Source organism: Acidovorax sp. NO-1 (genome assembly GCF_000238595.1).
GTDB lineage: Bacteria > Pseudomonadota > Gammaproteobacteria > Burkholderiales > Burkholderiaceae_C > Acidovorax.
Genome location: NZ_AGTS01000077.1, coordinates 114006 through 170787 on the forward strand (window position 1 = coordinate 114006; position 56782 = coordinate 170787).

The following is a 56782-nucleotide window of genomic DNA, read 5'->3' on the forward strand; positions in this document are numbered from 1 at the left end:
CCGTCAATCTGCCGCAGGGCATCGTCGGGTGCAGGATCGGGAGCAGATTCGGAATTGGGGTGGCGCGCGCCAGAGTATTCATTTGGAACGTCACCAATGGCATGCGCTCGAACAGCTTGGTCGAGGTCCTCACGTGCGTTGCCTGTGGCGCGCGGCCGGATCCACTGCAGCAGGGTGGCAAAAAGTGCATCCGGGTCGATGGGTTTGGCCAGGTGGCCGTTCATGCCCGCTGCAATGCACAGGTCGCGGTCGTGGCTCATGGCGTTGGCGGTCATCGCCAGCACGGGCAGGTCCGCCCAGGCAGGGTTCTGGCGCAGGTGCCGTGTAGCAGTCAGGCCATCCATCACGGGCATCTGCATGTCCATCAGCACCAGGTCATAGGAGGTTTGGGCCAGCATGTCGAGCGCCACCTGCCCGTTGTGGGCCACGTCCACCGCCAGGCCCGCGCCGCTCAGCAGTTCGGCGCCCACCTGCTGGTTCAGGTCGTTGTCGTCCACCAGCAGCACGCGGGCCCCCGCGATGGCCGACAGATGTGTAGCGTGGCGTGGCGCGTGCGCCGCGCGTCCGTCGGCCGACCGGGCCTGCCCCCCTAGTGCCTGCATGGCGGCGTCAAACATGGCAGAGGGGCTGACAGGCTTGGACAGCATCAGCGTGAGCCCGGCACGCTGCAGCTCGTCTTGCACATCGTCGCGCCCGGCCGCCGTGACGATGATGGTGTGGGGCGGGCGCTGCAGGCTGGCCAGCGCGCGGTGGGTGTCAAACCCGTCCATTCCCGGCATCATCCAGTCGAGAAACGCGAGCTCGCAGGGGCGCCCGGCCTGTTCGGCGGCCCGCGCCAGGGCAACCGCCTCCTTGCCAGACGATGCCGTGGTGACCGTAAAGCTCATGCGGGTCAGCATTTCACCCAGGATATGCCGTGCCTGCTCGCTGTCATCCACCACCAGCACATGCCGCCCCCGCAGGTCGGGGGTGGGCAGCAGCGGTGCATGGTGCGCGGTACCCAGGCCCAGACGGGCGGTGAACCAGAAGGTGCTGCCCACACCGGCCTGGCTTTGCACTCCCACCTCGCCCCCCATGAGCCCGGCGAGCTTCCTGGAGATTGCCAGGCCCAGGCCGGTGCCGCCGTATTTGCGGGTGGTGGACGTGTCGGCCTGTTCGAACGACCTAAATAGCCGCGATTGCTGCTCTGACGTGAGGCCTATTCCCGTATCCTGGACCTCGAACCGCAGGAGGACGCCGGTGTCGTCGCGCACGGTTTCGGTCACCCGCACGATGATCTCGCCGCGCTCGGTGAACTTGACCGCATTGTTGGCGTAGTTCACCAGGATCTGCCCCAGCCGCAGCGGATCGCCGCGCAAGTGGTCGGGAAGGGCAGGGTCTACGTCGAAGAGCAGCTCCAGGCCTTTGTGGGCGCACTTTTCGCTGACCAGATTGGCCACGTTGTCCAGCACGCCGCGCAGGTCAAAGTCCACCACTTCCACTTCCAGTTTGCCTGCTTCGATCTTGCTGAAGTCCAGGATGTCGTTGATCAGGCCGAGCAGGTGCTGGCCCGAGCGCTGGATTTTTTCTACATAGTCTCGCTGGCGTGGGGTGAGGTCAGTGGCGAGGGCCAGGTGGCTCATGCCGATCACCGCGTTCATGGGGGTGCGTATTTCGTGGCTCATATTGGCCAGGAAGTCCGATTTCATCTGCGAGGCATCTTCGGCGCGGGCGCGGGCAATCTCCAGTTCGTCTTCGTGCTCGCGCAGGGCGGTGTTCACCTTCTGCAGCTCCAGGGTGCGCTCGGCCACCCTGGCTTCCAGGGCCTCTTCGTTGCGTTTGAGGGCTTCCACCAGCTCGTTTTGCGCGGCCAGCGCCTGGGACGCGGCCTTCTCGCGCTGCAGAAACTGCCGTGCCATCGCAAACGCCAGAAGAAAGGTGAGCAGCGCCTGGAACACGGTGAGCCCGGTGGTCAACAGTGTCTGGCGCTTAACCTCGGCGTTGCGTGAATCGCCCAGCATGGCCGACACGCGTGAGGCGTCGAGAGAAAGCTCCTGCACAGTCTCGCGAAGGGCGTCCAGTTCGGTGCGCAAGAGCCGCATGTTCTCAAGGCTGGAGGCTGCATCCACGCTGGCGCCGAAGTAGCTGTCGCCCGCGGCCACGAACCGCTGCAGTGCCGACAGGGCCTTGTCGTAGATCGGCTCCTCCTGCATCAGCGTGCGGGACGTGCCGCTCTCCAATGCACTGAAGCGGCTCAAAAACAGGTCATACCGCAGCTCCAGCCTGTCCAGGGTAATGCTGGCCGGGTCCAGCTCGAACTGGTGCAGCGCATGGTCCAGCTTTTCGTATTCGACGTTGAGTTGCAGGAAGGACCAGAGCGCATTTACATCGCCGCGTCGCATCACCGCCTCTACGTTGCGGTACTGGCTGTATTGCACAGCCGCAATCGCGACATACGCGAACACCAGTCCCGTAACAATCAGCGGCAGGATGTGTTTGCTGCGCAGCATGCTGGGGATAGGTGGGGAGGAGCCAGGCGTTACCGGATGCGTAACGCGTTGAGCTGCCAGGCTGCCCGGTTGTAGTAAAGCTCGCTGCGCAGCTCTGCCTTGGTGTCAAAGGGGTAGACGATGAAAAGCGGGCCTTTTTCGCGGATGCGCATGGGCCGGTTGTTCATGAGCCGGGCGACGATGACATCGTGTCGCGTTGCGTCTTCCGCCGGTATCTCTGTCCTGTAGTCGTTCAGGGCCACGGCCGTGATCCTGGTGCCCTGTGCGCCCACGGCGGCCAGTACGTCGCGCAGCAAGGGCCCGGTGAACGTGACTGCGTTCGGGTACCAGGGTGTCTGGGTGGTGAAACTGTGCTGGGGCAATTTTTCCAGCATCTGCATGTCGAACTGCGCCTGGGCGCCGACATTGGTCTGGCTGATAGCCCCTTCAACAGTGAGTACGACGGGCCCGCCCGGCTTGTCCAGCGCGTGTGCGCCCAAGCCGATGAACGCCGCCAAAAACGCAGCGGATCGGCATGCCCCGCCGGCAACCGCGCGTATCCCCGAAAGACGAGCAGACATGGCGCCCCCTTTTTTTGCAACAGTCTCATGGACTGGTGCTCAAAATGTAAACCGATTTGCGGTGGGGCGCAGAGCTTTACGGTTGCTGATGTCAGTGAGGGGCGGGGCCGCTCAGATGGGGCGTTGGTCAGGGTCGGTCAGTTGCCGCCGCTGGCCGCGGCCATGGTGTCCCACGCCTTCAGCGTCTCCGCTGCGTACATGAGTGCAGGGCCCCCGCCCATGTAAACACAGACGGCCAGCATTTCCTCCAGCTCATTGCGGGTGGCGCCCAGTTTTTGCAGTGCCTTGACATGAAAGCCGATGCAGCCGGAGCACCGCTGTGTGACGCCGATGGCCAGTGCAATCAGCTCCTTGTGCTTGGCGCTCAGCGTACCCTCTGCCATGGACGCTTGTGCGAGCTGGGCAAAACCCCGCATGGCATCCGGCTGCGCCTTGCGGAAAGGTGCCAAGCTTTCATTGATGCCTTGGATCAGGCCTGCGTGATCAAACGTACTCATCGAAGGGGTCCTTCCTCGAACGTTGCAGGGGCATGCACGCATTGGCGCAATGCCTTCGGGTGATTCATTTCTTCATGGGGCAGGTGTTGACGCCCAACAAGGTATAGGCCGGGCAAAATCGAAACAGGCCGGTGGCCAGGGGCACCACGCCCAGCCATCCCCACCAGCCGACAGTGCCCGTGGCTGCCAGTGCTATCAGGACCAGCCCTGCCACGACGCGCAGCGCGCGATCCAACGTTCCAACATTGACTTTCATGATGACTCCTTGGGTTAATTTACCGGCCCCATGTGGGGCCCCTGTTTGACCTGGGCAGTAGGTGCGGCATGCACGCACTGCACAGGTCAATCGAAAGCCGGAGATTCCGGCACCACGACGGGCTTGCCGGCCGCGAGCCAAGCGTCAAAGCCGCCGGCGATGGACTGCACCTGGAGGTAGCCCATATCGTGCATGGCGCGCGCCGCCAGCGCAGCTCGCCCGCTGGTTTTGCAATACACCACCACCTTCAGGTCGCGCGGGGTGAGTGCGGGCGTGCTGCTGAGTTTGAACTCCAGCACACCGCGTGAGGCATGGATTGCGCCGGGGATGTGTCCCGCCTGGTATTCATCGGCTTCCCGGACATCGATCAACACGTCGGCTGCACGAATGGCTTGCTCGGCCTCGTCCACCGGGGTTTCCTGGATCTGGGCTTTGGCTGCAGCGACAAGGTCATGGGCAGTTTTCATGGCGTGGTCCTTGGATTGGATTTGAGCGTGTCACAGCGCGTTGACGGGAATCTTGAGATAAGTCACGCCATTGGCTTCCGGTGGCGGCATTTCTCCCGCCCTGATGTTGACCTGCACCGAGGGCAGGATGAGCACGGGCATCTGCAGCGTTGCATCGCGCTGGGTGCGCAGTGCCACGAAAGCCTCCTCGATCACTCCGTCGTGGATGTGGATGTTCCTGGCACGCTGGTCCGCAACAGTGGTTTGCCAAGCTACGGGGCGCCCTGCGGGAGGGTAGTCGTGGCACATGAACAGGCGGGTTTCATCCGGCAGGCTGAGCAATTTGCGCACTGACTGGTACAGCGTATGGGCATTGCCGCCGGGAAAGTCGCAGCGCGCGGTGCCCACGTCGGGCATGAAGAGGGTGTCACCCACGAACACCGCGTCGCCCACCTGGTAGGCCATGCAGGCGGGGGTATGGCCGGGCACTGCCAGCGCATGTGCTTCCAGCTGGCCGATGTGGAACACCTCGTTGTCGTGCAGCAGCTGGTCGAACTGGGTGCCATCCGGACGGAACTCGGGCTCCAGATGAAAGACCTTCTTGAACACGTCCTGCACCTGGGTGATCGACGCGCCAATGGCAATTTTTCCCCCCAGCTTGTCGCGAAGGTAGTGTGCGGCCGACAGATGGTCTGCGTGGGCATGGGTCTCCAGAATCCATTGCACTGTCAGCCCCTGGCTCTGCACAAACGACACGATCTTGTCGGCAGACCGCGTGCGGGTGCGGCCCGACTTCGGGTCGTAGTCCAGCACCGAATCCACCACGGCGCAGTGGCCGCCAGGCTGATCGAACACCACATAGCTCACCGTCCAGGTGGCGTCATCAAAGAAGGCTTCTATCTGGGGTTTCATCAAAGGGCTCCGTATCTAATTTCCATGCAGATAGTTTATTGACAAATATAATGTATGTCAATAGAATATCGACATCGAATTTGAAAAGGAGTGCGCCACCATGCACGCAGAGATACAAATGGACCTGGAAGCCTTGCGCAGGTCCGCCGACAGCGCTTGCCGCTTGATGAAAGTTTTGTCCAACCCCGACCGCCTGCTGCTGCTGTGTCAGCTGACCCAGGGTGAAAAGCGGGTGGGTGAACTGGAAGAACTGGTGGGCATTTCCCAGCCCACCTTGTCGCAGCAACTGGGCGTATTGCGCGATGAGGCACTCGTCAACACGCGACGCGAGGGCAAAAACATCTATTACGAGATCGCCAGTCCCCAGGCCCTGGCGGTGATGAACGTGCTGTTTGAGCAATTTTGTGGCCCCGCCCAGGAGAGCGCACCATGCTGATCGATTGGACCCATTTCACCCCCTGGGCTGCCCTTGCGGGCGGCGTTTTGCTGGGGCTTGCCTCGGCGCTTTTTGTGCTCCTCAATGGTCGCATTCTGGGCATCAGCGGCATTGTGGGAGGGCTGCTGCGCCCCCGCGATGGTGACATTGGCTGGCGCGTGGCTTTTGTACTGGGCATGCTGGTGGCTCCTGGCCTCTACTGGCTGGTGATCGGCCCCACGCAGCCGCGCATTGACGCGACCTGGGCCATGGTGGTGATCGCCGGCCTGCTGGTGGGTGTCGGCACCCGTTACGGATCGGGCTGCACGAGCGGCCACGGCGTGTGCGGGCTCTCGCGCATGTCTCCCCGGTCCCTGGTCGCCACCCTGGCCTTCATGGGTGCCGGGTTCGTCACCGTCTTCCTCATCCGGCACGTGCTGGCCTGACCTCCCATCCCATCGGAGCATTGATCGTTATGAAAAATCGTATTTCAGAGTTTGTGGTGGGCCTGATCTTCGGACTGGGCCTGATCGTCTCGGGCATGACCGACCCCGGCAAGGTGCTGGGCTTTCTGGACCTGGCGGGCTTGTGGGACCCATCGCTGGCCTTCGTGATGGGCGGCGCGATTGCGGTGGGCGTCTTTGCGTTTGCCGCGGCCAAGAAGCGCACCACCAGTTTCCTGGGGGGCGCCATGCATTTGCCCACGTCGCGCGACATTGATCGCCGCCTGGTGATCGGAAGCCTCATCTTCGGCGCAGGCTGGGGTATTGCGGGCTTCTGCCCCGGCCCGGCCATCGTTTCGGCGGGCGCAGGCCAGCCCAAAGCCATCGTGTTCGTGATCGCCATGCTGGCAGGCATGTGGCTGTTTGAACTGGCCGAACGCATGTCACGCCGCACCCCATCCACCCGGACCGGAGCCCGCTGACATGCCGCTGCAGATCATTGCCCTGACCCCCGACTTCGCAGTGTCTCCCCAGCTCGCCACTACGGACTTTGCCTCTTTGGCCCAGCAGGGCTTCAAGACCATCATCAACAACCGGCCGGACGGGGAGGGCGGTGGCGCACAACCCACCAGCCCTGAAATGGAGCGCGCTGCCACAGTCGCAGGGCTGCACTATGTGTACCTGCCCGTAGTGAGTGGCTCCATCACGCCGGAACAGGTGCAGGCCATGCACAAGGTCCTGATCACCGCCCCCAAGCCCACGTTGGCGTTTTGCCGTTCGGGCGCCCGGTCTGCCCAGTTGTTCGGGCTGGCGCAGAACCTGGACGCCGACGCGTCCTGATCACCCGGGAACCACGATGCACCTCATCCCCGGCTGGATCCGCAACTACCAGAAGTCCTGGCTCTCCGGAGACATGGTCGCCGGGGTGATTGTTACGGTGATGCTGATCCCGCAGAGCCTGGCCTACGCGCTTTTGGCGGGCTTGCCCCCCGAGGTGGGCTTGTACGCCAGCATCCTGCCCATCATTGCCTATGCCGCGCTGGGCTCCAGCATGACGCTGGCTGTGGGGCCCGTGGCGGTGGCCTCGCTCATGACGGCGAGCGCCCTGCAGCCGCTGGCTGCCGCTGGCTCGCCCGACTACATTGCGCTGGCCATGCTGCTGTCACTGCTCTCAGGGGGCATGTTGCTGCTGTTTGGCGTATTGCGGTTGGGTTTTCTGGCGCACTTTCTGAGCCATCCTGTGATCAGCGGGTTTATCTCTGGCTCGGCAGTGCTCATCGCTGTGGGGCAGGTCAAGCACCTGCTGGGCGTGAAGGCCGGTGGTACCGATGTCTTTGACACCGTGGTGCAACTGGCCCACGCAGCGCCCGGAATCAACCTGGTCACTCTGGGCATCGGCGCCGGCAGCGTGTTGTTTCTGGTGCTTGCGCGCAGGTCCTTGTCCCCATGGCTGGTCCGTCTGGGCGCCAGCCAACGCTTGGCAGACATCGCATCCAAACTGGCGCCGATGCTGGCGGTAATGGTCTCCACCGCCTTGGTGGCCGCCATGCGGTGGGACCAGACGGCGGGGGTCAGCATTGTGGGCACGGTGCCCCAGGGCCTGCCGCAGCTCGGGCTGCCGGCGGTGTCGATGGCGTCCGTGGGCTCGCTGTGGCTGCCTGCGCTGCTGATCTCGCTGGTGGGCTTTGTGGAAAGCGTGTCGGTAGCGCAGTCTCTGGCGCTCAAGCGGCAGCAGCGCATTCAGCCCAACCGTGAGCTGCTGGGTCTGGGGGCTGCCAATGTCGCCAGTGCGCTGTCGGGTGGTTTCCCCGTCACGGGCGGCTTTGCGCGGTCTGTCGTCAATTTTGCGGCGGGTGCAAATACGCCCCTGGCAGGCGTCATTTCGGCCGTGCTGATGGGTGTGGTGATCGCAGCGCTGACCGGGCTTTTTCACTATCTGCCCCATGCCGTGCTGGCAGCCACCATCATCGTGGCGGTGGTTTCCCTGATCGATATGGAGACGCTGCGCGAAGCCTGGCACTACGACAAGGCCGACGCCATGGCCCTGCTGGCCACAGCAGGGGGCGTGATCGCTTTTGGCGTGGAAGCCGGCATCCTGATGGGGGTGGCGTTGTCGCTGGGCACCTTGGTGTGGCGCAGCAGCCATCCGCACATCGCGGTGGTGGGGCGCGTGCCAGGTACGGAGCACTTTCGCAACGTGACCCGACACACGGTGAACACAGAGCCGGGCCTGATTGCCGTGCGGGTGGATGAAAGCCTGTATTTCGCCAACTCCGACGCTTTGCTGGACCGTGTGGAGGAATTGGTGGGCGCCCAACCCGATACCCGCCATGTGCTTCTGGTGTGCTCAGCCATCAACCAGATCGACACCACTGCATTGGGCGTACTGACCGATCTGGAGCGCAGTCTGGCCCAGCGCGGCGTGGCGCTCCTCCTGGCAGAAGTCAAAGGGCCAGTGCTGGATCGCCTGCAGACCACTCAGCTCGGGCAGCGTCTGGAGGGCAGGGTGTTTATGAGCACCCATGCGGCGTTTGAGTTTGCACACCACAGGGCGAATGCCCCGTCAATTCCATCACCATCGTTGGCCCCATAGCTCAGCCGCAGGTGATGGGCGACGGGCTGCATTCCTCCTTTGAAGGCGCTCGACGGCCTACGTGGGAGCTGCCTGTGTTCGCCATCGAACAGACCGGCCCCGAACCGCTGCTTACATTCCGTCTCACATCCCTGCAGGGTGTGACGTAACGGGTTCGCAAGAAGCCGCCACCCATCCTTTGCGCCGGGTCCTGCGATGGTCGAAGCAAAAGGCGTTCTATGCACTTGAATCGAGAGAGGCGGCGGCTTGGTGCCGCTGAGCGCAGCGGTGCAACCCACACCCGCCCTGCGATGTGGCGGTGGAGCGCGACGGCGTTTGCCACCATGGTGGGAGGCTCCAATGGATGGGCTGCCGCGTTAGCGCAGCCCCTCAACTCTTCGGAAGGACTGGCACAACGGTGGGTACCAGGGCCAGTGGCTTACGCTGCACTGTCCACCATGGCGGCGCTGCTGGCCATGATCATCTTGGTGATGATGGTGTATGCCGCACGGCACGGTGTACTGACACTCAACCGACTGCTGGGGCACCAGCGCCATCCGTACCTGGACATCGACCAGGCAGACTGGCCGCTTATCACGGTGTTCATTGCCGCCCATAACGAGGAACAGGTGATCGCCGGGTGCCTGCATGCCCTGCTGGACACCAATTACCCGCTCGACCGGCTGAAGGTGGTTCCGGTGAACGACCGCTCTACCGATGGCACACGCGCCATCATCGACGACTGGGTAGGCCGGTACCCGGGGCGCATCGTGCCGTTTCACCGCACCAAGGGAAAGCCAGGCAAGGCCGCAGCGCTCAAGGATGCCCTGCAGCACGCGCAGGGCGACATTGTGATCATCTTCGATGCCGACTATGTGCCTGGCCGTGGGCTGCTCAAGCAGTTGGTGGCGCCGTTTTTTGACCCCGAGGTGGGAGCGGTGATGGGCCGTGTGGTGCCAGTGAATACGGGGGTGAATCTGCTCACGCGCATGCTGGACCTCGAGCGCAGCGGCGGCTACCAGGTGGACCAGCAGGCCCGTATGAACCTGCGCCTGGTGCCCCAGTACGGCGGTACCGTGGGCGGCGTGCGCTGCTCAGCCGTGGCTGCGGTGGGTGGCTGGCACGACGATACGCTGGCCGAAGACACGGACATCACCTACCGCCTGTTGCTCAACGGCTGGAAGACCGTCTACACCAACCGGTCCGAGTGCTACGAGGAGGTGCCGCAGGACTGGCAGGTACGCATCAAGCAGATCAAGCGCTGGGCCAAGGGGCACAACCAGGTGATGGTGCGCTATGGCTTGCGCTTTGCGTTCAGTCCTTATTTGAGCTGGCGCGAACGTCTGGATGGGCTGCTGCTTTTGTTTGTTTTTGTGCTGCCGCCGTTGCTGCTGATGGGCTGGCTGCTGGCACTGGGCCTGTATTTCTTCAATGCTGGGGACATGCTGACGGGGCTGATCTCCTTGTTTGCGCTGATGGCCTACGGCACGCTGGGCAACTTTGCAGCGTTCTTCGAGATTGCCGTGGCGGTCCTGTTGGACGGCAAACGCAGGCGGTTGCGGCTGCTGCCCCTCAGCTTGCTGGGCTTCGTGATCAGCCTGTTTGCCATATCGTCATCGGTATGGGGGCAGTTGATGGACAAACTCCTGCGCCGCGACATGGTATGGGATAAGACGGTGCGTTACCGCCAACCGAGCGTCGAACAATGAACACCGCCTTGCTCTACCTGGCCTTTGTGTTGATCAGCATGGGATTGATGGTGATTGCCTTCGGGCCCACCTGGCGGGAGTGGCGGCACCCCACCGATACCGAGGCGTTGCAGGTGTTGCCACACTACACCACCGACATCGACCATTTCGCTGACCGGTTTCGCGCGCTGGTGCAGGCACACCAGGGACAAGTGCCGGGTCCTTCTGCCAACGAGTTTGATTTTGCGCCGGTGTCACTGGAGGGTGTGGACTGGGGCGGCATGCTGCGACCCCTGGTTTGCCTTGGCTCGGTCAAGCCGCAGACAGCGATTCAATGTGCTGCGCCGCTGTTCGTGCATGGTGACTTCGAAGCGCCAGCCCATAGCCGCTTTGTGGGCCTCTTGGCGCAGGGCCGTATCCGGCTCGGCGCGGGCAGTGATGTGGGGCAATGGGTACATGCCGATGCATCCCTGCATCTGGCCCAGGGCTGTTCGGGGCTGCGACGCCTGTCTTCGTCGACCGCCGTGGAGCTGGAGGCCGACTGCTGTTTTGAGCGGATCCAGGCGCCACACATCCGCTTTGGTGGTGATGCGGCCCTGCAGGCTGAGCGCGAGCATGCGCCTTTGATCGAGGCGAGCTTTGACCGGTTGGAAGGTGCTCTGCGCCAGAGCGAGCATGTGACGCTCGTGCGCGGCGACTGCAAATTGCCGCGCATGCACCGGTATCACGGCTCGCTGGTGGTCACGGGGCGTTTGCTCATTGGGGCTAGCACCGTGATCGAAGGCGACGTGAAAGCCCGTGGCGGCATCGTCATGGGCGTCAACGCGCGGGTGCAGGGCTCGCTGTGCAGTGAAAAGCAGATCCAGCTCCTGGACCATGCCCGGGTGGCGGGGCCCGTGGTGTCCGAGTCGGGCATCCTGCTCGGCGCCGGGGTGCATGTGGGCTCGCCACAGGCCCTCACCACGGTCAGCGCAGAAACCATCATGGCGGAGGCGGGCGCCCGGGCGCATGGCACCGTGTGGGCCCGCCAACTGGGCATAGTGTGGTCGGCCTGAACGCGGCGCACCCGCAGTGCACGGCTGGTTGGCGGCCCGCACCCTCCCATTGTTCGATCCGCTGAACCGCCACAGAGGGCCTCCCCTTGCCACACCCCACTGTCACTTCTCACAGCCGCCAAGACCGCGAGCTGGCTTTCAATGCTGCGCGCGGCCTGTTGGCGCAGGCCCAACAAGCACACAGCCACCAGTTGCCCCACCGCGCGCTCAGCCGCATCAGGCTCAACCCATGGCTGCTCTTGCAAATGGCAGGGCTGCCGGTGGTTTGGTTATTTCTGATCTACGGGTTGCGGGAACCTCTTTACGATTTTTGGCGCAGCTACTTGCTCACCTGGGCGCGCTGGCTGCAGGTGCCACTGCAGCCAGCGGCAGTGTCATCACGCCAAGACCTGTTGGGAATGAGCTGGTTGCCCGGCGCGGGCGACCTGGGGCTGTCCATCACCACCGGTGCGGCATTGGCTGCCGTGCTGACGGTGGTGGCCTGGGGGCTGGCAATGCGCCTGCGAGGGCGATGGCTTCCAGCGCAGTATCTGGTGCGGGTGCTGTGCGTGGTGCAGGCGCTGGCGCTGCTGTACTTCTGGTTTGCGCCGATGCCGTTCCCGCACCTGGTGCTGAACCATGTGATGGACTTGCTGAATGCTGGCTATCTGCTCATTCTGGCCATACCCGTGCTGATGGCTCTCGGGTACTACCCGCTTCAGATAAGCTGGCAGGCCAAGGTCGTTCACACCCTGCTCATCTTGTTGTTTTTTGGGGTCATGGTGCCGCAGCAAGCCATGGTGCACCTGCTGGTCCTTCAGCATTTGTCGGTGGTGTTCATGCCCGTGCTGTACCTGTGCTTCGGGGCGCTGTTCGACATGATGGTGTTTGTGGCTCTGTATGCATGGGCGGCCAGCACGGCGCCCTTGTCCGCCACACATTAGGGTAATCGTCCCTTTCCCGTGTACGCAGCTGTATCCTCTGCGACGCGGCCAGAGGCACTTGTCTGTACGCCTGCGTACGCAGCGAGAAAAACGAAAGCATTATCTGCAAAATAAGTACGTCACCCTTTACCCGGGGGTGTCGGCCTTCCTGGCAGTGCGCTTCATTTTTGCGCTGTTGCTCTCCAGATATTGAAAGCGGTGTCCGGGCTTCGTTCGGAGATCGTGCACATGCGGCGTCGTTCATTGCTAGAAAAGGTGCCCGTCTTGGGTGCTGGTTGGTTTTTGTGCTCGTCCAGCTGGGCGGCAGAAGCGTCCGCGCCCATTGACGCAGTGGCGGAGATCAAGGGCAACGCTGATTAAGGTCCACCATTGAGAGGGGTCAAACGTTATCCGCAGATGAAGCAGCAGACCTTGGCAATGGCCGCAGATCAAGACAACGGATTCGAGCATTCGCGCAAACCCACCCGACGCGAAGAGTTCTTGCGGACCATGGAGACAATAGTGCCATGGGCCGCTCTGTGCCAGGTGATAGAGCCGCACTACCCCAAAGCAGGCAACGGCCGCCCGCCCATTGGCCTTGAGCGCATGCTGCGCATCCACTTCCTGCAGCACTGGTTCAACCTGGCCGATCTGGCGTGCGAAGAGGCCCTGTACGACAGTGCCAGCCTGCGCCGCTTTGTGGGCATTGACCTGGGCCGCGAGCGCGTGCCCGATGCCACCACGCTGCTGAAGTTTCGCAAGCTGCTCAATGAGCACAAACTGGGTGAAGCCCTGTTTGCCCAGGTAGGCCAGCAACTGCAAGAGCGCGGCTTCAAGGTCAACACCGGCACCATCGTGGATGCCACCATCATCGCCGCGCCCAGTTCTACCAAGAACGCCGACAAGGCGCGCGACCCCGACATGCACCAGACCCGCAAAGGCCAGCAATGGTATTTCGGCATGAAGCTGCACATTGGCGTGGACAGCCAAAGCGGGCTGGCGCACAGCGCCGTGGTGACGGCGGCCAACGTGCATGACAAACACCCGCTGCCCGATCTGCTGCATGGCAACGAGCAGCGCGTGTACGGCGACTCGGCCTACGCCAGCCAGAAGGCTCTGATCCGGGGCAAGGCGCCCCAAGCCAAAGACTTCACCAACCAGCGCACACGCAGGTGCGGGGTGGTCGACCAGACGCAGCGGTCCAAGAACCGCAACAAGTCCCGCATCCGCGCTCGCGTAGAGCATCTATTCGGGGTGGTCAAGCGGCTGTGGGGCTTTGGCAAGGTGCGCTATCGCGGGCTGCAAAAGAACGCCACGCGCGCGTTCACGGCCTTGGCGCTGGCCAACATCTACCTTGCCCGAGGGCGCCTGCAGGGACAGGTGCGCCCGTAAGGGTCTGAAGGGGGCTCAAAGGCTCCCGAAACAGGCCCTGTGGGGCAAAGTCCGGCATCTTTGCGGGCCATTTGGCATTCAAATGGCTGTGCAATGGAGTTGACGCTACTTGATCAGCATTGCCCAAGGCGTTGCGGATCCTGTCGGGCCCCTATGCCGGTGGCTACGAGTTGGCGCCCAATGGACGCCTGAACTGGTACTTCGCCAACCTGGGATTGTTGCCCTTGGTGCCCATGCTCAGTGCGGCCGATTTGCAAACATACATCCTGCCGTACCTGAATCTGTACCTGGCCAGCACCGACCCCGCCACCAGCACCATTGCGGACATTGAGTTCCCCTATGGCCGAGCCAATACCTCGGTGGTCAAGAAGGTATTGGCTGACTCGGACGACGCCTATGCGTCCACCTTTCTGTCGCTGGCGTCGCGCTATGTGGCAGCCAGTGGCAACTGGTCTTGGTGGGAGGCGCGCAAAGCGGCCCTCAAAAACATCGCTTACCGCAACCTGGCACTGACCGCCAAGCCTTCGGGGCTGACTGCCGTGTTCCAGGCGCCGCGCAGCCAGACCAACGCCAGCGGCTACCTCATGGACAACTGCGAAGGCTACCGAGGTCTGCGTGACTTTGCGGCGGTGTTGCGGTCCCGCAGTGAACTGTCCGAGGCCAACTACTACGACCTCCTGGCAACAAATACCGCCGACGGCATCGCGCGCCACCTTTTCAAGGGCTCCGCACAGGCATTTTTGGCCAGCGACGCCACGCTGGTACCCAGTACCGAGTTTTACCCCGGCACCACCTGTCAGGTGTACCCGCAAGCCTTTGGGCTGCGCGAGCTGACGACGCAGTTTTCTGCCGGGTGGAACTACCTCAACATCCATACGCCAGGCTGGGAAACCGGGCGTCACGATCCTTTCCCCTGGGCCATCTTGGGGTATGTCGCTGCGCTGCGCGGACAAAGCAGCCTGGCGCGTACGCAACTGGTGGCCATAGACAAAACCTTTGCCGCCAACCGCAGCCTGGTCACCATCAATGAACTGGGTTTTTACCTGCGTACCAGATCCGTTTTGAACGGCGGCACTGCGCCATGAAGCCAAATTTCGCAAGCGCAATGTTCGCCAACAGACAGATAGAGACGGTATGCCCCTCCAGAATTCAAAGCGTCCCCGTCCCGATCTCAAGAAGCCACACATCGATCAATCCCTTGCCAATCGACTACTGTCCTCGTTACGACCTACAGAGCGGTCACGCCTGCTGTCGGTAGCCGACTGGGTGGAGCTGGAGAGCCAACAAACGCTCGGGCGCGCCGGCGAACGGTTGAGCCATGTGTACTTTCCCACCAACAGCATGATCTCGCTGCTCTCCAACCTGGAGGGCGCGCGCCACTTCGAGGCCGGACAGATCGGCTTTGAGGGCATGCTGGGTGCCAGTGCAGGCCTGGGGGTGACGGCCTCGGCCTTTGATGCGGTGGTTTCGGGAGCAGGCCAGGCCTGGCGGATCCAGCTAGATGCCTGGCGCAGCCATTGTCTGGCCAGCCGGACGCTGAGCCTGCTGACCACCCGCTATCTTTATGTCGAGCTGTCGCAAATGGGCACGATGGTGGCCTGCGGACACTTTCATTCGCTGGAGCAGCGTCTGGCGCGATTTCTGCTGATGAGCGAAACGCGGCTGCGCACCCCCGACATTCAGATGACCCACGAGACGCTGGCGCACCTGCTGGGGGTCCGCCGGGCCGGTGTGACGCTGGCGGCCGGCAAGCTGCAAGACAGCGGCGTAATCCAGTACACAAGGGGGCATATTCTGGTGCTGGACCGGAAGGCCTTGCTGGCGCAAAGCTGTGGGTGCTTTGACCAGGACCTGGAGACCTATGAACGGGTCATGTCAGGCGCTGTCGCTTAAGCGCGGCAGGCCCGCGGTACCTACGGCAATTCCCAAAACAGCGACAGCTTGGCGCCGTTGCGGGAATAGTAGGGGTTGCGGTAGCGCTCTACGCCTGCTGTAAAGCCCCACTGTGGGCCCAGCCACTGGCGCAGCGTGAGCTGTGACTGCCGACTGTCAAAGTTGATGAGAGCCACCCCGCTTCCAATGGCTTGGTAGCCCTCAGCCCCCCAGGCATGGCGGGCAATGATCTGCGTGTGGTGCGCGCGCCCCCAGGTGGCCGCCACAAACTGCTGATGGGTGCGCACGCCACCGGGGGAGCTGTTATTGAAGCGTATTTCTGCTTGCACCACCCACGGCTGATCGAAATAGTAAGTGGACCCGAGGCTGATGTTGCGGTCGATGTGCCCGTCTGGTGCTCGGTAGTAACCTGCGCCCAGCGTGGCCACCCATTGGCGCGTGGGGAGCAACTTGCGGTTGATGAACCCGTCCACACGGTAGCGTGGCAGATAGGCCGCACCATCGCCTGCGCCCACCGACATCATGGAGAACCAGTCTTCGTTCCAGGTCATGGTGTCTGACAGCCCGATGAACCGGCCCGACTCTCCAAACCGCCGCATGGTGGCGACTTCCATGCCGAGCAAGTGGTTGTTTACGCCCCATTGGCCGCGCACGCCAGCTTCATGCCAGTTGCCATACCCGTTGGTGAGGGTGGGGCGGCTGGCGTAGGCCTCAATGCTCCGGACTGGGACGGGCTGGTCTGCGGCGTCTTGCGCATGAGCTGCGGGCAAGCCATTGGCCAGCAACCCCAGCGACAGAACAAGGGCAGGGGCAGGGCGGAGGATGTAGTGGGCGTTCATGGTGACCGTTTTGGGTTTTCACGAGGACTGGTGCAGTTGGTTGTGTCCAGGGCAGCAGTGATGGCTTTGGCCTGCAGGATTTGCGCGGCGACTTCGTCGGTCACCGTCCAGTGGGCGCCGTGCCGATGGGGCAGGGCGGTCCGCAGCCAACAGCGGGCAGAAGGGATGTCACCTTGCTGCAGTGCCACCACAGCCACCAGACCCCAGGCAAAGTCGTCCTTCACCTGGGCCAGCCACTCATCGCGGTGCTCTGCCATCCAGCGGCGGTAATGCGCGGGCGCCCCACCTGGGATCAGCGGAAAGCGCACCAGCAGCGGAAAGATCTGCGCCACGGCGTCGGGATAGAAGGCATGTGCGGTGTCACGCTGGCCGGGCTGGGTGGAAACCAGGTAGCGCTTGCGCTGATCGTCCCAGAACACGGCCGCCAGAGTTTTGGTGAAGTTGGGGTGGCGGGCGTTTTGTACCGCCTTGTGCGTGAGGGGGTAGGCCCACAGCTCCAGGTTGTCCATGAACAACCCATATTGGTACACCGGCGAGACCAGGTAAATGCCCCGATTGGGGTCTACGAGCCTGGCCAGCGCCGCACTGGTGACCGTCCGGCTGCGCACCCAATTGGCCTGGCTGCGTTGCGCGGCTGGCATGCTGTCCATGAATGCCAGCCACAGGCCGAGTACAGAGTCGTCGGCATCTGCTGTTTTGCACGGGGCCCACACGGGGCCGTTGCGGCAAAAACGGTCAAAGGTCGCGTCGGGCTTTTGCCGCTGTACCAGCCATGCGCCCCAGGCCTTGGCAGGCGTGGAGATATCCAGCCCATGGCTGTGAGCCAGAAGCAGTGCCTGCAAGGCAAAGTAGGGGTCTACCGTGTCGCCCTGGCGCTGCACCGAGATGGCGCCCGAAGCATCGGCATACCCCTCCAGATCCAGCACAGCCGCCGATGCGCCAAGTGGAGCTGCAAGAACGGCGCACGCCAGAGCGTTGCCTATCCAGCGCTTCAGGCCAGAGTGGGTCTGCGACGAATGAAGGCACTGGGGAGTTAGAGAGTCGGGGGTCAATGGGTGATCCGTGGCATGGAAAGTCATGGTCAGCGTGCAGGCACAGAGCTGTCTGTTCGATACCGTACATAACGCGGCGGGTTCGATAGCGCACAGACCGTCTCTGCCCAAGCCCCCTACCGTCGGCGTTCGCCTTGGCCTGGGGTGCGGGTTATCTGGCGAATCTCATCCAACAGGACTACCCATGAATACACAAAAAATGTTCGGAACCGACGGCGTGCGCGCCCCAGTGGGTATGGAGCCCATGACCCCCCAGACCATCATGCGGCTGGCGCACGCCTGCGGCCAGCTGCTCAGCCGCCAGCACACGGGACTGAACCCGCGACCTGCGGTGGCAGTGGGCACCGACACGCGCGGGTCGGCCACCATGTTCGAGGCGGCCTTGCAGGCGGGGTTTTCTGCGGCCGGTGTGGACACGGTGATGTGCGGCGAGTTGCCCACACCCGGCGTGGCCTACTTGACGCGCTTGCGCGGCTACCAGGCGGGTGTGGTGGTGAGTGCATCGCACAACCCTTGTGAGGACAACGGTGTGAAGTTCTTTTCGGCCACGGGCGACAAGCTGCCCGATGGTATGGAGGCCGAGATCGAGCGCACCATGGACCAGCCCATGGTCTGTTTGCCTTCATCTCGGTTGGGCCGCGTTTCCCTGCTGCCGGAGGCCTCCGTTCTGTACATCCAGTTTTGCAGGCAGGCACTGCCGGCAGGTTTGCACCTGCAGGGTATGAAGATCGTCATCGACGCCGCCCATGGCGCCTGCCACCGCATCGCCCCCGAGGTGTTCCGACAGTTGGGCGCTGAGGTGATTGCGGTGGGCGCCTCGCCCGATGGGCAGAACATCAACGACAACGTGGGCGCCACGTCGCCCAAGCACCTGAGCGAGGCCGTGCTGGCCCACCAGGCAGATGTCGGCGTGGCGCTGGACGGGGATGGAGACCGGTTGGTGATGGTGGACAGCGAGGGCCGCATCTATGCGGGTGACGAGTTGCTGTACGTGCTGGCCGTGGATGCCCAGACCAACGATGGCTTGCAGGGTGGGGTGGTGGGCACGGTGATGAGCAACCAGGGACTGGAGCAAGCGCTGCTGCGCCGTGGGCTGGGTTTTGCACGGTCTGCCGTGGGTGACCGGCATGTGCTGGAGCTGCTCAAGCAGCGGGGTTGGCGCTTGGGCGGCGAGGGCTCGGGCCACCTGATCGGGCTGGACTGGCACAGCACCGGCGACGGCGTGATGTCTGCCTTGCGGGTGGTCGCAGCCATGAAACGCTCGCAGCGCAGCTTGTCGCAGCTGTGCAGCGATCTGCGCATGAACGCTCAGTGCCTGGTCAATGTGCCCGTGACCCGTGGTACGGGGATGGCCGACAACACCTGGATGCCCCACTTCCAGTTGCGGGCGGAAAAGTTGCTGGGCGACGATGGGCGGGTGCTGCTGCGTGCCTCGGGCACCGAGCCTGTTGTGCGCGTGCTGGTGGAGTGCCGTACTGCACTCAGGGCGCAGCGGATGGCCAGCCGGTTTGCCAAAGAGGTCAGCCAACTGCTGACAGCGCCCGCAGCGCAGGATGCAGTTACTGCCTGAACAGCCCCCGTCTGCGCACCATCCTGGCACGCCAACCTGGATGGTTGTGGGGCCGCAAGCGCTGTCAGTCCGCCATGCAGAGCCGGTCTGCAATGTGCTGCGCCGTGTGGCCATCGCCAAACGGGCTGCTTTCCAGCTGCATGCTGCGGTATGCCCCATCGTCGCGCAGCAGGCGTGCCGCCTCAGTCACGATGCGGTGGATGTCTGTGCCAACCAGTACCGCACCACCAGCCTCCACAAGCTCCTGCCGCTCCGTGCTGTCGCGCGCAATCAGCACTGGCCGTTTTAGCGCAGAGGCTTCTTCCTGGATGCCGCCTGAATCCGTCAGCGTGAAGTAACAGCGTTGCAGCAGGCTGATGAGGGCAGGGTAGTCCATGGGATCGGTCAGGCACACGCGCTGGCGCAGCTCGTCCGGCAATGCGTCGATCACCGGCCTTACCGCCTGGCTGACCGCCGGGTTGGGGTGAAGCGGCCAGACCACAACCAGATCGCCATGGGCCGCCAGCAACTGCCCGATGGCAGTGGCGATGTTTCGTATGGGATCGCCCCAGTTCTCTCGGCGGTGGGCGGTCACCAACAGCAGCCGCTGGTTTGTTTGCTGGTTCAGAAACTCTGCGACCGTCGCTGGCACCACTGAAGGCCAACCGGAAGACAAGACGGATGGCGCGGACGATGCATTGGCCTGCAGGCGCTGCTGCGTCCAGCGCGCCGCGTCAATCACCGTATTGCCGACGACGGAGATACAGGCGTCTGCTATGCCTTCGCGCAAAAGGTTATCCCGGGTCCGTGCCGTCGGTGCGAAGTGCCAGTGGGCGAGCCGTGCTATCAGCTCCCGGTTCTTTTCCTCCGGGAACGGCTCGCGCGTGCCTGTGCGCAAACCCGCCTCGATGTGCGCGACCGGCTTGTCGTTGTAGTAGCCACTCAGGGCTCCGACCAGCGCAGACGTCGTGTCGCCCTGCACCAGCACCACATCTGGCTGGGTTTCGTCCACCAGCCTGTCCACCCCTTCGAGCAGCAGCGCTGTGAGGTCGCCCAACCTCGGTGTGCGCCGCTCCAGTGCCAGGCGCAGGTCTGGCCCCATGTCAAAAAACCGGTAAAGCACCTCAGCCACCTCCGCGTGCTGCCCGGTGTGGAGCACCACCACGCGATGGCCCCGCAGCTTCAGCTCGCGGTGCAGCGGTGCCATCTTGATGATCTCAGGGCGGGTGCCTAAACACGCAAGGTAAGTGGTCATGGGTTCTTTCAACGCAGCGGCGCTCGCGTTTTGTTGGGAGGCGTTGGAACCAGTCCAGACGGACTTTTCGGAAGGAAGACTTGGGAGAACGCCGCCACAGCAGGTGCCCCCAAGGCCGACGCATGGTGCGGTTGAGGGGCGTGGAGTGTCTGTTCGACACCGCACAGATTGCCGCATCACTTAGTTAACATAATATACATCGTATATATCATTACGTGGTTTCGCCAATCACTCCTCAATACGCAATCGTTTACGTAACTGAAGTTGTGTTTATTTTCAAAGAGAAGTTGTAACCTGACGTCAATTGGACGTACGTTTAAGGAGTCAGGCTCCTGCAGGTGATCTAGCGCTTGTGTCTGTTCCTTCGAGACCCGACTGCTGGCGTTGCTGTCTCGCTGTTCTTTGGTGGCAATCGATCCCGAAGCTCAGTGAGTACGGCATACGTGTCGTGGCGGCTCTCCTCAAACTTCGATTTCCAGGTGCTTGTCTCGTCCCGGGCCAGCTGAAGCTCTTTCGCCAGCTGGGCCTTATCCGCCTGTAGCAAGGTCAACTCAGCCTCCAGGGCTCTCATCTTCTCGGTTGCCTCTGCAAGTGCGCCGGCCGACTTTCTGTTGTCGACCTCCAGCTGCCCGGCCAGCTTCTTGGACTCGAGCCGTGCCCGGTCTACCTCGGTGTTGAGCCTGCGTTCGTTGGCGTGGGCGCGCTCTTCAAGCCCCAAGCGCTCCGCCCGGTGCTCGGCCTCTGCGCTTTCTTGGCGTTGCCGCTGTGCCTCCGTGGCCTGCTGAAGCTGGACGTTCTGGGTCCGAGCCTCATCTAGCTGGCTCTGGAATGCCTGCACCTGCGCATGCAATTCCCTGACTTGCCCGGCCATCTCTGTGATCTGAGCATCCTTGGCTTGCATGGCCACCTCAAAGGCCTCACTGCGGTCTTTAAGGCGCTGTCGCTCGTTATCGAGCTCCTGCTGAGCCTGTTTGATGGCCTCCGCTCGTTTATCCAGCTCAGCTTGTGCCTGGGCCATCGCCGCGGTCGCGCCATCTTGAGCGTGTTGAACCGCCCGTCCCCAAAGCGTCTTTGCGGCCCTCAGCACCGGGCCTGGCAGTTGCTCGCCTGGGTCTTCTGGTTGATCGAGTGCCTCCCCAGGGGTGAGCAGCCTCTTTGCCAAGGAGCTATACCATGAATCCAGCATGGGGCCTACGGTATTGGGTGATCCGCGACCGAGCTGCTGGCGCACCCGTTCAATCGTGGGACGCTCACCCTGATTCAGAACAGCGTCGGCGGCTGCCCAGACCTCCTCCATTTGCACACCACGCGGACCTCGAACAATTTTTGACTGCATCGCCCTACTCCACTACATTTTTACCAACGATAATCGATGCTTATCGTGATCTATCAACTATATTTGTTGTAAACAATACATCATATGTAGTTTTTATCAAAATTTGCCTTTACAACCTCGGTTTCAACCATGCGCCTGCCGTCTCTGAGAAATATCCCCTCGCTGGAGCCGTCCTCCCTGTCGCTTGTGACTGCGCAGGCCGTTGAAGAGTTGATGCGCGAGGGCGAGTCCTTGAACACGTTGGCCAGCTATCGCTCTGCGCTGCGCTATTGGGCTGCCTGGTTTGGCCTTCGGTACGGGCAAGGCATCACGCTACCGCTGCCTGCGAACGCCGTCCTGCAGTTCATCGTGGATCACGCACAGCGGACTACCACCGATGGCCTGGCTCACGAGCTACCGCCAGCAATTGACCAAGCGCTGGTGGATGCGGGATTCAAAGGCAAGCCAGGCCCAATGGCGCTCAATACCTTGATCCATCGGATTGCCGTGCTGTCCAAGGCGCATCAGCTCCGAGAACTAAAAAATCCTTGCCAGGACCCCAAAGTCCGCGAGCTGCTGGCCAAGACTCGGCGGGCCTACGGCAAACGTGGCGCGCTTCCGCAGAAGAAAGATGCGCTGACCAAGGACCCATTGATGGCCATCCTCGACACCTGCGACGAATCACTCAAGGGCATCCGTGACCGCGCCCTCCTCCTCTTTGCCTGGGCATCGGGCGGGCGCCGCCGATCAGAAGTGACGGGGGCGACGATGAAGAATCTTCACCGGGTGGGGCCCAGCAGCTTCACCTACACCCTCGCCTATTCCAAAAGCAACCAGACTGCAGCGGATCGTCCGGAGAACGTGAAACCTCTGGCGGGCATTGCGGGCGAAGCGCTGCAGGCATGGTTAACAGCTTCGGGCATCGTGGACGGTGCAATATTCAGGCAGGTCAGGAAAGGCGGACACCTTGGAGAACCCCTCTCCCCTGCCGCCGTGCGAGATATTGTTCGCGAGCGCGCAAAACTTGCCGGGCTACCGGAGGTGTTTTCTGCACATTCGCTGCGGTCTGGATTTGTGACCGAGGCTGCTGTTCAGAAGGTGCCGTTGGCGGACACCATGGCAATGACAGGACATCGAAGTGTGGCTAGCGTCGTCGGGTACTACCGTCCGTCGAAAGACAATCCGGCAACCAAATTACTTTAGCTTGTTGGCAGAATTTTTCCCTGAACGAAGTTCAGTTGCAGCACGGCCTCCCTCAGATCCCTGACGCATTGCTAAGTCCTTTAAACGCATCTATTTTTTAATTGCCGGGCTTAAGTAGTTTGATTTTTAATTCTACTTGAGTGGCAAATTTTCAAAATATTAGTCGCGCCCAATACTGCCGAGCTTTTGAATGTGTTCTCGCAATTTATCGCAAGCAGGTCCAAACTTGTGTGGTGACGATTCGTCGAAGTCGTATCGAATTGTCGTTAGGCCAGCAAGATCGCTGGGTAACTTTATGCGGACACCCTTTGGCTCCATCAATATAGCCCGATTTCTCCCAAGACGACCCATAAATAAGCCGAGCTCGAATATCACGTTGTCCCTCGGCGCTGGCCAATCTTGGTCTCTACTCTCCACTCGGTCCTCCCCGTGAGCGATGGCAACAGCAAAATCGCATTGATCGAGTTCCGAAACTAGGTCGTCAATGGTGTAGTTTGCAATTTTGAAAACGCCTTGGTGCCACGGGATGGTATTGAAATCATCATGTTCGAACTGCGCTTGTAGAGCACGTACAATTTTTATATTTTCGGATGTCGATATAACAAACAACCGTATTTTCTCGCGCGCCTCTGCAACCATCATGTTGCGCTCCAAAAGACGCTTGGAGAGCACTTGCGCCATGGTTCTCCAGATATCTGGGAAGTCTTTGGCAACCTCAGTTAGTTGCGGCTCGGTCAGCTTGGCGACAACTGTCGACTCAGTTGCCCTAACGGTTGCAGAGCGCTTTTGAAGTGGCTCCACCGCGGCCATTTCACCCACCGAATCACCAGCGACCCGTGAACGAATCTTTTTGTGGTTTATGATGATGTCGCAAGCACCATGCAGAATGAAGTACAAGTCATTATCTTCCGCATCCTGCTCGATAATGGTGTCGCCGGCCTGGAGCTCCATTGGGACGGCGATATCAGCAAGTCTCTCTGCAAGCTGCTCATTGCCCGCGACCATGCGCTGTCGCTTAAGCAATTCGACACGAAGACGGCGGCCTTGCTCACCCTTTAATTTTTCAATCATATTTCCTTCTCCTATATAACTATACGTCCTGCAATGCCTTCCTGAATTCCTCCCCATTCATCATGCGCAGTGGTGTAGCCGCAGGCTTTCCTTCAATTTCAGGTACATCCAATCTTAGGATTTTCTCAAAGTAGAAAAGTAGCGCTTTCCGTACGCGTATTGACATTTTTCCGTCAATCATTCCATAGTCTTCTGCAATTCCCTTCTTCTGAAATTCTGTCAATTTCGGGTTCGGACATATCAAGACTTCAAACAATTCATTCCAAGACTTGTCATCCACGACAAGGCCTTCGGCGGGTCCAATGTTTTTGGCTTCCTCACACCGGGATAGTAAGAAATCTCGGTATGCACTGGCTTTGCTGCAGTATGCCCTGACGTGCCACCTTGCTCCATCATTAACCAGCGAATGAGGCGATAACCTCCGCCAAGTTTTTTCTGTGTTTTCCTTATTCATGGATTGATAGAGAACCTCCACCGAGCGGGTTTCACGTATAGCAGTTACGAGACTTCGCAGAACGTCAGATTTGACGCGCCTTGAGGGAAGGGGCATTACTGCAACACTCGGCGTGCTCCCCAGCCATGAATCGACCAATCGCACTCTGTCTTCAGCTGCATCGCGCAGATGGACCAAATAGCTCTCAGCGCTTAAATCCAAAAACACCGGGCGAAAATCCGGCGTACTCACATACCGCTTCTCACTGGCGTCGTACACCAAGTTTGAAGGAGCCGTTAGCTGGTATGCACCGATGTCCGCCGAGGCCTGTGGGACAGACACCCCGAATTTTTCAGTTATGTCCGCGCGGCGGATGCCTCCCTCCCAGTAGAGACGGAACTCGATGAACTCCAGGCGCCGCTCGGCACCCCAGCGAATTTTTTCAGCAGACGGCATGATGAGAATAGTTACTTGACGGGTTTAGAATGTAGACCCATAATTTAACTATACGCATCGGACCCACCTTTGTCCACGCGGGTTACACGAGGAGACGACCATGAGCCACACCTGGAACAGTGACCGAGCCAAAGCCCACATCGAGAAAAAGATGGACGACGTGGAGACGGTAAACATCAAGAAGTACGGCCGCGACATGTCCTTGGAGTCGATACCGACCAACACCGCATATCGTGTGGATGGGGTGCACATGTACGCCGACATCCTGAATCTGAAAGCCATGCTGAACGAAACGGCGGTCGAGGGCACTGACTGCCACAAGCGCACCTTGCGCTTCCTGGACCAACACTACCGGGCTGTCAGCCGCATTTTCAAGCGCGTGGATGCCCGCCGCGTGGACTTCCACAATCAGCGACTGCACAGCCTCTTTACGAAGCCCTATAACTCTGAAACAGGTGCCGAAAAAAAACGCGTTCAGCGAGCCGTAGCCACGGCGCAACTGATGATTGACGTTCTCGCGGAGACGAAAGACGACGATGCGAAGCTGCCTGGCGCAGTTGTGCGCGTGGGCATTGATACTGGCGAGACGTTGGCTGTGAACAATGGGCGCAATGGCTACCGTGAGCCGCTGTTTCTGGGAGATGCTGCGAACCACGCTGCGAAGCTGGCCAGCAACCTGTCGACCAAGGGCATCTACCTCACGAATGCAGCACGCAAAGTGCTTGGCCTAGATGAGGAGGACGCACCTGAGAAAGTCGCACTCACGAAGGATGAAATTCAAGCATGCCAAGACGCGGCAGCGCTTGACGTCACCGCTGAGACAATCGTGAAGGAGTGGCGCGAGGACCTCAAGAACAATCCTCTCGGTTCCTTCGAGTTCAAGCGCCACACGCCGCCCTTCTCGACGATGGATATCGCGTCACTTACGCCGGGAAACTCTCGTCGCCAGGAAGCCGTGAGCATCTACGCAGACATCGATGGATTCACTGCTTACGTGGCGGACAACATCGAGTCGAATGCTGAAGATGTGGTCCGAGTACTGCACGTACTCAGGGCCGAACTTGAACGCGTGCTCACGACCGAGTTTGAAGGCCGGCGTGTGCGCTTTATTGGCGATTGCGTCCATGGCTTGATTTGCGAAGGAACCGCGGCTATCACCGACATCCAAGAAACCATCTCCGAAGCCACGCGGCTGGCTGGGGGCTTTCGCAGCAGCTTCGACCTTGCGCTCGAACTGTTGAAGGAAAAGGGGTACTTCTCCGGCGAGCTTGGCCTAGCTATTGGATTTGAGTACGGCCCGATGACCGTGACGCGTCTTGGAGTCAAAGGCACACGTGTGCGGTGCTCTGTAAGCCGCGGTGTGCTGGCGTCCGAAGATGAGCAGGTCCGGTGTAATGGGTCGGAAACAGCCATTGGCCAGAGCGCATATGACGAGGCGTCTGACCCCGTGAAGAAGATTTTCGGTAGCAAGCGCAAGGCGGCAAACCTTGACTACCTTGAAGTCACGGAAGCCCTTGCGGACAGCGGCGACAAGTCTGCCAGCAGTGCGCGCGCCCTCGGAACGCCCGCGAGGACACCGGCAATCGCGAGGGCGCAAGAGAAGGTCGTGCGCCCTTACTGCGGCACAACGGAGGCCTGATGATGAGTTCGGCGGTGGACTTCATCGTGGCGCTGGCACCCCAGTACAACGCTGCGGTTGAACGCATTGCCGCCGGCGTCATCCTCAGGTTCTCACTCAGTCTGAGCGATGGCCGGACTGTGCCATACGCTATCAAAGCCATTGAGAATGGTTTGGTGGTGTCTGCCAGAGAGCTCACGCCTACTAATCTTCCGTCGTTTTGCCCTCAGCGTCACGTTAACTACGATGGCTCGTTCTGCCTGTACTGGCGGGGCGCTGCCACACTTGACGTCGTCGACGAAGCCACTGCGGCTGAGTGGTGGGACACCCTTTGGAAATACCTAACTTTGCAGGTACGAGCTCAGAAGGTCAGGCGGTGGCCCAACGATAGCGAGTGGGCTCATGGTCTAGCGGCCCAGTATCAGTTTGCCGCGGAGACCTCCGCCGCTGTATTGAGCGTCGACTTCGCAACTGCGCTCAAAGAGAAGCGACTCCACGTCGTTCGGCGCAGGAAGATTTACAAACTCTACATGGATGGTGTGCACATCTTCAGTGTGTGGTGTGCGTCGAAGAAAGTAGTCAATCAAAAGCAACGCTGCTTCTGCGGGTCAAGTGGGAGAAAGCGGCCGAAGAGGATTCGCCGTTGTGGCGAGCATGCAGCCGCAGCTTCGACTCTGGCCATAGCGTTGGTTGGTTGGGAAGTTGAGGAGGCATCGTTCTGGAAGTCGTTTGAAGGGAAAGCCTGTTGCAATAGTTGCGATGACTGCCCTCTGAAATCCCCAAGTACCCCGAAAACCGAGTAGGAAAGATCATGAGCACCCCGAATGAGCGATTAGTCACTGCGCAATGGATTTTGGAGCGCAACCTCGGATGGGTAGCGGCAGCCGAGATTAAGGTTGGAGCAATCACGGCCGTTGACAGTAAGCGGCCGGCCATCCCACCTTGGCTAGGCATCGGTGTGGGATGCCGCTAGATTGGCTATCGGAGGTTCAGGATGCGCCGGGCACCGCTGAGCACTATCAGCGCAATGACTGCGCCAATCACGAGGTCAGGGTACGAGGAGCCCGTCCAAGCGACCAAAACACCAGCGACTATCACCCCCGCGTTTGCGATCACATCATTCGCAGAAAAAATGTAGCTTGCCGTCATGTGGGCGCCCCGATCCCGCTTCTTGGCGATCAGCACCAGGCAGGTGACGTTGGCGATCAATGCGACCAGCCCGATACTCATCATGAGCATGGACGCCGGCTCACTTCCCACAACTGCCCGCCGAACGACCTCCAAAAGCGCGCCAAGCGCAAGCACGACTTGCAACCAACCAGCGATGTGCGCTGCCTTCATCTTCAAGGCGGCGGCGCGGCCCACCGCATAGAGCGCCAGTCCGTAGACCGCCGCATCGGCGAACATGTCAAGCGAGTCCGCTATGAGACCTGTGGACTGGGCGATCAGGCCAACGATCAACTCAAAGACAAACATCGCACCGTTGATAGCGAGCAGCAGCTTTAAGGTCCGAGCCTCAGAGGCATTCCCCTCTGCGTCTGGGGCCGTAGACTCGTCGCTTTGCACGCTGTCCAACACTTGCGCGCCGAGGTTGAGAGGGATGAGACGGCCCAGCAGCTCTTGCGTACTTCCCCCATGCTGCACGGTGAGTACACGGTCCTTCAGATCGAAGTCCAGTGCCGCAACAGCCGACGCATCGGCCAGCGCCATCCGAATGAGATTCTCCTCCGACGGGCAATCCATCTTCGGCACGGAGAAACGCGTCTTCCACTGCCCGCCTTCGGTGCGCCTCTCGCTTGTCAGCAGAACCGCACCCAAGTTCAGGGGCGTCAGCTTCTGGGCGATCCTGGCGGGCTCGCCCGAGTGCACCACCCGGAGCTGCCGATGGGCCAGATCGAAGGTCATCGGCCCAACCCCGGTCAGACCACCTGTTGATTTCCACGCAAACCTAACCCACCGGGGGTGCGGATAAAAACTTGGACTGGTTTTATGCCGCAAGTCCAAGGCTCACCCGGTATTCGATCGGGCTGAGGGCCCCCAGGGAGATCTTGATCCGCTTCTCGTTGTACCAACGGATGTAGTCGTCGAGCACCTCAATGAACTGCTCAACTGTGACGCTCTTCCAGTCCCGAGGATAGAACAGTTCATTCTTCAACCGACCGAAGAAGCCCTCGCACGCTGCGTTGTCAGGCGAGCAGGCCTTGCGGGACATCGAGCGGGTGAGCTTGGCCTCGCTCATTCTGGATAGCCAGCCAGGCCAGCGGTAGTGACCTCCGCGGTCTGAGTGGACCACTGGTCGATCGCTTGTCTCTGTGACGGTCTCGATGGCTGCATCCAGCATGGTGTTGACCAGCTCTGCATCCGGACTCGTGCCGATGGTCCAGCTCACCACCATCCCGTCGAAGCAATCGATGATCGGCGACAGGTAGACCTTGCCTGCAGGGATCTGGAACTCCGTGATGTCGGTCAGCCATTTCTTGTTGGGGGCTGCTGCCTGGAAGTCACGGTTGATGATGTTCTCTGGTGCCGGGCTGATCTCGCCCAGGTAAGACGCATACCGACGCCTCTTGGGTTTTGCAACGACCAGGCTCTCTTGCTTCATCAGCCGCTGTATCACCTTCTCGGAGATCGGGCCTTGCTCTCTGGCCAGTGAGGCTTGCAGCCTGCGGTAGCCATAGCAGCGGTGATTGGACTCGAAGATCTCGGTGATGGACTGGCGCACCCTCACGTACTTGTCTCCGATTGCCGCGCGGGCTCGATGGTAGAAGTACGAGCTACGCGCAAGACCCAACTGTGCAAGGAGCTCTGGCAGGCCATAGTGCTCCCTGAGGGCGTCAATCAGCAGTGTCTTCTCCCGGTTGGACAGGAGCTGCAGATCGACGCCCAGGCCTTTTTTTAACAGTTCATTGGCCTTGTTCAAGAGGTCCTGCTCAAGGCGCAGTTGCCTGACTTCGTGGCGCAGTATCTCAACTTGGCGCTCGAGCTCTTCACGCTCTTGCGCCTGCGGTGATCGATCGGTGTGTTTCATTGATGCGGGTGCCTCACGCCCCAGAAGCTGGTTCTTCCAGTTGTACAACGTTGGCCGGCACACGCCGAGCCTGTCGGCAACAGCCTGTGCACTTTCCTGCCGGGTGCAAAGCTCCATCACTCCCGCGTGCTTCAAGCTCTCGGGATATCTTCGCTGGCCCACACTGCCGACAAGGGCCATCCTGGCTTCAGGGAATGCCTCGCGGACCCACTTGGTTAGCGTTCCACGCCCTGGATAGCCCAGCGCCCTCATGGTGGCAGCGATGCATCGATCATGTGTGAGGTAGTGCTCGATGGCCGCTGCCTTCTGGCCCTGCGAGAACTTCGGCTCCCGACGGGCATATCCCAGCGGCAGGTCGAGCCGCTGCTGATACTCGCGGTACCACCCCTTCAATGCATTCTTGGTTGGGTAACCCAGCTGACGGATGGTCGGGCTGGTGCGTTTGCCGAGCTTGATGTAGAGCTCAACGGCTCGGATTCGGTCTTCGTAGGAATACATGAACTACCTTCTAGTAGTCCAAGTTTTCGTCCGCACCCCCTCCTGGCGGTTAGTGGGTCACTTCTGCGTGGAAATCAACAGTAGCTGGGCACTCTCTTACAGACTACTTGCTTCCAGCGGGCTCATGCTGCCGATCAAGTTCTCCACCGTTCAGGACCAACAGTCAAGTTGCTCGAAAAGCGGAACTTAGCGTTCAACTAGGTCTGCACACGCAATTGGCAATCCACGTTCATTCTGGGGGCTAGCGCTAGCCGGTGGACAGCGCATACCGCGATTGGCAGGAATACATCGCGATAGCTCTGGGTACCGATCCGCGCAACTCGTTTGCCTCAATTGCCAAAGATGTGATCTCCATTCCCGCAAGCAACTTCGGGTTCGCGAGTTGCTGACGGTTTGCTTCCGGACAAATGAGATACGAAGAATTGCACTACAGCACGCTTAATTCTAGGTTCCTTGCAGAAGCTTGGGTGACTGCCGGAACTTGATTTGGAAGGTCACATAGCCGTCATACACCCCTCTTAAATTCGACACTTCCAAATATCTAAAAGGATAGTGCGATGAAGAAGCTCAGCGATACGGCCACCATTGATTTCAATGACGAGAACTCAAACACGTCCAGCAATCCCACCTTCGATTCGGTCCTGGCAGCGCGCCTGAGCCGTCGCGGTCTGCTGCGCGGAAGCGTGGGCACGATGGGTACGGCATTGCTCGGCAGCTTCGCCGTGGCTGCCTGTGGTGGTGGAGATGACGAAGTGGTCGCGGCTCCTGGGGAAACGCTGCTTGGGTTTAATGCAGTTTCCAAAAGCCTGGCCGATGCGGTCATCGTGCCTGCGGGCTACACGGCCAGCGTGATTTATGCGCTGGGCGATCCGCTAAAGGCCACGACTCCCGCTTTCAAGAACGATGGAACCGACGCTGACTATGAAAACCGTGCGGGTGATCATCACGACGGCATGGAATGGTTTGGCCTGAGCGGCGATGGAAAGCTCTCTGCGTCCTCGACGGACCGCGGGCTGCTAGCCGTCAACCACGAAGCCACGACTGACGAAAAGCTAAGCTCATTCTTCATGCATGCCAATGGTGGCACCACCACGCTACCACGCCCCGCTAGCGAGATCGACAAAGAGGTAGCAGCCCATGGCATATCTGTCGTGGAAGTCAAGAAGACCTCTGGTAAATGGGCTACCGTACAGTCGTCGGCATTCAATTTCCGACTTACCGCATTGAGCGATATCGAAATCGCAGGTCCAGCACGCGGCAATGCGTTGATGGTCACGAAGTTCTCGCCCACCGGCACTAGAACCCGCGGCACGCTTAACAACTGTGGGACGGGTAAGACGCCCTGGGGCACATTCCTGACCGGTGAAGAGAACTGGTTTGGCTACTTCACCCGCGGGGCAGCAGACGATGCCGCTCGTGGCAACGACAAGAGCGTGACATCGCTCAAGCGCTATGGCCGCAACCAGGGCGCTGCGTCACGCCACGGGTGGGAAAGCGGTGGCACCGAGGACAAGTACGCGCGCTGGATCAACAGCAAGCTGGGCGCCTCTGCCGACGGAAGCGACGACTATCGCAACGAGATGAACGGCATGGGCTACATCGTCGAAATCGACGTTCTGGACAAGTCCCGGCCCGCGAAAAAGCGTACTTTCTTGGGCCGCTTTGCACATGAAAGCGCGGCATTCGGCACACCAGTGGTAGGTCAACCCTTGGTGGTGTACATGGGCGATGATGCCCGCAACGAATACGTCTACAAGTATGTCTCGACAGCCCTGTGGTCCGCTGCAGACGCCAACCCCGCTGATCGCATGGCGACCGGCGACAAGTACCTGGACAACGGTAAGCTGTACGTCGCCAAGTACAACGCTGACGGCTCTGGGCAATGGATTGAGTTGTCGCTGGCCAATCCTTTGATCGCCAACTACGCAGGCTACAAGTTCGCCGATCAAGCCGACATCGTGGTGAACGCACGTATTGCAGGCGACGCGGTAGGAGCCACCAAGATGGACCGCCCTGAATGGGGTGGCGTGAACCCCGCCAACGGCGAGATTTACCAGACCCTGACCAACAACAGCAACCGCCGTGTCGAGCCTTCTGGCTCGACGCAGTTGGCTCCCGATGCCTCCAATCCTCGTGTCTACACCGACATGAAAGGCTCAACTGCACAGCCTGGTAACCCCAACGGCCACCTGCTGCGCATGAAGGAAGGCAGTGCAGGCGGCGCAGCGACCACATTCACTTGGGACATCTACCTGTTCGGCGCCGAGGCCGGCGCCGACAAGGGAGTGGTGAACATCTCCAGCCTGACAGCTGATCAGGACTTCTCCAGCCCGGACGGTCTGGTCTTCAGTCCCTCCACGGGCATCTGCTGGATCCAGACCGATGATGGAGCGTACACCGATGTCACAAACAACATGATGCTGGCAGCTATCCCTGGTCGGGTGGGCGACGGCGGCAAAAAGACCTTGAGTTTCACCAAGGCCGATGGCAGCAAGCTTGATGTCGTCACCGCAGTAGGCAAGGCCCCTACCCCATCGACGCTCAAACGCTTTCTCGTGGGACCTGTCGGATGTGAAATTACAGGTCTGTGCGAAACGCCCGATGGAAAAACCATGTTCATCAACATTCAGCACCCGGGCGAGAACACCCTGCACGCCAACATCGGTGACCCTGCCAAATACACAAGCCAATGGCCAACTAACGCCGGCTATGGTCCCGGCAAGCGACCACGTTCTGCAACCATCGTGATCACCAAGAACGACGGTGGCCGCATCGGTAGTTGATCAGGCATTGATCTTTGTCAGATAGGGCTGGGCCATGCAGATGGGCCAGCCCTCTAAGAAATGGTGGTCTCTCCGGCATGACGAGCCGATCTACCTGTGATCGCTGGGTAAGGTGACCAAAAGTGATCCTTTTGCGAGGTTTGACCTGATGAATGCGCGAACTCTTCCGCGAAGCGTCCTTGTCATTGAAGGCGAGACTTTGGCGAGGCAAATGGTTGTCGCGTGCATGCTACGGCACGGTTTTACCGTTTTCCAAGTAGCTGATCCTTCAGCGGCGAAGGATTGTCTGTGCGGAATCAAACCTGACATCATTCTAGTCAATTGGATCTTTGCTGGCATGGGTGCACTGCCACTGATCCGGAGTCTTCGCGCCTCGCTCGCCCACCACCATACGCCTGTGATCGGAATAGCCCAAGACGCCGGAGAAAACGAGGTAATCGATGCGCTGGAATCAGGTGCCGATGATTTTTTGATCAGACCTTTTTCTCCCGCCATGTTGATGGCCAGAACAATGGCTGTTTTGCGCCGGCGCGCTCCTGAGATTTCAGACCGTGAGTTGACCATCGATGCACTAACGCTGAGTCCGACTCGACACGAAGTCACCTGCGTGGTCGGAGACAGGGAGGTTCGTGTAGACATCAGTCCTACGGAGTTTCGGATGCTGTACTTCTTCATGAGCAAGCCGGAAGTGGCACATACCAGACAGGAAATCCGAAACCGAGTTTGGAGTGGAGATCAGACAGTCGATGAGCGAACGGTCGATGCTCACATCAAGCGCCTCCGGACAGCGCTTTCACCTTCTGGAATGGATTTCATGATCCAGACGGTCAGGTCTGTGGGCTATCGGCTTTCAAGCAATCCCTTGGTCAGCGATTCGAGCGAGGCGAGCCCTCTACCGGCTTCATCGGTGCAAAGGACAAAGGCTGTGAGTCGTCGGGAGCCCGCGTTCGCATCCCGGTGACGGCTCGCACGCCGCGCAACATATCATCCAGACGACAGTCCGGCCCCGGTACCAATTACCATGGTCTGCTGGTACGTGGCACGCCCCCACGCGTTGAAAGACATGCGGAAAGTGGTTGGCCCCGCGTTTGCAGTGGCACGGAAGAAGCATAGAAGACTGATCGCCCTCCTCGCCAACCGAAGACGCGACCCTGCCCTGAAAAATTCACCGAATTCTTCGCTACCATGCCCCTCCCTGCGCTCGCTCGCAGGCTCGCATCATTGTCGCGCCTCCTGGGCGGTGTTCAATCTTCAGCTTACGCCGCCCGGCTATTTTTGCAAAATGAAGAGGGCGAGTTCGTTATCGACGCGTAAGGACAGCAGGTTCCGCGTTCTTCTCCTCTGATAACAGCCCTTGCGGTGGAAGCGCTGCGTGCTGCAGGCGGCCTGCGGCACTGGCATGCCTTACATCCAATCCCTTGGCGGCATAGACCGTGAACTCGGCCAGGTTACTGGCATGGGCTCCAATGCGTTCGATGGCCTTGGCTGCAAACAGCAGGTCCAGGCCCGCTGGAATGCTGCGGCTGTCGCTTGCCATGTGACTGATCATGGATCGTATGAAGCCATCAATCGCTGTTTTGATTGCCAGGTCTTCGGCGAGCGAGTTCAAGGCAGAGGATGCGTCCATCCGCGCAAGTGCATCCAGGGATTTGCTCAGTTGCTCCGAGGCAAGCTCCCCGGAGAGCCGCAGACCGGATGTAGGAAGTTCCTGGCTGCAGCTGTGACTGCGCATTGACCTTGCCATGCACGCGATCTTCACCGCTTCGTCACCCGCGCGTTCAAGATTGGCCGTGGCTTTTGACAACGCCATGAGCAGCCGCAGGTCAACAGCTATTGGTTGCCTGCGCGTAATGATGGCGCACACTTCGCGGTCAATTTCCAGTTCCATGAGGTTGACATCCTGCTCCCTCCTGAGAACCCTCTCGACCACAGCTGGCGTAGGAAACGCCAAACAGTACAGTGCCTGAGAAACTTGATTCTCCACCAACCCACCCATGTTAAGCACGTGACGGGTCAGCCCCTCAAGCTCGGCGTCAAACCGATGATTCAGGTGCTGCACAGACATTGGTGCATTCAACCGAAACGGCCGGTGATGTAGTCCTCGGTCTCGCGCCGCTGCGGCTTCATGAATACATCTTTCGTCATCCCAAACTCGATTAACTCGCCCAGGTACATGTAGGCTGTGTAATCGGAAACCCGTGCAGCCTGCTGCATGTTGTGGGTGACGATCAGCACCGTGACCTTCGACTTCATTTCGGCGATCAGCTCCTCGATACTGCTGGTCGCAATCGGGTCGAGCGCCGAAGTGGGTTCGTCGAAAAGAATGAGCTCTGGGTCTGTCGCCAACGACCTTGCGATGCACAGTCGTTGTTGTTGGCCACCCGACAGGTTCATGGCCACTTCGCCCAATCGGTCTTTGACTTCGTCCCAAAGAGCGGCATTCTTTAAAGCAGCTTCCACTTTATCTTCCATGTAGCTGCCAGACTTCTCGCCGCGCACCCTGAGTCCGTAGGCAACATTTTCAAAGATCGATTTCGGAAACGGGTTAGGTTTCTGGAAGACCATGGAAATGCGCATGCGCACTTCGATGGGATCCACTGAAGGATCCAGTAAGTCCACATCGTCTGGCAGAAGATGGATGCTGCCTCCGTATCTGTTGCCTGGGTACAGGTCATGCATGCGGTTAAAACACCGTAAGTATGTGGATTTTCCGCAGCCGCTCGGGCCAATCAACGCAGTCACCCTGTTCTCGTAGACAGGCATGGAAATGCCCTTGAGCGCTTTGAAGTCGCCGTAATGAAACTCTAGGTTACGGGACTCGGCTTTCGTCGTCGGTACTGGTTCTTCTGCTTCCACGGCGTGGCTTGCGGCCGGACGGCGATGTGAGGTTAGTTTCGTATTCATTGGAAGGTCACCACTTGATGTTTTTGCGCAGGCGGTACCTCAACCAGATGGCCGCCGCGTTCATACAAAGAGTCATAAGGACCAGAACAAAGCTGGCTGCGGCGGCGTTCTGGAGGAAGGCGGGGTCGGGTCGGGACGTCCAGTTGAAGATCTGGATCGGCATCACAGTGAAAGGTGACGTCAACCAATCAAACATTCCTGCCGGGGGAGTGCCGCTGAATGGAACCGGTGGCAGGAAGGCGATGAACGTCAATGCCCCGATGGTGATGATCGGCGCCGTCTCACCGATGGCACGGGACATCCCAATGATCACGCCCGTCAGGATGCCGGGCAGGCTGTAAGGCACCAAGTGGTGGCTCACCACCTGGAATCTGGAGGCACCGCAGGCGTATGCCCCTTCCCGGACATGAACAGGTATGGAACGCAGCGCTTCCCGAGTGGTCGTGATGACAATCGGAAGTATCAGCAAAGCCAGCGTCAGCCCGGCGGTCAGGATGCTCTGGCCCAGACCGAACGTATAGATGAACAGGCCAAGTGCAAGCAGGCCGTAGATGATGGATGGGACCCCGGCCAGGTTCGTAATGTTGATTTCGATGACATCGGTAAACCAGTTCTTGCGCGCGTACTCCTCCAAGTAGATGGCGCTGCTGATGCCGATCGGAACCGCCACTGCAGCAGTCACCATCATCACCAGAATCGATCCCACCCACGAGGAGAGAATGCCTGCATTGGCCGCTCGGCGCGATGGAAACGAGGTGAAGAACTCGACGCTCAGTCGCGGTATTCCCGTGATCGCCATGTCGAGAAACAGCACAAGGAGCGTCATCACCGCGACCATGATAGAGAGGATCCCGAGCGCGCCAAACAGTAGGTCCCAACGCTTTCTGGTGCGTATCGACGCACGCACCGCATTCGTTTTCGCGTTCATCAGTACACCTCCCGATAGCGGCGGCGCATCCAATGACCGATCAGATTGAATGTCAAGGTAAGCACCATCAAGGACAGCCCTGCGGCAAAGATCGTCTGGTAACCGACACTTCCATGGGGAAGGTCTCCCAGAGCCACCTGCACGATGTAGGCGGTGATCGTTGCGGCCGGCTCCAAGGGGTTGAGCGTGAGGTTAGGCTGCATGCCTGCTGCAACGGCAAGAATCATGGTCTCGCCCACCGCCCGCGAGATTCCAAGGATGTAGGCGGAGGCAATGCCGGATGTAGCGGCAGGGACCACCACACGCATGGCTGTCTGCAGCCGCGTCCCACCCATGGCATATGAGCCTTCGCGCAGACTCATGGGAACCGCGCGCATCGCGTCTTCAGCGAGAGATGAGACATAGGGGATGATCATCACCCCCATGACCAGGCCAGCGGACAGGATGTTGAATGTCGGCAGGCCCGGGTAGATCTTCTGGATCAATGGCGTCACGAACATCAGGGCGAAATAGCCATAGATGATGGTGGGGATGCCCGACAGGATCTCTAGCACTGGCTTGAGCACCTCACGGACTCGGTGCTGCGCGAACTCTGACAGGTAGATGGCGATCATGGTGCCCAGCGGGATGGCCACAGCCAATGCCACAAGTGAGCTTGTGAGCGTTCCGGACATCAGCACCCAGATGCCGAAGTGGGCGTCAGAGAAAAGTGGTGTCCATTGCTTGTCGGTCAAGAACTGCCAGATTGGTACTGCGCGGAAAAAGACCACAGACTCTTTGACCAGGATGTAGACAATCCCGATGGTGGTGAAGACAGACACACATGCGCACATCAGAAGGACGAACTCGATGAGCGCTTCCTTCTGCTTGCGGATCTTCTTGTTGCGTGCATATTGGGCCAGTTTCGCCGCGCCCGTTGCACGGGGCGCGCTGGACCTGGCGCCAAGGGGGGCGGCTGGCAAAGTGCTCACTAGGGTGGTCCTGAATAAAGCTTTGGATGAGCCCACAGGCCTGCGACGCAGACCTGCGGGGTATGCCGTGCTTAGAGCTTGGCTTCGCGCTTTTGCAGCTCTTCGATAGTGACGCCGACTTCCGCAACGCCGCCGAACACCGTGCCCCTCTTGCCCTTGGCCAGATGCTCTTCGTTGTTCTTGTAGGCGTTGGCGGGCAGTGGCACGTACTTGACCTCCTTCATGATCCGCGAGCCTTCCTTCATGTAGAAGGCTACGAATTCCTTGACCTCAGGGCGCTCCAGCGACTTGGAATTCACGTAAATGAAGATGGGACGTGCCAGCGGCTGATAGGAGCCGTTGATGACGTTCTGCTCGTTGGGGGCGACGGCGGGCTTGCCGGCCTTTTCCACAATGGGCAGTGCCTTGAGCGTGCTCTGGTTCTCGGCGTAATAAGCAAAACCCAGATAACCGATGGCATTTACGTCGCCTGCGACACCCTTGACCGTGACGTGGTCGTCTTCGGTGGCGGCATAGTCACCGCGACTGGCCTTGGCCTTCCCGTTGATCGCTTCGGTGAAGTAATCAAACGTACCGGAGTCCGAGCCCGCACCATACAACTTGAGAGGGGCATCAGGGAAGGCAGGGTTCACTTGCTTCCACGAAGTGATTTTGCCCTGCGCTGCAGGCTCCCACATCATCTTGAGCTCTGCAACTGACAACTGCTTGAGGAAGGTGTTCTTTGGGTTGACCACAACGGTCAGTGCGTCAAAGCCCACCGGCAGTTCGAAGTATTCGACGCCTGCGGCCTTGCAGGCGTCCATCTCGGCTTTCAGGATTGGGCGCGATGCATTGGAGATGTCCGTCTCGCCGCGGCAGAATTTTTTGAAACCGCCACCCGTTCCGGAGATGCCGACAGTGACCTTCATGGCACCCTTCTTCATCTTCTGAAAATCCTCGGCAACGCCTTCGGTAGGAGGGAAAACAGTCGAAGATCCATCGATCTTCACAACCTGCGCGTATGCAGGGGCTGCGGTCAGCGACGCGAACGCTGCGCAAGCGAGCGCCAGCTTGAAAGACATTTTTTCCATGGGAGCCTCGATAGGTAGTTGGGAAATTAATGACATAACTAGAAATGTGGATATGTTCTGGCGAATTCTGTGCGTTTTGGGTTTCAGATTCGTGACAGGCAACCTCCCATCCCTGGGGAGTAGTTGGATCAAAGCCGTGATGAAGTTGCAACACGCTGAAGCGATAATTGCGCGCTCTACTAAGTTGCAGGCCTTTCCTGTGCCTATTTACTTCGCCGATGAATGCTGATCAAGCTGTTATTGCCCTTGCCGCTTTGGCCCAACCATCGCGCCTCGGCATTTATCGCCTGTTGGTCGTAGCTGGCGAGGCTGGGATGTCGGTCGGAAAGATCGGTGAGCAGCTGCAGCTTGCACCTGCGACTTTGTCCTTTCACATGAAAGAACTTACGCATGCCGGCTTGATCCGCGGACGGCAGGAAGGCAAATTCGTCTTCTATCGTGCCCAGTTTCCGCAGATGAATGAGCTCCTGGCCTTTCTTGCCGAACATTGCTGCGATGGGTCCCCAGAGGGTTGCGGCATCGATTTGCCCCAGTGCGTCGAAGACACACTAACCAAGACACGGCAAACTCCACAGTAGGCGGCTGTATCCCACACTTCGGAGTCTGGCAGTTTGCGGGCTTAGGAACAGGGAGCACTTATTGAGGGTTTCAGCCGTTCCCCGCAGCTCACCGCGTTTGGTGCATCCCGGTCGAGAAGCCGTTCATGGAGGCCATTGAATCGTTGCTATTGCTCCGGGTGGACGGGCGAGTGGCGCTTGCTGAATGCCATCTGGTGCGTAGCGAGCCTATTCGCTGCTGAAACTTTGCGGCCACAGCGTTTCGGGCGTCATCCGCAGTGGCTGCGTTAGCGACCTGCGCTGCTGAGGCTGGCGGCTTTGCATTCCTGATGCGCCTTGTCGGTACCGAGCAAAACTGGCGTACTAGAGGGCAAGATTCAGTCATTTCTAACACCTATCCCTGAATGTCACACCACTGTCATTCTTTTGATCAATAATTCAACAATTAATGAATTATTGTGTTGGGACATACGCATGAAAGTTGGTATCAACGGTATGGGCCGCATGGGGCGTTTGGCCCTCCGCGCAGCCTTCGGAGCCGTCGAGCGCGAAGCGATCGACCCACGCAGCGGCAACCGGCTGGAAGTCATTCACTTGAACGAAATCAAGGGTGGTGCGGCTTCCACTGCCCACCTACTGGCGTTTGACACAGTGCAAGGCAGATGGCGCGCTGATGTCCGCGCCGATGGTGGGGACTCAATCCGCATCAACGATCAGCGCCTTGGCTATTCTGAATACGCCAGCGGTGTCGAGATTCCGTGGGGCGACCTCGGTGTGGACCTGGTGCTTGAGTGCACCGGCAAATTCCTCACTCCCGAAACCTTGCAGGGCCACCTGGACCGCGGCGCCAAGCGTGTCATCGTGGCCGCACCAGTGAAGGTGGGCGACGTGTTGAACATCGTGGTCGGCGTCAACGAGCACCTCTATAACCCGACGCGCGACCGCATTGTGACTGCCGCCAGTTGCACCACCAATTGTCTCGCCCCGGTCGTGAAGGTCATTCACGAAGGGATCGGCATTGAGCACGGTCAGATCACGACGCTGCACAACCCAACCAATACCAACCTGGTGGTTGACGCACCGCACAAGGACCTGCGCCGCGCACGCAGCGCCATGGTCAACTTGGCGCCAACGACCACAGGAAGTGCCACAGCCATTGCGCTGATCTACCCCGAACTCAAAGGCAAGCTCGACGGCCACGCAGTGCGTGTGCCTGCGCTTAACGCCTCGCTGACCGATTGCGTGTTCGAACTCAACCGCGCCACCACGGCTGAGGAAGTGAATGCCATGTTCGAAGCTGCTGCAAAAGGCCCTCTGGCCGGCATTCTCGGGTACGAAAGCCGCCCACTGGTCAGCGCCGACTACGCCCGAGACACGCGCAGCTCCATCGTGGACGGCCTCTCGACCATGGTGACCGACGGCACTCTGCTCAAGGTCTACGCCTGGTACGACAACGAAATGGGCTACGCCACGCGCATGGTAGACCTCGCTTGCCATCTTGAATCGGTCGGCATCTGATGAACGCTTCGACGACCACCGTCAGCCACGCGGTGCGCAACTACGCCATCGTCACCGCCGCTTACTGGGGCTTCACACTCACCGACGGCGCGCTGCGAATGCTGGTGCTGCTGCACTTCTACAAGCTGGGCTACTCACCCTTCACGCTGGCTTTCCTGTTCCTACTGTATGAAGCGGCCGGCGTGCTAGCCAACCTGATCGGTGGCTGGCTGGCCACGCGATACGGCATCCAGCGCATGCTGACCGTGGGCCTGGTGACGCAGATCACGGGCTTCACCCTGCTCTCGCTGCTCAACCCGGCCTGGACGGCGGCGATGTCCGTGGCCTGGGTGGTGGTGGCGCAAGGCATCTGCGGCGTGGCCAAAGACCTTACCAAGACCGCCAGCAAATCGGCGATCAAGGTCACGCAGGCGCAGGCCAAGGCCGAAGTCGGTGGCAACAACCAGCTCTTCAAGTGGGTGGCCTGGTTCACCGGCAGCAAGAACGCCATGAAGGGCTTCGGCTTCTTCCTCGGTGGCGTGCTGCTGCAGGCACTGGGTTTCCAGCGGTCGCTGTGGGCCATGGCCGGCTTGTTGGTGCTGGTGCTGATGGGGGTGGTGTTGTCGGTGCCGCCGATGATGGGCAAGGCCAAGGCCTCGAAGTCGGCCAAGGAACTGTTCGCCAAGAACGCCGGCATCAACGGCTTGGCCGCCGCGCGCGTGGCGCTGTTCGGCGCCCGCGACGTATGGTTCGTGGTCGGCGTGCCCGTGTTCCTGTACTCGCAGGGGTGGAACTTCACCATGGTCGGCGGCTTTTTGGCGGCCTGGACCATCGGCTACGGGCTGGTGCAGGCGTTCGCGCCCAGCCTCGTCAAACGCAGCCCCGACGGTCTGAGCAGCGAGGTGCCGGCTGCGCGCGGGTGGTCGCTGGCGCTAGCGCTGATCCCAGTCGGCATCGCCGCCGCAGTGTGGCTGGACCTGCCTAATCTGCAGTGGTGGGTGGTCGGTGGGCTGGGCCTGTTCGGCTTCGCCTTCGCGGTCAATTCGTCCGTGCACTCCTACCTGATCCTAGCCTACGCCGGCAGCGAGAAAGCGGCCGAAGACGTGGGCTTCTACTACGCCGCCAACGCGCTGGGCCGCTTCTTCGGCACGCTGATGTCGGGCCTGCTCTATCAGTGGGGCGGCCTACTGTATGCGCTGGTCGGTTCGGCCCTGATGCTGTTCACCTGCTGGCTGCTCACACTGCTGTTGCCCACCAGCCTCGCCCAGCCAAGCCCGAAAGCTACCTGAGGAGACGCCATGGAAGAAGTCGAAGTCGTAAAGGCGCTGGGAGCGCTTGCGCAGGAAACGCGCTTGCGTATCTTTCGTTTGCTGGTGGTTGCCGGACCGGGAGGCATGACCCCAGGTCACATGGCGGAAGAACTGGGTGCATCGCCAACCGCGCTGTCTTTCCACCTCAAAGAGCTGAGCCATTCGGGCCTTATCGACGTCGAGCGTGAAGGCCGCAATCTGATTTACCACGCTCATTTCGACCGCATGAACACCCTTATCGGTTACCTGACCGAGCACTGCTGCGCGGGGCAAGTGTGTGAAGTCGTCCCCTCGGTCTGTCCCGATTGTGGAGAACAGCCGTGAACCTCGCTGATACGCTGAACCTCGGCTGTGCGTGCCAGACGCTGGAGACACCGCGCCTGCGCGAACAGCTGGAAACCGAACCGGCGCTGGCCGGTCTGACCGCACGCCTGTCCGAGAGCCACCCGCACCTGTTTTCGCGCACGGCGGTGTTCCTCGATCCGACGGTGATGGCGCAGATTACCGACGCGGTAGCTGCACTGGAGCGCGTGATTGCCTTGCCCGCCTGGCGGCAGCAGGCACTCGAACGCGCACCGCAGATCGCCGACCTGGACCACGGACCGGCCGGCGTTTTCATGGGCTACGACTTCCATTTGGCCGACGACGGACCGCGTCTGATCGAGATAAACAGCAACGCCGGGGGCGCTTTCCTCAACGCCGCCCTGGCGCGAGCGCACCGCGCCTGCTGTGAATCGTTTCAGCAGGTGTTCGACGCGAAGGACACCCTGCGGAAGCTGGACGAGGTGTTTGTAAACATGTTCCGCGCCGAATGGCATGCGCAACGCGGAAGCGCTCCGCTGCGGAACATTCTGATCGTAGACGATGATCCCGACGCACAGTACCTGGCGCCCGAGTTCCAGATGGCGCGAGCGCTCTTCGACTCGCATGGCTTGATCGCCGCGGTGGGCGATGCCCGCGAACTGCAGTGGCGCAATGGCGCGCTCTGGCACCCTGCCCTGCCTTCCGATATGCCAGTGGACCTGGTTTACAACCGGCTGACTGACTTCTATCTGCAAGACCTAGATCACGAGGCGTTGAAATTAGCCTATCGTGCGGGAGCCGCCGTGGTCACGCCACACCCGCGCACTCACGCACTCTACGCCGACAAACGCAACCTGATCTCTCTGTCCGACGCGGCGTTGCTCGAAAGCTGGGGTGTGAGCGAAGCGGACCGCGCCCTCCTGCGCCGGGTCGTTCCCGCGACACAGCGTGTCATGGCCGAAGATGCCGACGCTCTCTGGGCCCAGCGGCGCGGGCTGTTCTTCAAACCCGCAGCCGGCTTTGGCGCGCGCGCGGCCTACCGCGGTGACAAGCTCACCCGGCGCGTGTGGGACGAAATCCTCGCGGGCGGCTATGTGGCGCAGACCACCGTGCCGCCCAGCGAGCGGCTGGTGTCGGTAGAGGGGCAGACAGTCCGGCTCAAGCTGGACTTGCGCGCTTACACCTACCGTGGCCAGGTGCAGTTGCTGGCCGCCCGCACCTGGGCAGGCCAGACTACCAACTTCCGCACCGAAGGCGGCGGCTTCTCGCCGGTGGTAGTGCTGCCAGCTACTGCCTCACGCCTCGACACAGCTTCTTTGTCAGCCTGAGCGGAGACCACCATGAAACGGTTCCCGTCACCTGCATGTCAACCATCTCGGCAAGAACATCGATTTCTACTCCTTGGTCCATCAATGACCGGGGGTTGCACAACGCATTCTGCCGTCACGGTAGACGCGTGCGCTACGCCCACTTCCCTCCCATCCTCTACAACCCGCTGCTGCTGAAAGGTTTTCCCCATGTCCTTCTACAACGTGCTCTTCTTATGCACCGGCAACTCGGCCCGAAGCATCATGGCCGAATCCATTCTCAACCACCTGGGTGGGGGGCGCTTTCGGGCCTTTAGTGCGGGCAGCCATCCGGCGGGCAAGGTCAATCCGCACGCGATCGAACTGCTGAAACGGAACCACTACAAAACCGAGACTTTGCGCAGTAAAAACTGGAGCGAATTCGCTCAAGCTGATGCGCCTCACATGAACTTTGTGCTCACCGTCTGTGACAAGGCCGCTGGCGAGATGTGCCCACTGTGGCCGGGTCAGCCAATGTCAGCGCACTGGGGCGTGCCCGATCCCGCCGAAGTCGAAGGTGACGACGAGGCGGTCAAGAAGGCCTTTACAGACACCTTTATGGTGCTCAGTCGCCGGATCGCTCTAATGGTGAACCTGCCGTTTGAAAAGCTTGACCGACTGGCGCTGCAAAAGGAACTGGTAGACATCGGCAGTCAAAAGGACTGACGGTTCATTCGAAAGCCATGGCCCGGTCGCCCAGCGACCGGGTGTTTTCATTTGTGAGGTGTATTCGATGGGTGTCTTTGAGCGCTTCCTGACGGTGTGGGTCGGTCTGGGTATTCTGGCCGGGGTGGGCCTTGGGCTGGTCATGCCCGGCGTGTTCCAGTCCGTGGCTGCGATGGAAATCGCGCAAGTTAACCTAGTGGTCGCCGTCTTCATATGGATCATGATTTATCCGATGATGATCCAGATCGACTGGCATGCTGTAAAGGATGTGGGCAAGCGGCCCCAGGGTCTGTTGCTCACCCTGGTGGTCAACTGGCTGATAAAGCCCTTCACCATGGCCGCACTGGGCGTACTGTTCTTCCAGTACCTATTTGCAGGCTGGATCGATCCGCAATCGGCCAGCGAGTACATTGCCGGCGTGATCCTACTGGGCGTTGCGCCTTGCACCGCCATGGTGTTCGTCTGGAGCCAGCTCGTCAAAGGCGATGCCAACTACACCCTGGTCCAAGTGTCTGTAAACGACCTGATCATGGTCGTCGCCTTCGCACCGATCGCGGCCTTTCTGCTCGGCGTGACCAACGTGACCGTGCCGTGGGAGACGCTGCTGCTCTCCACAGTGCTGTACGTAGTGCTGCCGCTGCTGGCGGGCATGGTTACCCGGCAGCTGCTGGTGAAACAGTCGTCTGAAGCGCTGGTTCAGTTCGTGGCCCGCCTCAAACCCTGGTCGGTGGTGGGCCTGATCGCCACCGTGGTGCTGCTATTCGGCTTCCAGGCCGGTACCATCGTCGAGAAACCCGGCGTGATTGTGCTGATCGCCGTGCCCCTTATCTTGCAGTCCTACGGCATATTTTTCATCACTTGGTGGGGCGCCAAGTGGCTCAAGCTGCCGCACAACATCGCCGGCCCGGCCTGCCTCATCGGTACCTCCAACTTTTTCGAACTGGCGGTGGCCGTAGCGATTTCGCTGTTCGGCCTGAACTCAGGCGCGGCACTGGCCACCGTCGTCGGCGTGCTGGTGGAGGTGCCCGTGATGCTTTCACTGGTAGCCATCGTCAACGCCTGGAAACCCCGGACCGCCTGAACCCGTACCAGACCTTCTTTCATGCCCAACATCACCATCTATCACAACCCCGCCTGCGGGACCTCGCGCAACGTGCTGGCCATGGTCCGCAACAGCGGCGTGGAACCCACGGTTATCGAGTACCTCAAGAACCCGCCCAGCACGGAGCAGATCCAGGCCTGGCTGAGCGCCATGGGCGCCACGGTTCGCCAAGTCCTTCGAGAAAAGGGCACGCCTTACGCCGAGCTGGACTTGGGCAACCCCAAGTGGACCGATGAACAGTTGCTGGCCTTCATCCAGCAACATCCCATCCTGCTCAACCGCCCCTTTGTGATCACGCCGCTGGGGGTGCGCCTGTGCCGACCGTCCGAAGTCGTGCTCGACATCCTGCCCTATCCGCAGCAAGGCCCCTTCATCAAGGAAGATGGCGAAGTGGTCATCGACGCAAAGGGTCGCCGTGTCTAAGTCCGTCACCAAACCCTTGACCGATCTGCCGCAGGTGCAGGACGAACATTTCCGGGTGCCCGATCCGTCGCGGCTGCTGCGTCCGCACTCGGCTCACGCGCCGCGCATCTTGTTGCTGTACGGCTCCCTGCGCCCTCGCTCCTTCAGCAGGCTGGTGGTGGAAGAATCCGCCCGGCTGCTGCAGGCCATGGGTGCGGAGACCCGCATCTTCAATCCCAGTGGATTGCCGTTGCCTGATGATGCGCCAGACACCAACCCCAAGGTGCAGGAACTGCGCGAGCTGGCGCTGTGGTCCGAGGGCATGGTCTGGTGTTCGCCCGAACGTCACGGTGCCATGACCGGCATCATGAAAGCCCAGATCGACTGGATCCCTCTGGCGGCCGGCGCCGTGCGCCCCACCCAAGGCAAGACACTTGCGGTGATGCAGGTGTGCGGTGGCTCGCAGTCCTTCAACGCGGTGAACCAGATGCGCGTGCTCGGCCGCTGGATGCGCATGATCACCGTCCCGAACCAGTCGTCGGTGGCCAAGGCCTTCCAGGAGTTCGATGACCACGACCGCATGAAGCCGTCCAGCTACCACGACCGGGTGGTCGATGTCATGGAAGAACTGGTCAAGTTCACCTGGCTGACCCGCGACGTCTCGCCCTACCTGGTGGACCGCTACAGCGAGCGCAAGGAAAGCGCCGAAGAACTCATGCGGCGGGTCAATCTGCCCAAGGCAGTCTGACCTCCGACGCCACGGCAGACGCAGCATGACCCCGATTCACGGATGAGCCCAGAAGCCGCTTCCGACGGGGGTGTGGTGTCGGCCCGCCGGGCCGTGCTCTCGTTTCTGGTCGCGCTGGCGCTGTCGCTGGCTTTGTACGCATGGCTGCCCTACGAGGCCTCGGTCACCAAGGGCCTGTGCCTGCTGGTCTTCATCGGGGCGCTCTGGCTGACCGAAGCGATTCCCCTACCGGTGACGGCGCTGCTGGTGCCGGTTGGTGCGCTGGCGCTGGGGTTCCCGGGCCTCACCACAGTCAAGGTCCTGGCGCCCTTTGCCGACCCCATCGTGTTCCTGTTTCTGGGCGGCTTCGCCCTGGCCAGCGCCCTGCGTGCCCAGCAGCTGGACCGCAAGATGGCCGGCTTCCTGCTGACACTTTCGGGTGGGCATCTGGGCCGTGCCGTGTGGTTGCTGTTTGCGGTCACGGCGGTGTTGTCCATGGGCATCAGCAACACGGCCACGGCGGCCATGGTGCTGCCGCTGACTTTGGGCATCCTCGGTCCGCTCGACCCGCAGCGGGAGAGGCGGACCTTTGCCTTTGTGCTGCTGGGTGTGGCCTATTCCGCCAGCATCGGGGGCATGGGCACCCTGGTCGGCTCGCCGCCCAACGCGATTGCGGCGCGCGCGGCCGGCATCGATTTCGCCCAGTGGCTCTGGATCGGTTTGCCCCTGGTGCTGGTGCTCATGCCCTTGATGGTGTTCACCCTGCGGCTGGTGCTGCGCCCGCACCTGGACCGGCGCATCGCCATCACCGCCACCGACGTGCCCTGGTCCTGGCCACGGGTTCTGACACTGGGCGTGTTCCTACTGACCGCGCTGGGTTGGACGTTTGGGGCCGAGCCCCTCAAAACGCTGGGCATCCAGAGCCCGGACACGGTGTTTGCGCTGGCTGCTGCTGTTGCCGTGGTGGGGGTCGTCTCAGAAAACGGAAAATAAAGCACGTTAAGCTGGCTGCAGCGGCCGTAGCGGCCTGAACTTGCCCGCGCCGATCTTGGCGTTGCTGCGCCAGAGGTAATCGCCAGTCAGGTTGATGTGCTCCCAACCCAGCGGCGACAGATGCTGCAATAGAGAGTCATCAACGGGCTTGCCGTGGCCACGCAGGGCATTCGCGGCCCGTTCCAGATAAACCGTGTTCCACAGCACGATGGCTGCCGTCACCAGGTTGAGGCCGCTGGCCCGGTAGCGCTGCTGCTCGAAGCTGCGGTCACGAATTTCGCCCAGGCGGTTGAAGAACACGGCGCGAGCCAGCGCGTTGCGCGCCTCGCCTTTGTTCAGCCCGGCATGCACGCGGCGACGCAGCTCGACGCTTTGCAGCCAGTCCAGGATGAACAGCGTGCGCTCGATGCGGCCCAGCTCACGCAGAGCCACGGCCAGGCCGTTCTGGCGCGGGTAGCTGCCGAGTTTCCGCAGCATCAGCGAGGCCGTCACCGTGCCCTGCTTGATCGAGGTGGCCAGCCGCAAAATTTCGTCCCAATGGGCGCGGACGTGTTTGATGTTGAGCGTGCCGGCGATCATCGACTTGAGTGCGTCATAGGCGGCATCGCCCTTCGGGATGTAGAGCTTGGTATCGCCCAGGTCGCGGATGCGCGGCGCGAAGCGGAAGCCCAAGAGGTGCATCAGGGCGAAGACATGATCGGTGAAGCCCGCCGTGTCAGTGTAGTGCTCCTCGATGCGCAGGTCGGATTCGTGGTGCAGCAAGCCATCGAGCACGTAGGTCGAGTCGCGCACGCCGACATTCACCACCTTGGTGTGGAACGGCGCGTACTGGTCAGAGATGTGGGTGTAGAACGTCCGCCCTGGGCTGCTGCCGTATTTAGGATTGATATGGCCGGTGCTCTCGGCCTTGCTGCCGGTGCGGAAATTCTGCCCGTCCGACGATGACGTGGTGCCGTAGCCCCAATGCTCGGCGAAGGGGTGGCGGAATTGCGCGTTGACCAGCTCGGCCAGTGCCGCCCCATAGGTTTCATCTCGGATGTGCCAGGCTTGCAGCCATGCCAGCTTGGCATAGGTTGTTCCGGGGCACGATTCCGCCATCTTGGTCAGGCCCAAGTTGATTGCATCGGCCAGGATCGTGGTCAGGAGCAGGTTCTTGTCCTTGACCAGGTCGCCCGATTTCAGGTGCGCGAAGTGCCGGGTAAAACCTGTCCACTCGTCCACCTCCAGCAGCAGTTCGGTGATCTTGACGTGCGGCAGGATCATCGCCGTCTGGTCGATCAGCGCCTGCGCGGTGTCGGGCACCGCCGCGTCGAGTGGCGTGATCTTCAGTCCCGATTCGGTGATGATGGCATCCGGCAACTCGTTGGCCAGCGCCATGCGGTTTACGGTGGTGAGCTGCGTTTCCAGCAGCGTCAGCCGTTCATGCAGGTACTGGTCGCAATCGGTGGCCACAGCCAGCGGCAATTCGCTGGCCTGTTTGAGGCTGGCGAATTTGGCCGGCGGCACCAGGTAGTCCTCGAAATCCTTGAACTGGCGGGAGCCTTGCACCCAGATGTCGCCGGAGCGCAGTGCGTTCTTCATCTCCGACAACGCGCACAGCTCGTAGTAACGCCGGTCGATGCCGGCGTCGGTCATCACCAGCTTCTGCCAGCGCGGCTTGATGAAGTCGGTCGGCGCGTCGGCAGGCACCTTGCGGGCGTTGTCGCTGTTCATGCCGCGCAGCACCTCAATGGCGTCGAGTACGTCCTTGGCGGCAGGCGCGGCCCGCAGCTTGAGTACGCCGAGAAATTCCGGCGCGTAGCGGCGCAGCGTGGCGTAGCTCTCGCCGATGCGGTGCAAGAAATCGAAGTCCTCGGGCTGCGCGAGCTTCTGCGCTTCGGTGACGCTCTCGGCGAAGGCATCCCAGGACATGACGGCCTCGATGGCGGCGAACGGATCGCGGCCTGCTTGCTTGGCCTCGATCAGCGCCTGACCGATGCGCCCGAACAGCCGCACCTTGGCGTTGATCGCCTTGCCGGACGCCTGGAACTGCTGCTGATGCTTGTTCTTGGCGGCGTTGAACAGCTTGCCCAGGATGCGGTCATGCAGGTCGATGATTTCGTCGGTGACGGTGGCCATGCCCTCGATGGCGAGCGCCACCAGGGTCGCGTAGCGGCGCTGCGCCTCGAACTTGGCCAGGTCCGCGGGCGTCATCTGACCGCCCTCGCGGGCGATCTTGAGCAGCCGATTCTGGTGAACCAAGCGCTCGATGCCCGAAGGCAAGTCGAGCGCCTGCCACGCCTTGAGGCGTTCGATGTGTTCGAGCATGTGCCTGGAATTCGGCTTGGCCGGTGACTGGCGCAGCCAGGCCAACCAGGTCGTCTTGCCGTTGTCCCGGCGTTTGAGCAGATCGTCGAGGCGGCGGCGATGCGCGTCCGATAGCGGTTCGGCCAGGGCATCTTAGATGCGCCGGTTCGCGCGGGTAATCGCTTCGGCGGTCGCTCGTTCGACGGCGTTGAGGGAGGGCAGAATGACCGACTGCCGCCGCAGGTGCTCGATCAAGGCGCTGGCCAGCACGACGCCCTTGTCGGTCTGCATGGCCAGCTCGGTCAGCAACTGAACGGCCTGCCGATAGTGGCTCATGGTGAAGGGCTGGAAGCCGAACACCGTTTGAAGCTCCACCAGGTGCTCGCGCCGTGTCTGTTCCCGCTGGCCGTACTCGTCCCAGCTTTCGATGCTGACCTTGAGCTGGTCGGCGACCAGCTTCAACAAGGGCGAAAACGGTGGCTCATCGACGCCAAGGATGACACCAGGAAAGCGCAGGTAGCAGAGCTGCACGGCGAAGCCCAGCCGGTTGACCGGACCGCGCCTCTGCCGGATGATGGACAGGTCGGTGTCGCTGAACGTGTAGTGACGGATCAGTTCTTCCTTGGCGTCCGGCAATGCCAGCAGGTTGTCACGCTCGGCGGCGGACAGGATCGAACGGCGTGGCATGGATGCTCTTTTTCTTTCTATGGCCGAGTAAATCCAGTTCCGCTAAAAAAGGCGATATAGAGCGGTATCCCGATGACCGCACTCAAAAGAATAGCCATACGCCAAGCCGCTCACCCTTCTTTACTCCAATACTGCATGCATGTCCGCAAACAGCGCTCCGCTCGCATTAAGCGAGACTCAGGCGCAGTGCCAGCGCTGCCAGGGTCGCCGCAAGTACGGGGACGGTTAGCACAATGCCCACCTTGAAGTAATACCCCCATGTGATTGTCATTCCCTTGCGCGCCAGCACATGCAGCCAAAGCAACGTCGCCAGCGAGCCGATCGGGGTGACCTTTGGCCCCAGGTCACTACCGATCACATTGGCGTAGATCATCGCGTCCTTTACCACGCCCGTTGCGCTTGTGGCATCAATGGACAGGGCGCCCACCAGTACCGTCGGCATGTTGTTCATGGCCGAGGACAGCAGCGCTGTGAGGAAGCCAGTTCCAAAGGCGGCGCCCCATACACCGCCTTGTGCGAAGTAATCCAGCAGCCTTGCGATATGCTCCGTCAGGCCTTGGTTACGCAACCCATAGACCACGAGATACATTCCCAGCGAGAAAACGACAATTTGCCAAGGCGCTTCACGGATCACCTTGCGGGTGCTGATGACATGCCCGCGCGCAGCGACGACGAGCAACAGCAGGGCGCCTGCGGCAGCCACGGCGCTAACCGGCACGCCTAGCGGCTCAAGGCCGAAGAATCCGACCAGCAGCAGGGCCAGAACCACCCAGCCGAAACGAAACGTAGCCACATCGCGAATGGCCTCATTCGGCTGTTTCAACTGATTCACGTCGTAGCGTGCGGGGATGCTGCGGCGGAAATAGATCGACAGCACGGCCAGAGAGGCAATGATGGCGACAATATTCACTGGAACCATCACCGCAGCGTAGTCATTGAACCCGATATTGAAAAAGTCGGCAGAGACGATGTTGACCAGGTTGGATACGACAAGCGGCAGGCTGGCGGCATCTGCGATGAAACCGGCTGCCATGACAAAGGCGAGCGTTCCGGCCGGAGTGAAACCCAGTGCCAACAACATGGCCATGACGATTGGCGTGAGAATCAGCGCTGCGCCATCGTTGGCAAAAAGCGCGGCGACGGCTGCACCAAGCAAGATGATCAGCGCAAACAGCAGACGTCCTTTCCCTCCGCCCCAGCGTGCGACGTGCAAGGCTGCCCATTCGAAAAACCCGGCCTCATCGAGTAACAGGCTAATGATGATGATGGCAATGAATGCGGCTGTGGCGTTCCAGACGATCTGCCAGACGACAGGAATGTCACCGATGTGAACGACACCGGACAGTAACGCCACGACAGCGCCAAGCGTCGCACTCCAGCCAATGCCCAGCCCGCGCGGTTGCCAGATCACCAGGACGATAGTGGCAAGAAAAATCAGTAGGGCAGCAATCACGTCAATTCTCTCTTTCCAGCGGGTTTTCTAGTTCTTTAAGAAGGCTTAAGAGGTCAATCCGGGAAATGACGCCGATCACTTTCCCATCCTCCACGACAGGAAGGGACGTTAAGTGATGGTCCACCATCAGCCGGGCTGCAACGGAGGAATGCATGGCAGGCGCGACGCTGTGCACTTCCGTGGTCATTACCTCTGCGGCAGTACGCCCCTCGGCCTTGTCGCGCTGCGTCCCCTTTGGGCCAAGAAAGGAAACCCAGAAGTTCTCCTTCCAAATCGATTCACGGGGTTCAAGCCGTTCGTCCGCTCCCCGGTGAATCAAGTCCTCCGCAGTCACAACGCCGATCAGCCGACCAGCGCCGTCGACCACCGGAACGCCGTTGATGCGATGGGCAAGCAGCAGCCTCGCGATGTCCTCAACCGGTGTTTCAGGTTGAATGGTTACCGGATCGGGCGTCATGTAATTCCGGATCAACATGGTCGATCTCCTATGTTTGGGGATGGATGAGCGCACGCAGTCGTTCTGCACCGATCGGTTCTTCCTTCAGAAGCGGGACAACCGCGTAACGGTCCGCGTGCTGATTGGCCACGGCGCTGATTTCGCGTAGCTCGTTGGCCGCACGCTGACGCAGTAACGGCGACTTGGCCGAAGCCGCCGCCACGCTTGTGTTGATGATCCAGGCCCATGGCTCGATCCCGGCACGGCGCAAGTCAGCTTGCAGGTTGGCGGCCTCCAATACCGGCGTCGTCTCTGCCAGCGTGACGACGAGTACCTTCGTTTGCTTCGGGTCCTGCAATTGCATCATCGGCGTCGTGAAGTGCACGCCGGTCTTGCCCATTTGTCGTGACACTTCGCGGTGATACGCACCCGTCGCGTCGAGCAGGAGCAAGGTGTGCCCGGTCGGGGCCGTGTCCATGACGACGAACTTTTTACCGGCCTCGCGAATGATGCGGGAGAACGCCTGGAAGACCGCAATCTCTTCCGTGCAGGGCGAACGCAGATCCTCTTCCAACAGCGCGCGGCCTTCGGCATCGAGTTGAGCGCCCTTGGTTTCCAGGACGTGCTGGCGATAGCGCTCGGTCTCGGCATGCGGATCGATTCGGCTCACGGTCAGATTATCGAGCGAGGAATCCAGTGTGTCGGTCAAGTGGGCAGCAGGATCGGAGGTCGTCAGATGCACCGGTAAGCCGCGATGCGCCAGTTCGACCGCGATGGCGGCCGCCAGGGTTGTCTTGCCTACACCACCCTTGCCCATCAACATGACCAGCCCGTGTCCATCCGCCGCGATGCCGTCGATCAGCTCGGCCACGCTGGGCTCGTCGAGTTCGATCGGGGAATCAACCGCTGTGGGTGCTTGTGGAGGAAGGTCGGTCAGCAACTGCCGCAGTGCTTCAAGGCCGACGAGATTGAAGGGCTTGAGTTCTACATGATCACGCGGAAGCGCAGTCAACTTAGCCGGGATGTTCTTCAGCGCCGTTTGTTCCCGTTCGTGGATTGCAGCGGCGAGTGGGTCGGTAGCGGCTTCGATGTGAGGCAGGATGCCGTTGATGACGAGATGTTGCTGTTTGAGGCCTATGGCTGCCAGTTCTTCGTGGGTTCGGGCGACCTCGCGCAAGGTCGCCTGCTGGGCGCGAGCGACCAGCACCAGACGGGTTTGCAGCGGATCGGCCAAGGCTTCAACAGCCGACTTGTACTGAGTACGCTGCTTTTCCAGACCGGCCAGCGGGCCGAGGCACGAGGCATCGCCCTTGCCGGCTTCTAGGAAGCCGCTCCACGCGCCCGGCAGTTGCAGCAAGCGGATAGTGTGGCCGGTGGGCGCTGTGTCAAAGATGATGTGCTCGTAATCAGCCGTGAGTGCCGCGTTGGTCAGTAGCGCGGTGAACTCGTCAAATGCGGCAATTTCGGTGGTGCACGCGCCGGACAACGATTCTTCGATGCCCTTTACCACGTCATCAGGAAGCACGCCGCGGACCGGGCCGACCAGGCGCTCCCGATAGGCACTGGCCGCTGCCTCGGGATCAATCTCCAGAGCAGAAAGACGTGGAACCGCCGGAATCGGTGTGACGCGATTACCGATATCGACACCAAATACCTGCCCGACATTGGATGCCGGGTCGGTACTGACCAGGAGGACGCGCTTTCCGGCTTCGGCTAACTGAATGGCCGTGGCGCAGGCAATCGAGGTCTTGCCGACGCCACCCTTGCCCGTGAAAAACAGAAAACGGGGAGGAAGTTGCAGGAATTTCATCATTGTTTTCTCCATGTTGTTCAGCAGCAGCCACGCGGGCCGGAGCAGCAACCGCCCGTCGCCGGTATGGCGGCATCTGCAGGTTGATCAATGCCGATCCAGAGGGACAATTCAGCCCGCTTTGGATAACGCCCTGCGAGGGCCACTTCACCATCGACCAGGATCAGTGGCAGCGCATCCTGACCGGAGCGCTGCAAAAAACCTTTTACGGTCGCATTTTCGGCAAACATCTGTGGCTGCTGCGCCAGGTTGTAGCGTTCGATGTGCGCGCCGTTCTGCTTCGCCCAATCAACATCAGCAGCAAAAGTCACCAAGGCTTGGTCAACCTCCACGCCGCAGACGCCGGTGCTGCAACACAGCGATGGGTCAAACACTTCGATCTTCTTCATTTAAACTCTCCATCAAGTATTCAAATATAAGTCAAAAAAACTACGCCGAAAGCACCCCAATCCGATCCAGTTCCGCCTTCAAGCGTGTCCGGTCGTGCGCAAGTTGCGCCAACGGCAGCGCGTGGAAGGCTTCGATGCGACGCCGCAAGATACGGTAGGCCGTCGTGAACGCGGCTTCGATTTCCGCTTCGGTCCCTGTGGCATGAGCGGGATCGTCAACACCCCAATGCGCACGCAGTACCGAGCCAAGATACGCCGGACAGGTTTCCCCAGCAGCATTCGAGCACACGGTGATGACCACATCCGGAGCCAGCGGCAGGTTGTCCCACGATTTACTGTGCAGTCCGTTCGTGTCGATACCTTCACGCGCCAAGAGCGCCAGGGAACGCGGATGGACGGTCCCGGTCGGCTGACTTCCCGCACTCATCGCTTTCCATCCTGTCGGAGCCAAGTGGTTAAAGGTCGCTTCCGCCAGGATGGAACGGCAGGAGTTACCGGTACAAAGAAACAGAATATTCATGTTGTCGCTTTCGCTGGAGTGGGTGACAGGAGCGGCAAGAACTCCTCGGAACACTTCGAGGCGGTACGCAGTTCAAGGCATTGATCGGGGCTACCCGAACAGCATTCTTCGGTGAGGTACGCAATCAAATCCAACATTAACGGGATGTCCGCTCGGTAACGTTGGAAGCGACCCTCCTGCTCAACCGTCACCAGATGAGCTTGTGACAGCGCCTTGAGGTGAAATGAAAGGTTGGCCGGCGGTATGTCCAGCGCGTTAGCAATCTCGCCTGCCACCATGCCGCCCGGCCCCTTCTTGACCAACAGCCTGAACACATCCAAGCGCAGGCCCGAGGAGAGGGATTCGAAGATCGATGTTGCGGCTTGCTTTTTCATCATCAAATAATACTACAACTATCGAAATGATGCAATCATGTCGTCGTGTCCGATTAGGCTATGCCCTAACCTGACGTCAGGACAGCCTACCCAGAAACGTCCGGATAGACTCCATCGCTTAATTTACTGACACAAGCTGCGCAAGGTCATAGATTTATTCCTGACACTTTTCTGTTTGGGGGCATCTTGCAAGGTCAACGTATCGGCTACGTCCGGGTCAGCAGCTTCGACCAAAACCCGAAGCGGCAACTGGAACAGGTCGAAGTCGGAAAGGTATTCACCGACAAGGCATCGGGCAAGGACACCCAGCGCCCAGAACTTGACTCGCTGCTGGCCTTCGTGCGCGAAGGAGATACGGTGGTGGTGCACAGCATGGATCGCTTGGCTCGCAACCTCGATGACCTGCGCCGCCTTGTGCAAAAGCTGACCAGGCGCGGTGTGCGTATCGAGTTCGTCAAAGAATGCCTGACCTTCACCGGCGAGGATTCGCCGATGGCAAACTTGATGTTGTCGGTCATGGGCGCGTTCGCCGAGTTCGAGCGAGCATTGATCCGCGAGCGGCAGAGGGAAGGCATCGCGCTCGCCAAACAGCGCGGAACATACAGGGGCCGCAAGAAAGCGCTTTCGCCCGAACGCGCCGCTGAACTTCTGCAACGCGTCAAGACCGGCGAGCAAAAGGCAAAGCTGGCCCGTGAATTTGGCATCAGCCGCGAAACGTTGTACCAGTACCTGCGCGAAATTGGAGCTTAACGTGCTTAATTTTCCGTTTTCTGAGACGACCCCCACACAGGACCGCACGGGCCATGTCCTCACCGGTGTGCACGCCACCGGAGCAAGCCATATCCAGCCTGGAGGAGCCTGACAGCACGGCCAGCGCGTGCAGGCGCAGCGGCAGCTCTGATGAAGTGGACGAAGAAAGGCTGCGGTACACGGACAGGTCGTCGAGGTCGATGCTCGGTTCGTAGAAGCGGTTGAACAGGGTCACGCCCCGTGCACCCACCTGCTCCAGCCTTTGCACAAAGGCCGGTAGCGATGCATAGAACGGCGTTAGCTTGACGGCCACAGGAATGGACACGGCAGCCACGACCGCAGCCACCACCGCGAGCTGTCGCGATTCCACCTCGGCGCCAGTCTCTGCGGTCTGGGTGACGACCTCGTAGAGATTAAGTTCCAGCGCATCGGCACCCGCATCGGCCAGTTGCCGGGCGTAGCGGGTCCAGCCTCCGGGCGTGGTTCCGTTCAGTGACGCGATCAGGGGCACATCCACCACCTGTTTCAGTGCCCGCATCTGCGCCAGGTGGTGTGCGGCACCCTGGCCAAAGACCGCCGTGTCCGGCATGAAGTGGCCGGCCTCGGCGTTCATGTCGGCATGGTTGTCGAGGAACCGATGGGCCTTCATCTGCTCTTCGCTCAGTTGCTCCTCGAACAACG

The 56782-nt window shown here is 60.5% G+C and carries 54 protein-coding genes and 1 pseudogene (2 of these 55 only partly in view); 28 read left to right on the top strand and 27 right to left on the bottom strand.

Features of this window, described 5'->3' with window-relative positions; translation table 11 throughout:
- From KYG_RS10475 to KYG_RS10500, 6 genes are all read right to left on the bottom strand, one after another.
- Positions 1-2489: the 5' portion of a response regulator gene (locus tag KYG_RS10475; protein ID WP_008904865.1), read on the bottom strand. 613 nt of this gene lie to the left of the window's left edge; 2489 of the gene's 3102 nt are visible here — the first part of the coding sequence; its start codon is at positions 2487-2489; its stop codon lies off the left edge, out of view.
- A 29-nt stretch (positions 2490-2518) separates the two neighbouring features.
- A complete protein-coding gene (locus KYG_RS10480; RefSeq protein ID WP_085942548.1) occupies positions 2519-3049 on the bottom strand; it encodes a molybdopterin-dependent oxidoreductase in 531 nt (176 codons plus the stop codon).
- A 137-nt stretch (positions 3050-3186) separates the two neighbouring features.
- The gene (locus tag KYG_RS10485) at positions 3187-3546 is read right to left on the bottom strand and encodes a carboxymuconolactone decarboxylase family protein (protein WP_008904867.1); all 360 of its coding nucleotides are present in this window, start codon (positions 3544-3546) and stop codon (positions 3187-3189) included.
- Positions 3547-3610: 64 nt separating this feature from the next.
- Complete coding sequence (locus KYG_RS10490; RefSeq protein ID WP_008904868.1) at positions 3611-3802, bottom strand: DUF2892 domain-containing protein; 192 nt, start codon at positions 3800-3802, stop codon at positions 3611-3613.
- An 86-nt stretch (positions 3803-3888) separates the two neighbouring features.
- Positions 3889-4269, bottom strand: a complete 381-nt coding sequence (locus tag KYG_RS10495) for a rhodanese-like domain-containing protein (protein ID WP_008904869.1) — start codon at positions 4267-4269, stop codon at positions 3889-3891.
- A gap of 30 nt (positions 4270-4299) precedes the next feature.
- Positions 4300-5160: an MBL fold metallo-hydrolase gene (locus KYG_RS10500; RefSeq protein ID WP_008904870.1), complete on the bottom strand. Its 861-nt coding sequence runs from the start codon at positions 5158-5160 to the stop codon at positions 4300-4302.
- 100 nt (positions 5161-5260) lie between these two features.
- On the opposite strand from KYG_RS10500, the gene KYG_RS10505 reads away from it, so the two are divergent.
- From KYG_RS10505 to KYG_RS10555, 11 genes are all read left to right on the top strand, one after another.
- On the top strand, positions 5261-5596 hold the full coding sequence (locus KYG_RS10505) for a helix-turn-helix transcriptional regulator (protein ID WP_008904871.1): 336 nt from the start codon (positions 5261-5263) through the stop codon (positions 5594-5596).
- A complete protein-coding gene (locus KYG_RS10510; protein ID WP_008904872.1) occupies positions 5590-6021 on the top strand; it encodes a YeeE/YedE family protein in 432 nt (143 codons plus the stop codon). The genes KYG_RS10505 and KYG_RS10510 overlap by 7 nt, the downstream gene beginning before the upstream one ends.
- Positions 6022-6050: 29 nt before the next feature.
- Positions 6051-6500 carry a YeeE/YedE family protein gene (locus KYG_RS10515; protein WP_008904873.1) on the top strand — a complete coding sequence of 150 codons (450 nt, stop codon included), beginning with the start codon at positions 6051-6053 and terminating at the stop codon, positions 6498-6500.
- Position 6501: 1 nt separating this feature from the next.
- Entirely contained in the window at positions 6502-6858 is a 357-nt protein-coding gene (locus KYG_RS10520) for a TIGR01244 family sulfur transferase (RefSeq protein WP_008904874.1), read from the top strand.
- A gap of 16 nt (positions 6859-6874) precedes the next feature.
- Positions 6875-8611, top strand: a complete 1737-nt coding sequence (locus KYG_RS10525; RefSeq protein WP_008904875.1) for a SulP family inorganic anion transporter — start codon at positions 6875-6877, stop codon at positions 8609-8611.
- Positions 8612-9048: 437 nt separating this feature from the next.
- Positions 9049-10299, top strand: coding sequence for a glycosyltransferase family 2 protein (locus KYG_RS10530; protein ID WP_008904876.1), 1251 nt, complete (start codon positions 9049-9051; stop codon positions 10297-10299).
- Positions 10296-11333: a polymer-forming cytoskeletal protein gene (locus KYG_RS10535; RefSeq protein WP_008904877.1), complete on the top strand. Its 1038-nt coding sequence runs from the start codon at positions 10296-10298 to the stop codon at positions 11331-11333. Before KYG_RS10530 ends, KYG_RS10535 begins: the two co-directional genes overlap by 4 nt.
- A gap of 398 nt (positions 11334-11731) precedes the next feature.
- On the top strand, positions 11732-12256 hold the full coding sequence (locus KYG_RS24370; RefSeq protein ID WP_139019354.1) for a hypothetical protein: 525 nt from the start codon (positions 11732-11734) through the stop codon (positions 12254-12256).
- A gap of 396 nt (positions 12257-12652) precedes the next feature.
- Positions 12653-13627, top strand: a complete 975-nt coding sequence (locus KYG_RS10545) for an IS5 family transposase (RefSeq protein ID WP_024815594.1) — start codon at positions 12653-12655, stop codon at positions 13625-13627.
- A gap of 119 nt (positions 13628-13746) precedes the next feature.
- A complete protein-coding gene (locus KYG_RS10550; RefSeq protein ID WP_008904880.1) occupies positions 13747-14712 on the top strand; it encodes a hypothetical protein in 966 nt (321 codons plus the stop codon).
- Between the two features lie 49 nt (positions 14713-14761).
- The gene (locus KYG_RS10555; RefSeq protein ID WP_139019355.1) at positions 14762-15520 is read left to right on the top strand and encodes a Crp/Fnr family transcriptional regulator; all 759 of its coding nucleotides are present in this window, start codon (positions 14762-14764) and stop codon (positions 15518-15520) included.
- A 20-nt stretch (positions 15521-15540) separates the two neighbouring features.
- Here the strand turns inward: KYG_RS10555 and KYG_RS10560 are convergent, their stop codons facing one another.
- On the bottom strand, positions 15541-16359 hold the full coding sequence (locus KYG_RS10560; protein WP_008904882.1) for a YaiO family outer membrane beta-barrel protein: 819 nt from the start codon (positions 16357-16359) through the stop codon (positions 15541-15543).
- On the bottom strand, positions 16356-17411 hold the full coding sequence (locus KYG_RS10565) for a hypothetical protein (protein ID WP_192810322.1): 1056 nt from the start codon (positions 17409-17411) through the stop codon (positions 16356-16358). The genes KYG_RS10560 and KYG_RS10565 overlap by 4 nt, the downstream gene beginning before the upstream one ends.
- Before the next feature lie 184 nt (positions 17412-17595).
- On the opposite strand from KYG_RS10565, the gene glmM reads away from it, so the two are divergent.
- The gene (gene glmM, locus KYG_RS10570; protein WP_050813839.1) at positions 17596-18981 is read left to right on the top strand and encodes a phosphoglucosamine mutase; all 1386 of its coding nucleotides are present in this window, start codon (positions 17596-17598) and stop codon (positions 18979-18981) included.
- A 64-nt stretch (positions 18982-19045) separates the two neighbouring features.
- Here glmM and wecB read toward each other — a convergent pair whose 3' ends face one another.
- Both wecB and KYG_RS10580 read right to left on the bottom strand, forming a co-directional pair.
- The gene (gene wecB / locus KYG_RS10575) at positions 19046-20215 is read right to left on the bottom strand and encodes a non-hydrolyzing UDP-N-acetylglucosamine 2-epimerase (RefSeq protein ID WP_008904885.1); all 1170 of its coding nucleotides are present in this window, start codon (positions 20213-20215) and stop codon (positions 19046-19048) included.
- A gap of 343 nt (positions 20216-20558) precedes the next feature.
- Positions 20559-21551: a DNA-binding protein gene (locus KYG_RS10580; RefSeq protein ID WP_008904886.1), complete on the bottom strand. Its 993-nt coding sequence runs from the start codon at positions 21549-21551 to the stop codon at positions 20559-20561.
- A 129-nt stretch (positions 21552-21680) separates the two neighbouring features.
- Between KYG_RS10580 and KYG_RS10585 the strand changes: the two genes are divergently transcribed.
- Positions 21681-22733 carry a site-specific integrase gene (locus KYG_RS10585; RefSeq protein WP_034694064.1) on the top strand — a complete coding sequence of 351 codons (1053 nt, stop codon included), beginning with the start codon at positions 21681-21683 and terminating at the stop codon, positions 22731-22733.
- 159 nt (positions 22734-22892) lie between these two features.
- On the opposite strand, the gene KYG_RS10590 is transcribed toward KYG_RS10585, so the two are convergent.
- Together KYG_RS10590 and KYG_RS10595 are read right to left on the bottom strand one after the other, a co-directional pair.
- Positions 22893-23804: a TIR domain-containing protein gene (locus tag KYG_RS10590; RefSeq protein WP_008904888.1), complete on the bottom strand. Its 912-nt coding sequence runs from the start codon at positions 23802-23804 to the stop codon at positions 22893-22895.
- Positions 23805-23823: 19 nt separating this feature from the next.
- The gene (locus KYG_RS10595) at positions 23824-24693 is read right to left on the bottom strand and encodes a WYL domain-containing protein (protein WP_008904889.1); all 870 of its coding nucleotides are present in this window, start codon (positions 24691-24693) and stop codon (positions 23824-23826) included.
- 100 nt (positions 24694-24793) lie between these two features.
- On the opposite strand from KYG_RS10595, the gene KYG_RS10600 reads away from it, so the two are divergent.
- Positions 24794-26332: an adenylate/guanylate cyclase domain-containing protein gene (locus KYG_RS10600; protein ID WP_008904890.1), complete on the top strand. Its 1539-nt coding sequence runs from the start codon at positions 24794-24796 to the stop codon at positions 26330-26332.
- A gap of 2 nt (positions 26333-26334) precedes the next feature.
- Positions 26335-27114, top strand: coding sequence for an E2 domain-associated cysteine-rich protein (locus tag KYG_RS10605; RefSeq protein WP_139019356.1), 780 nt, complete (start codon positions 26335-26337; stop codon positions 27112-27114).
- Between the two features lie 175 nt (positions 27115-27289).
- On the opposite strand, the gene KYG_RS10610 is transcribed toward KYG_RS10605, so the two are convergent.
- Together KYG_RS10610 and KYG_RS10615 are read right to left on the bottom strand one after the other, a co-directional pair.
- A complete protein-coding gene (locus KYG_RS10610) occupies positions 27290-28216 on the bottom strand; it encodes a cation transporter (protein ID WP_008904892.1) in 927 nt (308 codons plus the stop codon).
- Positions 28217-28298: 82 nt separating this feature from the next.
- Positions 28299-29837 carry an IS3 family transposase gene (locus KYG_RS10615; RefSeq protein ID WP_008904893.1) on the bottom strand — a complete coding sequence of 513 codons (1539 nt, stop codon included), beginning with the start codon at positions 29835-29837 and terminating at the stop codon, positions 28299-28301.
- 557 nt (positions 29838-30394) lie between these two features.
- Between KYG_RS10615 and KYG_RS10620 the strand changes: the two genes are divergently transcribed.
- Together KYG_RS10620 and KYG_RS10625 are read left to right on the top strand one after the other, a co-directional pair.
- A complete protein-coding gene (locus KYG_RS10620; protein WP_008904894.1) occupies positions 30395-32620 on the top strand; it encodes a PhoX family phosphatase in 2226 nt (741 codons plus the stop codon).
- 112 nt (positions 32621-32732) lie between these two features.
- On the top strand, positions 32733-33581 hold the full coding sequence (locus tag KYG_RS10625; RefSeq protein WP_160165345.1) for a winged helix-turn-helix domain-containing protein: 849 nt from the start codon (positions 32733-32735) through the stop codon (positions 33579-33581).
- Between the two features lie 339 nt (positions 33582-33920).
- Here KYG_RS10625 and phoU read toward each other — a convergent pair whose 3' ends face one another.
- From phoU to KYG_RS10650, 5 genes are all read right to left on the bottom strand, one after another.
- Entirely contained in the window at positions 33921-34685 is a 765-nt protein-coding gene (gene phoU, locus KYG_RS10630) for a phosphate signaling complex protein PhoU (RefSeq protein WP_008904896.1), read from the bottom strand.
- A gap of 8 nt (positions 34686-34693) precedes the next feature.
- A complete protein-coding gene (gene pstB / locus KYG_RS10635) occupies positions 34694-35524 on the bottom strand; it encodes a phosphate ABC transporter ATP-binding protein PstB (protein WP_085942550.1) in 831 nt (276 codons plus the stop codon).
- 7 nt (positions 35525-35531) lie between these two features.
- A complete protein-coding gene (pstA, locus tag KYG_RS10640; protein WP_008904898.1) occupies positions 35532-36452 on the bottom strand; it encodes a phosphate ABC transporter permease PstA in 921 nt (306 codons plus the stop codon).
- Positions 36452-37423 (bottom strand): phosphate ABC transporter permease subunit PstC, encoded by a 972-nt coding sequence (gene pstC / locus KYG_RS10645; protein WP_008904899.1) that lies wholly within the window; start codon positions 37421-37423, stop codon positions 36452-36454. Before pstC ends, pstA begins: the two co-directional genes overlap by 1 nt.
- Positions 37424-37494: 71 nt before the next feature.
- The gene (locus KYG_RS10650) at positions 37495-38493 is read right to left on the bottom strand and encodes a PstS family phosphate ABC transporter substrate-binding protein (protein ID WP_008904900.1); all 999 of its coding nucleotides are present in this window, start codon (positions 38491-38493) and stop codon (positions 37495-37497) included.
- 218 nt (positions 38494-38711) lie between these two features.
- Here KYG_RS10650 and KYG_RS10655 point away from each other — a divergent pair, with 218 nt between their 5' ends.
- The 10 genes from KYG_RS10655 to KYG_RS10700 all read left to right on the top strand — a co-directional run bounded on the left by KYG_RS10655 (position 38712) and on the right by KYG_RS10700 (position 47396).
- Positions 38712-39071 (top strand): helix-turn-helix transcriptional regulator, encoded by a 360-nt coding sequence (locus KYG_RS10655; RefSeq protein WP_008904901.1) that lies wholly within the window; start codon positions 38712-38714, stop codon positions 39069-39071.
- A 453-nt stretch (positions 39072-39524) separates the two neighbouring features.
- A complete protein-coding gene (locus KYG_RS10660) occupies positions 39525-40568 on the top strand; it encodes an ArsJ-associated glyceraldehyde-3-phosphate dehydrogenase (protein ID WP_008904902.1) in 1044 nt (347 codons plus the stop codon).
- Positions 40568-41836, top strand: coding sequence for an organoarsenical effux MFS transporter ArsJ (arsJ, locus tag KYG_RS10665; protein ID WP_008904903.1), 1269 nt, complete (start codon positions 40568-40570; stop codon positions 41834-41836). Before KYG_RS10660 ends, arsJ begins: the two co-directional genes overlap by 1 nt.
- Positions 41837-41845: 9 nt before the next feature.
- A complete protein-coding gene (locus tag KYG_RS10670; RefSeq protein WP_008904904.1) occupies positions 41846-42181 on the top strand; it encodes a helix-turn-helix transcriptional regulator in 336 nt (111 codons plus the stop codon).
- A complete protein-coding gene (locus KYG_RS10675; RefSeq protein ID WP_008904905.1) occupies positions 42178-43488 on the top strand; it encodes a hypothetical protein in 1311 nt (436 codons plus the stop codon). The genes KYG_RS10670 and KYG_RS10675 overlap by 4 nt, the downstream gene beginning before the upstream one ends.
- Before the next feature lie 189 nt (positions 43489-43677).
- The gene (locus KYG_RS10680; protein ID WP_008904906.1) at positions 43678-44172 is read left to right on the top strand and encodes an arsenate reductase ArsC; all 495 of its coding nucleotides are present in this window, start codon (positions 43678-43680) and stop codon (positions 44170-44172) included.
- A 67-nt stretch (positions 44173-44239) separates the two neighbouring features.
- Positions 44240-45253 (top strand): ACR3 family arsenite efflux transporter, encoded by a 1014-nt coding sequence (arsB, locus tag KYG_RS10685; protein ID WP_008904907.1) that lies wholly within the window; start codon positions 44240-44242, stop codon positions 45251-45253.
- A gap of 21 nt (positions 45254-45274) precedes the next feature.
- The gene (gene arsC / locus KYG_RS10690; RefSeq protein ID WP_008904908.1) at positions 45275-45697 is read left to right on the top strand and encodes an arsenate reductase (glutaredoxin); all 423 of its coding nucleotides are present in this window, start codon (positions 45275-45277) and stop codon (positions 45695-45697) included.
- Positions 45690-46424, top strand: coding sequence for an arsenical resistance protein ArsH (gene arsH / locus KYG_RS10695; RefSeq protein WP_034694071.1), 735 nt, complete (start codon positions 45690-45692; stop codon positions 46422-46424). Before arsC ends, arsH begins: the two co-directional genes overlap by 8 nt.
- 42 nt (positions 46425-46466) lie before the next feature.
- Entirely contained in the window at positions 46467-47396 is a 930-nt protein-coding gene (locus tag KYG_RS10700; RefSeq protein WP_008904910.1) for an SLC13 family permease, read from the top strand.
- 6 nt (positions 47397-47402) lie between these two features.
- Here the strand turns inward: KYG_RS10700 and KYG_RS10705 are convergent.
- From KYG_RS10705 to KYG_RS10740, 7 genes and pseudogenes are all read right to left on the bottom strand, one after another.
- A pseudogene (locus tag KYG_RS10705) lies at positions 47403-50369 on the bottom strand (Tn3 family transposase).
- Positions 50370-50535: 166 nt separating this feature from the next.
- The gene (locus KYG_RS10715; protein ID WP_008904913.1) at positions 50536-51822 is read right to left on the bottom strand and encodes an arsenic transporter; all 1287 of its coding nucleotides are present in this window, start codon (positions 51820-51822) and stop codon (positions 50536-50538) included.
- A 1-nt stretch (position 51823) separates the two neighbouring features.
- Complete coding sequence (locus KYG_RS10720) at positions 51824-52297, bottom strand: CBS domain-containing protein (RefSeq protein ID WP_008904914.1); 474 nt, start codon at positions 52295-52297, stop codon at positions 51824-51826.
- Between the two features lie 10 nt (positions 52298-52307).
- A complete protein-coding gene (gene arsA / locus KYG_RS10725) occupies positions 52308-54071 on the bottom strand; it encodes an arsenical pump-driving ATPase (RefSeq protein WP_008904915.1) in 1764 nt (587 codons plus the stop codon).
- A 17-nt stretch (positions 54072-54088) separates the two neighbouring features.
- Positions 54089-54457, bottom strand: a complete 369-nt coding sequence (arsD, locus tag KYG_RS10730) for an arsenite efflux transporter metallochaperone ArsD (RefSeq protein WP_008904916.1) — start codon at positions 54455-54457, stop codon at positions 54089-54091.
- A gap of 40 nt (positions 54458-54497) precedes the next feature.
- Positions 54498-54977, bottom strand: coding sequence for an arsenate reductase ArsC (locus tag KYG_RS10735; RefSeq protein ID WP_012387025.1), 480 nt, complete (start codon positions 54975-54977; stop codon positions 54498-54500).
- Positions 54974-55351, bottom strand: coding sequence for a helix-turn-helix transcriptional regulator (locus KYG_RS10740; protein ID WP_034694147.1), 378 nt, complete (start codon positions 55349-55351; stop codon positions 54974-54976). The genes KYG_RS10735 and KYG_RS10740 overlap by 4 nt, the downstream gene beginning before the upstream one ends.
- Before the next feature lie 186 nt (positions 55352-55537).
- Here KYG_RS10740 and KYG_RS10745 point away from each other — a divergent pair, with 186 nt between their 5' ends.
- Complete coding sequence (locus tag KYG_RS10745) at positions 55538-56101, top strand: recombinase family protein (RefSeq protein WP_008904918.1); 564 nt, start codon at positions 55538-55540, stop codon at positions 56099-56101.
- On the opposite strand, the gene KYG_RS10750 is transcribed toward KYG_RS10745, so the two are convergent.
- On the bottom strand, positions 56055-56782 hold the 3' portion of the coding sequence (locus KYG_RS10750) for a hypothetical protein (RefSeq protein WP_008904919.1). Its footprint extends 136 nt past the window's final position; only the last 728 of its 864 coding nucleotides appear in the window; its start codon lies off the right edge, out of view; its stop codon occupies positions 56055-56057. The genes KYG_RS10745 and KYG_RS10750 overlap by 47 nt on opposite strands.

What these genes read in the sequence shown, in the direction of transcription:
- KYG_RS10480 (WP_085942548.1), bottom strand. Translation starts at nt 3,049, where the DNA reads ATGTCTGCTCGTCTTTCGGGGATACGCGCGGTTGCCGGCGGGGCATGC.
- KYG_RS10485 (WP_008904867.1), bottom strand. Translation starts at nt 3,546, where the DNA reads ATGAGTACGTTTGATCACGCAGGCCTGATCCAAGGCATCAATGAAAGC.
- KYG_RS10490 (WP_008904868.1), bottom strand. Translation starts at nt 3,802, where the DNA reads ATGAAAGTCAATGTTGGAACGTTGGATCGCGCGCTGCGCGTCGTGGCA.
- KYG_RS10495 (WP_008904869.1), bottom strand. Translation starts at nt 4,269, where the DNA reads ATGAAAACTGCCCATGACCTTGTCGCTGCAGCCAAAGCCCAGATCCAG.
- KYG_RS10500 (WP_008904870.1), bottom strand. Translation starts at nt 5,160, where the DNA reads ATGAAACCCCAGATAGAAGCCTTCTTTGATGACGCCACCTGGACGGTG.
- KYG_RS10505 (WP_008904871.1), top strand. Translation starts at nt 5,261, where the DNA reads ATGCACGCAGAGATACAAATGGACCTGGAAGCCTTGCGCAGGTCCGCC.
- KYG_RS10510 (WP_008904872.1), top strand. Translation starts at nt 5,590, where the DNA reads ATGCTGATCGATTGGACCCATTTCACCCCCTGGGCTGCCCTTGCGGGC.
- KYG_RS10515 (WP_008904873.1), top strand. Translation starts at nt 6,051, where the DNA reads ATGAAAAATCGTATTTCAGAGTTTGTGGTGGGCCTGATCTTCGGACTG.
- KYG_RS10520 (WP_008904874.1), top strand. Translation starts at nt 6,502, where the DNA reads ATGCCGCTGCAGATCATTGCCCTGACCCCCGACTTCGCAGTGTCTCCC.
- KYG_RS10525 (WP_008904875.1), top strand. Translation starts at nt 6,875, where the DNA reads ATGCACCTCATCCCCGGCTGGATCCGCAACTACCAGAAGTCCTGGCTC.
- KYG_RS10530 (WP_008904876.1), top strand. Translation starts at nt 9,049, where the DNA reads ATGGCGGCGCTGCTGGCCATGATCATCTTGGTGATGATGGTGTATGCC.
- KYG_RS10535 (WP_008904877.1), top strand. Translation starts at nt 10,296, where the DNA reads ATGAACACCGCCTTGCTCTACCTGGCCTTTGTGTTGATCAGCATGGGA.
- KYG_RS24370 (WP_139019354.1), top strand. Translation starts at nt 11,732, where the DNA reads ATGAGCTGGTTGCCCGGCGCGGGCGACCTGGGGCTGTCCATCACCACC.
- KYG_RS10545 (WP_024815594.1), top strand. Translation starts at nt 12,653, where the DNA reads ATGAAGCAGCAGACCTTGGCAATGGCCGCAGATCAAGACAACGGATTC.
- KYG_RS10555 (WP_139019355.1), top strand. Translation starts at nt 14,762, where the DNA reads ATGCCCCTCCAGAATTCAAAGCGTCCCCGTCCCGATCTCAAGAAGCCA.
- KYG_RS10560 (WP_008904882.1), bottom strand. Translation starts at nt 16,359, where the DNA reads ATGAACGCCCACTACATCCTCCGCCCTGCCCCTGCCCTTGTTCTGTCG.
- glmM (WP_050813839.1), top strand. Translation starts at nt 17,596, where the DNA reads ATGAATACACAAAAAATGTTCGGAACCGACGGCGTGCGCGCCCCAGTG.
- wecB (WP_008904885.1), bottom strand. Translation starts at nt 20,215, where the DNA reads ATGACCACTTACCTTGCGTGTTTAGGCACCCGCCCTGAGATCATCAAG.
- KYG_RS10580 (WP_008904886.1), bottom strand. Translation starts at nt 21,551, where the DNA reads ATGCAGTCAAAAATTGTTCGAGGTCCGCGTGGTGTGCAAATGGAGGAG.
- KYG_RS10585 (WP_034694064.1), top strand. Translation starts at nt 21,681, where the DNA reads ATGCGCCTGCCGTCTCTGAGAAATATCCCCTCGCTGGAGCCGTCCTCC.
- KYG_RS10590 (WP_008904888.1), bottom strand. Translation starts at nt 23,804, where the DNA reads ATGATTGAAAAATTAAAGGGTGAGCAAGGCCGCCGTCTTCGTGTCGAA.
- KYG_RS10595 (WP_008904889.1), bottom strand. Translation starts at nt 24,693, where the DNA reads ATGCCGTCTGCTGAAAAAATTCGCTGGGGTGCCGAGCGGCGCCTGGAG.
- KYG_RS10600 (WP_008904890.1), top strand. Translation starts at nt 24,794, where the DNA reads ATGAGCCACACCTGGAACAGTGACCGAGCCAAAGCCCACATCGAGAAA.
- KYG_RS10605 (WP_139019356.1), top strand. Translation starts at nt 26,335, where the DNA reads ATGAGTTCGGCGGTGGACTTCATCGTGGCGCTGGCACCCCAGTACAAC.
- KYG_RS10610 (WP_008904892.1), bottom strand. Translation starts at nt 28,216, where the DNA reads ATGACCTTCGATCTGGCCCATCGGCAGCTCCGGGTGGTGCACTCGGGC.
- KYG_RS10615 (WP_008904893.1), bottom strand. Translation starts at nt 29,837, where the DNA reads ATGTATTCCTACGAAGACCGAATCCGAGCCGTTGAGCTCTACATCAAG.
- KYG_RS10620 (WP_008904894.1), top strand. Translation starts at nt 30,395, where the DNA reads ATGAAGAAGCTCAGCGATACGGCCACCATTGATTTCAATGACGAGAAC.
- phoU (WP_008904896.1), bottom strand. Translation starts at nt 34,685, where the DNA reads ATGTCTGTGCAGCACCTGAATCATCGGTTTGACGCCGAGCTTGAGGGG.
- pstB (WP_085942550.1), bottom strand. Translation starts at nt 35,524, where the DNA reads ATGAATACGAAACTAACCTCACATCGCCGTCCGGCCGCAAGCCACGCC.
- pstA (WP_008904898.1), bottom strand. Translation starts at nt 36,452, where the DNA reads ATGAACGCGAAAACGAATGCGGTGCGTGCGTCGATACGCACCAGAAAG.
- KYG_RS10650 (WP_008904900.1), bottom strand. Translation starts at nt 38,493, where the DNA reads ATGGAAAAAATGTCTTTCAAGCTGGCGCTCGCTTGCGCAGCGTTCGCG.
- KYG_RS10655 (WP_008904901.1), top strand. Translation starts at nt 38,712, where the DNA reads ATGAATGCTGATCAAGCTGTTATTGCCCTTGCCGCTTTGGCCCAACCA.
- KYG_RS10660 (WP_008904902.1), top strand. Translation starts at nt 39,525, where the DNA reads ATGAAAGTTGGTATCAACGGTATGGGCCGCATGGGGCGTTTGGCCCTC.
- arsJ (WP_008904903.1), top strand. Translation starts at nt 40,568, where the DNA reads ATGAACGCTTCGACGACCACCGTCAGCCACGCGGTGCGCAACTACGCC.
- KYG_RS10670 (WP_008904904.1), top strand. Translation starts at nt 41,846, where the DNA reads ATGGAAGAAGTCGAAGTCGTAAAGGCGCTGGGAGCGCTTGCGCAGGAA.
- KYG_RS10680 (WP_008904906.1), top strand. Translation starts at nt 43,678, where the DNA reads ATGTCCTTCTACAACGTGCTCTTCTTATGCACCGGCAACTCGGCCCGA.
- arsB (WP_008904907.1), top strand. Translation starts at nt 44,240, where the DNA reads ATGGGTGTCTTTGAGCGCTTCCTGACGGTGTGGGTCGGTCTGGGTATT.
- arsC (WP_008904908.1), top strand. Translation starts at nt 45,275, where the DNA reads ATGCCCAACATCACCATCTATCACAACCCCGCCTGCGGGACCTCGCGC.
- KYG_RS10700 (WP_008904910.1), top strand. Translation starts at nt 46,467, where the DNA reads ATGAGCCCAGAAGCCGCTTCCGACGGGGGTGTGGTGTCGGCCCGCCGG.
- KYG_RS10720 (WP_008904914.1), bottom strand. Translation starts at nt 52,297, where the DNA reads ATGTTGATCCGGAATTACATGACGCCCGATCCGGTAACCATTCAACCT.
- arsA (WP_008904915.1), bottom strand. Translation starts at nt 54,071, where the DNA reads ATGATGAAATTCCTGCAACTTCCTCCCCGTTTTCTGTTTTTCACGGGC.
- arsD (WP_008904916.1), bottom strand. Translation starts at nt 54,457, where the DNA reads ATGAAGAAGATCGAAGTGTTTGACCCATCGCTGTGTTGCAGCACCGGC.
- KYG_RS10735 (WP_012387025.1), bottom strand. Translation starts at nt 54,977, where the DNA reads ATGAATATTCTGTTTCTTTGTACCGGTAACTCCTGCCGTTCCATCCTG.
- KYG_RS10740 (WP_034694147.1), bottom strand. Translation starts at nt 55,351, where the DNA reads ATGAAAAAGCAAGCCGCAACATCGATCTTCGAATCCCTCTCCTCGGGC.